52 protein-coding genes and 1 tRNA gene (1 of these 53 running past the window's edge) are annotated in these 55967 nt (G+C 70.0%); 32 read left to right on the forward strand and 21 right to left on the reverse strand.

Features of this window, described 5'->3' with window-relative positions:
• Positions 1-421: 421 nt before the first annotated feature.
• Together ACFVTX_RS16905 and ACFVTX_RS16910 are read left to right on the forward strand one after the other, a co-directional pair.
• Positions 422-1342 (forward strand): heme o synthase, encoded by a 921-nt coding sequence (locus tag ACFVTX_RS16905; RefSeq protein WP_386902172.1) that lies wholly within the window; start codon positions 422-424, stop codon positions 1340-1342.
• 203 nt (positions 1343-1545) lie between these two features.
• Positions 1546-2367: a DUF559 domain-containing protein gene (locus ACFVTX_RS16910; RefSeq protein WP_386902174.1), complete on the forward strand. Its 822-nt coding sequence runs from the start codon at positions 1546-1548 to the stop codon at positions 2365-2367.
• 89 nt (positions 2368-2456) lie between these two features.
• Here the strand turns inward: ACFVTX_RS16910 and ACFVTX_RS16915 are convergent, their stop codons facing one another.
• A complete protein-coding gene (locus tag ACFVTX_RS16915) occupies positions 2457-3362 on the reverse strand; it encodes a heme A synthase (protein ID WP_386902176.1) in 906 nt (301 codons plus the stop codon).
• Between the two features lie 248 nt (positions 3363-3610).
• On the opposite strand from ACFVTX_RS16915, the gene sufB reads away from it, so the two are divergent.
• Genes sufB through ACFVTX_RS16940 form a run of 5 tightly spaced genes read left to right on the forward strand, consistent with a single transcriptional unit; the run spans position 3611 to position 7730 of the window.
• Complete coding sequence (gene sufB / locus ACFVTX_RS16920; RefSeq protein ID WP_386902178.1) at positions 3611-5029, forward strand: Fe-S cluster assembly protein SufB; 1419 nt, start codon at positions 3611-3613, stop codon at positions 5027-5029.
• Between the two features lie 14 nt (positions 5030-5043).
• Complete coding sequence (sufD, locus tag ACFVTX_RS16925; RefSeq protein ID WP_386902180.1) at positions 5044-6213, forward strand: Fe-S cluster assembly protein SufD; 1170 nt, start codon at positions 5044-5046, stop codon at positions 6211-6213.
• A 1-nt stretch (position 6214) separates the two neighbouring features.
• Positions 6215-6541 (forward strand): non-heme iron oxygenase ferredoxin subunit, encoded by a 327-nt coding sequence (locus tag ACFVTX_RS16930; RefSeq protein ID WP_386902182.1) that lies wholly within the window; start codon positions 6215-6217, stop codon positions 6539-6541.
• Between the two features lie 53 nt (positions 6542-6594).
• The gene (sufC, locus tag ACFVTX_RS16935) at positions 6595-7380 is read left to right on the forward strand and encodes a Fe-S cluster assembly ATPase SufC (protein WP_386902184.1); all 786 of its coding nucleotides are present in this window, start codon (positions 6595-6597) and stop codon (positions 7378-7380) included.
• 20 nt (positions 7381-7400) lie between these two features.
• Entirely contained in the window at positions 7401-7730 is a 330-nt protein-coding gene (locus tag ACFVTX_RS16940; RefSeq protein ID WP_386902186.1) for a metal-sulfur cluster assembly factor, read from the forward strand.
• Between the two features lie 59 nt (positions 7731-7789).
• Here ACFVTX_RS16940 and ACFVTX_RS16945 read toward each other — a convergent pair whose 3' ends face one another.
• A complete protein-coding gene (locus ACFVTX_RS16945; RefSeq protein ID WP_386902187.1) occupies positions 7790-9865 on the reverse strand; it encodes a M3 family metallopeptidase in 2076 nt (691 codons plus the stop codon).
• Positions 9866-9923: 58 nt separating this feature from the next.
• On the opposite strand from ACFVTX_RS16945, the gene ACFVTX_RS16950 reads away from it, so the two are divergent.
• A complete protein-coding gene (locus tag ACFVTX_RS16950) occupies positions 9924-10742 on the forward strand; it encodes a methyltransferase domain-containing protein (protein ID WP_386902189.1) in 819 nt (272 codons plus the stop codon).
• A 36-nt stretch (positions 10743-10778) separates the two neighbouring features.
• Here ACFVTX_RS16950 and ACFVTX_RS16955 read toward each other — a convergent pair whose 3' ends face one another.
• The 7 genes from ACFVTX_RS16955 to ACFVTX_RS16985 all read right to left on the reverse strand — a co-directional run bounded on the left by ACFVTX_RS16955 (position 10779) and on the right by ACFVTX_RS16985 (position 19423).
• Positions 10779-11003, reverse strand: a complete 225-nt coding sequence (locus ACFVTX_RS16955; protein WP_386902191.1) for a hypothetical protein — start codon at positions 11001-11003, stop codon at positions 10779-10781.
• A complete protein-coding gene (locus ACFVTX_RS16960; RefSeq protein WP_386902193.1) occupies positions 11003-11449 on the reverse strand; it encodes a GNAT family N-acetyltransferase in 447 nt (148 codons plus the stop codon). The genes ACFVTX_RS16955 and ACFVTX_RS16960 overlap by 1 nt, the downstream gene beginning before the upstream one ends.
• A gap of 8 nt (positions 11450-11457) precedes the next feature.
• Positions 11458-14040: a valine--tRNA ligase gene (valS, locus tag ACFVTX_RS16965; RefSeq protein ID WP_386902194.1), complete on the reverse strand. Its 2583-nt coding sequence runs from the start codon at positions 14038-14040 to the stop codon at positions 11458-11460.
• Between the two features lie 178 nt (positions 14041-14218).
• Positions 14219-15913: a dipeptide ABC transporter ATP-binding protein gene (locus ACFVTX_RS16970; RefSeq protein ID WP_386902196.1), complete on the reverse strand. Its 1695-nt coding sequence runs from the start codon at positions 15911-15913 to the stop codon at positions 14219-14221.
• A complete protein-coding gene (locus ACFVTX_RS16975) occupies positions 15910-16785 on the reverse strand; it encodes an ABC transporter permease (RefSeq protein ID WP_386902198.1) in 876 nt (291 codons plus the stop codon). The genes ACFVTX_RS16970 and ACFVTX_RS16975 overlap by 4 nt, the downstream gene beginning before the upstream one ends.
• A complete protein-coding gene (locus tag ACFVTX_RS16980; protein WP_386902200.1) occupies positions 16782-17762 on the reverse strand; it encodes an ABC transporter permease in 981 nt (326 codons plus the stop codon). Before ACFVTX_RS16980 ends, ACFVTX_RS16975 begins: the two co-directional genes overlap by 4 nt.
• Positions 17763-17764: 2 nt before the next feature.
• A complete protein-coding gene (locus ACFVTX_RS16985) occupies positions 17765-19423 on the reverse strand; it encodes an ABC transporter substrate-binding protein (RefSeq protein ID WP_386902201.1) in 1659 nt (552 codons plus the stop codon).
• Positions 19424-19546: 123 nt separating this feature from the next.
• On the opposite strand from ACFVTX_RS16985, the gene ACFVTX_RS16990 reads away from it, so the two are divergent.
• The 5 genes from ACFVTX_RS16990 (at position 19547) to ndk (ending at position 25708) form a co-directional block, all read left to right on the forward strand.
• Positions 19547-19948 carry a GntR family transcriptional regulator gene (locus ACFVTX_RS16990; RefSeq protein WP_386902203.1) on the forward strand — a complete coding sequence of 134 codons (402 nt, stop codon included), beginning with the start codon at positions 19547-19549 and terminating at the stop codon, positions 19946-19948.
• A gap of 222 nt (positions 19949-20170) precedes the next feature.
• Positions 20171-23479, forward strand: coding sequence for an isoleucine--tRNA ligase (gene ileS / locus ACFVTX_RS16995; protein ID WP_386902205.1), 3309 nt, complete (start codon positions 20171-20173; stop codon positions 23477-23479).
• Positions 23476-24843, forward strand: a complete 1368-nt coding sequence (locus ACFVTX_RS17000; RefSeq protein WP_386902207.1) for a bifunctional folylpolyglutamate synthase/dihydrofolate synthase — start codon at positions 23476-23478, stop codon at positions 24841-24843. Before ileS ends, ACFVTX_RS17000 begins: the two co-directional genes overlap by 4 nt.
• Positions 24840-25289, forward strand: coding sequence for a DUF4233 domain-containing protein (locus ACFVTX_RS17005; protein WP_386902209.1), 450 nt, complete (start codon positions 24840-24842; stop codon positions 25287-25289). Before ACFVTX_RS17000 ends, ACFVTX_RS17005 begins: the two co-directional genes overlap by 4 nt.
• Positions 25286-25708, forward strand: coding sequence for a nucleoside-diphosphate kinase (gene ndk, locus ACFVTX_RS17010; RefSeq protein ID WP_386902211.1), 423 nt, complete (start codon positions 25286-25288; stop codon positions 25706-25708). Before ACFVTX_RS17005 ends, ndk begins: the two co-directional genes overlap by 4 nt.
• 65 nt (positions 25709-25773) lie before the next feature.
• On the opposite strand, the gene ACFVTX_RS17015 is transcribed toward ndk, so the two are convergent.
• A complete protein-coding gene (locus ACFVTX_RS17015; RefSeq protein ID WP_386902213.1) occupies positions 25774-26400 on the reverse strand; it encodes a vitamin K epoxide reductase family protein in 627 nt (208 codons plus the stop codon).
• Positions 26401-26671: 271 nt separating this feature from the next.
• Between ACFVTX_RS17015 and ACFVTX_RS17020 the strand changes: the two genes are divergently transcribed.
• Positions 26672-29233 (forward strand): Rne/Rng family ribonuclease, encoded by a 2562-nt coding sequence (locus tag ACFVTX_RS17020; protein ID WP_386902215.1) that lies wholly within the window; start codon positions 26672-26674, stop codon positions 29231-29233.
• Here ACFVTX_RS17020 and ACFVTX_RS17025 read toward each other — a convergent pair.
• Positions 29225-29515, reverse strand: a complete 291-nt coding sequence (locus tag ACFVTX_RS17025) for a DUF4031 domain-containing protein (protein ID WP_386902217.1) — start codon at positions 29513-29515, stop codon at positions 29225-29227. The two genes, ACFVTX_RS17020 and ACFVTX_RS17025, sit on opposite strands and share 9 nt — an antisense overlap.
• A 238-nt stretch (positions 29516-29753) precedes the next feature.
• Between ACFVTX_RS17025 and rplU the strand changes: the two genes are divergently transcribed.
• From rplU to ACFVTX_RS17075, 10 genes are all read left to right on the forward strand, one after another.
• Positions 29754-30062, forward strand: a complete 309-nt coding sequence (gene rplU, locus ACFVTX_RS17030) for a 50S ribosomal protein L21 (RefSeq protein ID WP_386902219.1) — start codon at positions 29754-29756, stop codon at positions 30060-30062.
• A 28-nt stretch (positions 30063-30090) separates the two neighbouring features.
• Positions 30091-30348 (forward strand): 50S ribosomal protein L27, encoded by a 258-nt coding sequence (gene rpmA, locus ACFVTX_RS17035; RefSeq protein ID WP_386902221.1) that lies wholly within the window; start codon positions 30091-30093, stop codon positions 30346-30348.
• A 73-nt stretch (positions 30349-30421) separates the two neighbouring features.
• Positions 30422-31969, forward strand: a complete 1548-nt coding sequence (gene obgE, locus ACFVTX_RS17040) for a GTPase ObgE (RefSeq protein ID WP_386902223.1) — start codon at positions 30422-30424, stop codon at positions 31967-31969.
• Positions 31966-32766 carry a glutamate 5-kinase gene (proB, locus tag ACFVTX_RS17045; protein WP_386902224.1) on the forward strand — a complete coding sequence of 267 codons (801 nt, stop codon included), beginning with the start codon at positions 31966-31968 and terminating at the stop codon, positions 32764-32766. The genes obgE and proB overlap by 4 nt, the downstream gene beginning before the upstream one ends.
• Positions 32767-32812: 46 nt before the next feature.
• Entirely contained in the window at positions 32813-34081 is a 1269-nt protein-coding gene (locus ACFVTX_RS17050; RefSeq protein WP_386902226.1) for a glutamate-5-semialdehyde dehydrogenase, read from the forward strand.
• 87 nt (positions 34082-34168) lie between these two features.
• Positions 34169-34387: a hypothetical protein gene (locus ACFVTX_RS17055; protein ID WP_386902227.1), complete on the forward strand. Its 219-nt coding sequence runs from the start codon at positions 34169-34171 to the stop codon at positions 34385-34387.
• 16 nt (positions 34388-34403) lie between these two features.
• On the forward strand, positions 34404-35003 hold the full coding sequence (gene nadD / locus ACFVTX_RS17060; protein ID WP_386902229.1) for a nicotinate-nucleotide adenylyltransferase: 600 nt from the start codon (positions 34404-34406) through the stop codon (positions 35001-35003).
• Positions 35000-36247 (forward strand): hypothetical protein, encoded by a 1248-nt coding sequence (locus ACFVTX_RS17065; protein WP_386902231.1) that lies wholly within the window; start codon positions 35000-35002, stop codon positions 36245-36247. Before nadD ends, ACFVTX_RS17065 begins: the two co-directional genes overlap by 4 nt.
• Before the next feature lie 64 nt (positions 36248-36311).
• Positions 36312-36674, forward strand: coding sequence for a ribosome silencing factor (gene rsfS, locus ACFVTX_RS17070; RefSeq protein WP_386902233.1), 363 nt, complete (start codon positions 36312-36314; stop codon positions 36672-36674).
• Between the two features lie 104 nt (positions 36675-36778).
• Positions 36779-36854: transfer RNA gene (locus ACFVTX_RS17075), tRNA-Ala, on the forward strand.
• 101 nt (positions 36855-36955) lie between these two features.
• On the opposite strand, the gene ACFVTX_RS17080 is transcribed toward ACFVTX_RS17075, so the two are convergent.
• Positions 36956-37300, reverse strand: a complete 345-nt coding sequence (locus tag ACFVTX_RS17080; RefSeq protein ID WP_386902235.1) for a three-helix bundle dimerization domain-containing protein — start codon at positions 37298-37300, stop codon at positions 36956-36958.
• Between the two features lie 82 nt (positions 37301-37382).
• Positions 37383-38258, reverse strand: coding sequence for a helix-turn-helix domain-containing protein (locus ACFVTX_RS17085; protein ID WP_386902237.1), 876 nt, complete (start codon positions 38256-38258; stop codon positions 37383-37385).
• A gap of 101 nt (positions 38259-38359) precedes the next feature.
• On the opposite strand from ACFVTX_RS17085, the gene ACFVTX_RS17090 reads away from it, so the two are divergent.
• Together ACFVTX_RS17090 and ACFVTX_RS17095 are read left to right on the forward strand one after the other, a co-directional pair.
• On the forward strand, positions 38360-38560 hold the full coding sequence (locus ACFVTX_RS17090) for a hypothetical protein (protein WP_386902239.1): 201 nt from the start codon (positions 38360-38362) through the stop codon (positions 38558-38560).
• Between the two features lie 18 nt (positions 38561-38578).
• Positions 38579-39460 carry an aldo/keto reductase gene (locus ACFVTX_RS17095; RefSeq protein WP_386902241.1) on the forward strand — a complete coding sequence of 294 codons (882 nt, stop codon included), beginning with the start codon at positions 38579-38581 and terminating at the stop codon, positions 39458-39460.
• An 87-nt stretch (positions 39461-39547) separates the two neighbouring features.
• On the opposite strand, the gene ACFVTX_RS17100 is transcribed toward ACFVTX_RS17095, so the two are convergent.
• A complete protein-coding gene (locus tag ACFVTX_RS17100) occupies positions 39548-41536 on the reverse strand; it encodes an amino acid transporter (RefSeq protein WP_386902576.1) in 1989 nt (662 codons plus the stop codon).
• A 238-nt stretch (positions 41537-41774) separates the two neighbouring features.
• Here ACFVTX_RS17100 and ACFVTX_RS17105 point away from each other — a divergent pair, with 238 nt between their 5' ends.
• Complete coding sequence (locus ACFVTX_RS17105; protein WP_386902243.1) at positions 41775-42659, forward strand: MurR/RpiR family transcriptional regulator; 885 nt, start codon at positions 41775-41777, stop codon at positions 42657-42659.
• 29 nt (positions 42660-42688) lie between these two features.
• On the opposite strand, the gene ACFVTX_RS17110 is transcribed toward ACFVTX_RS17105, so the two are convergent.
• The 5 genes from ACFVTX_RS17110 to ACFVTX_RS17130 are packed head-to-tail and all read right to left on the reverse strand — an operon-like array spanning position 42689 to position 49244.
• The gene (locus ACFVTX_RS17110) at positions 42689-44029 is read right to left on the reverse strand and encodes an aspartate aminotransferase family protein (RefSeq protein WP_386902245.1); all 1341 of its coding nucleotides are present in this window, start codon (positions 44027-44029) and stop codon (positions 42689-42691) included.
• On the reverse strand, positions 44026-45249 hold the full coding sequence (locus ACFVTX_RS17115; RefSeq protein ID WP_386902578.1) for a M20 family metallopeptidase: 1224 nt from the start codon (positions 45247-45249) through the stop codon (positions 44026-44028). The genes ACFVTX_RS17110 and ACFVTX_RS17115 overlap by 4 nt, the downstream gene beginning before the upstream one ends.
• A gap of 8 nt (positions 45250-45257) precedes the next feature.
• The gene (locus tag ACFVTX_RS17120; RefSeq protein WP_386902247.1) at positions 45258-46391 is read right to left on the reverse strand and encodes an amidohydrolase family protein; all 1134 of its coding nucleotides are present in this window, start codon (positions 46389-46391) and stop codon (positions 45258-45260) included.
• Positions 46392-46437: 46 nt separating this feature from the next.
• Positions 46438-47799, reverse strand: coding sequence for a glutamine synthetase (locus tag ACFVTX_RS17125; RefSeq protein ID WP_386902249.1), 1362 nt, complete (start codon positions 47797-47799; stop codon positions 46438-46440).
• Positions 47799-49244 carry an APC family permease gene (locus ACFVTX_RS17130; RefSeq protein WP_386902251.1) on the reverse strand — a complete coding sequence of 482 codons (1446 nt, stop codon included), beginning with the start codon at positions 49242-49244 and terminating at the stop codon, positions 47799-47801. Before ACFVTX_RS17130 ends, ACFVTX_RS17125 begins: the two co-directional genes overlap by 1 nt.
• A 260-nt stretch (positions 49245-49504) precedes the next feature.
• On the opposite strand from ACFVTX_RS17130, the gene ACFVTX_RS17135 reads away from it, so the two are divergent.
• Complete coding sequence (locus tag ACFVTX_RS17135; protein ID WP_386902253.1) at positions 49505-49774, forward strand: hypothetical protein; 270 nt, start codon at positions 49505-49507, stop codon at positions 49772-49774.
• 41 nt (positions 49775-49815) lie between these two features.
• Here the strand turns inward: ACFVTX_RS17135 and ACFVTX_RS17140 are convergent, their stop codons facing one another.
• Both ACFVTX_RS17140 and ACFVTX_RS17145 read right to left on the reverse strand, forming a co-directional pair.
• The gene (locus ACFVTX_RS17140) at positions 49816-51291 is read right to left on the reverse strand and encodes an NAD(P)/FAD-dependent oxidoreductase (protein ID WP_386902255.1); all 1476 of its coding nucleotides are present in this window, start codon (positions 51289-51291) and stop codon (positions 49816-49818) included.
• Between the two features lie 71 nt (positions 51292-51362).
• Positions 51363-52418: an amidohydrolase family protein gene (locus tag ACFVTX_RS17145; RefSeq protein ID WP_386902257.1), complete on the reverse strand. Its 1056-nt coding sequence runs from the start codon at positions 52416-52418 to the stop codon at positions 51363-51365.
• A 148-nt stretch (positions 52419-52566) separates the two neighbouring features.
• On the opposite strand from ACFVTX_RS17145, the gene ACFVTX_RS17150 reads away from it, so the two are divergent.
• The 4 genes in view from ACFVTX_RS17150 to ACFVTX_RS17165 are tightly spaced (at most 20 nt apart) and all read left to right on the forward strand, a layout consistent with a single transcriptional unit that may run on beyond the window.
• Positions 52567-53367, forward strand: a complete 801-nt coding sequence (locus ACFVTX_RS17150) for a dienelactone hydrolase family protein (RefSeq protein ID WP_386902259.1) — start codon at positions 52567-52569, stop codon at positions 53365-53367.
• 20 nt (positions 53368-53387) lie between these two features.
• Positions 53388-54674: an FAD-dependent monooxygenase gene (locus ACFVTX_RS17155; RefSeq protein WP_386902261.1), complete on the forward strand. Its 1287-nt coding sequence runs from the start codon at positions 53388-53390 to the stop codon at positions 54672-54674.
• Positions 54671-55177 carry a nuclear transport factor 2 family protein gene (locus tag ACFVTX_RS17160; RefSeq protein ID WP_386902262.1) on the forward strand — a complete coding sequence of 169 codons (507 nt, stop codon included), beginning with the start codon at positions 54671-54673 and terminating at the stop codon, positions 55175-55177. The genes ACFVTX_RS17155 and ACFVTX_RS17160 overlap by 4 nt, the downstream gene beginning before the upstream one ends.
• Positions 55174-55967, forward strand: partial view of a fumarylacetoacetate hydrolase family protein gene (locus ACFVTX_RS17165; protein WP_386902264.1) — the 5' portion only. Its footprint extends 94 nt past the window's final position; the window shows 794 of its 888 coding nt (coding positions 1-794); its start codon is at positions 55174-55176; its stop codon lies off the right edge, out of view. The genes ACFVTX_RS17160 and ACFVTX_RS17165 overlap by 4 nt, the downstream gene beginning before the upstream one ends.

Below are 55967 nucleotides of genomic sequence, written 5' to 3' on the forward strand. Positions count from 1 at the left end.
TCCGGGGTGGCCGTTGCCGACCTTCTCGACGGCGTCAGCCGCGAGCACCCGTGCGGTGTCCACCGCGCGATCGTCGATGGGATCCCAGTGCAGAGTTGCCACGAGGTGCAGTTCCTTCCGTTCGTGACGGCGACGGGGAACCGATCGGCCCCCACCCGCCGAGGACGTTGCGGCGCGGTATCGCCGGGCGTGCGACCCGGGGGATGCCTGAGGGGGAATCGGGGATCGCGACGTCAAGCGCGCAATCCTCAGTATATGGAGTTCGTGACCCGCGATGACGGGGTATGACTCACACTCGAACATGCCGCGTGTGAGGCTTCGAACGGTGCTGCCCTGGGTGCCGTGCGCGATGGCCTAGAATCATGGGGAGGGCGGCGCGGGGCCCGGCGATGGTTCGCGCGCGCGCTTCGGAAGAGGAACGATGCAGGCAGCCGTAGAAACCCGTGACGCCCGACCGGCGATGACCGTTCGGCGCAAGCTCGCCGCCTACCTCGCGCTCACCAAGCCGCGCGTGATCGAGCTGCTGCTCGTCGTCACCGCACCCACGATGATCCTCGCGAAGCAGGGCCTGCCCGACCTGTGGCTGCTCATCGCGACCCTCATCGGCGGGGCCATGAGCGCCGGCTCCGCCGGGGCGTTCAACTGCTACATCGACCGCGACATCGACCGGGTCATGAAGCGCACCCAGGGGCGTCCGCTCGTCACCGGCGAACTCACCGACCGCGAGGCGCTCGTCTTCGCCTACGGGCTCGGCGCGGCATCCATCGTCTGGCTCTGGGTCTTCACCAACTGGCTGGCCGCAGCGCTCTCGCTCGCCGCCATCCTGCTGTACGTCGTCTTCTACAGCCTGATCCTGAAGCGCCGCACCGCACAGAACATCGTCTGGGGCGGCATCGCCGGCTGCATGCCCGTGCTCATCGGCTGGGCCGCGGTCACCGGCGACCTCAGCTGGCCGCCGTTCATCCTGTTCCTCATCATCTTCCTCTGGACGCCGCCGCACTACTGGCCGCTCTCGATGAAGTACAAGGCCGACTACGCGGCAGCCGGCGTTCCCATGCTCGCGGTCGTGCGCGGCCGGGCGCAGGTCGGTCTCCAGGTCATCCTGTACGCGTGGGCGACGGTGGCGTGCTCGCTGCTGCTCATCCCGATCGCCGACATGGGGCTCGTCTACTCGGCGGTCGCCGTCGTCACGGGCGTGTGGTTCATCTACGAGACGCACCGCCTCTACAACCTCGCGATCCGGCACGAGCAGGTCTCGCCGATGCGGGTGTTCCACGGCTCGATCGCCTACCTGTCGCTGCTCTTCCTCGCGGTCGGCATCGACCCGCTGCTGCCCTTCTAGCTCCCACTCCCCGCAGGGTCTTCGCCGCAACTTCGGAGATCGCCACGTTCTCGGGCGATCCACCGCGTTCCGTCCGAGGTTGCGGCGATCGCCGATTCTGTGGTGCCGCTGACTTCTCCTCGACAGGTGGTCGAGAGGGCTGAAGCATCCACAGATCGGATGCCACGAGCTCGCGCCGACCGCGGCGCCGACACGATCGGGGGATGCTCGATCTCGACCGAATCATGCACCGCTCCGACGGCGTCGCCAGAGTGACCGCGCTGCAGGCGGCCGGGCACAGTCGGCATCAGCTGCGACGCGCACTCGACGACGGTCGGCTCATCCGTGTGCGCCGCGACTGGGTCGCGCTCCCCGGCGCGGACACCGAACTCGTGAGCGCGGTCCGCGCAGGCGTCGTCATCTCGTGCGTCTCACGGGCGAAGCAGCTCGGGCTGTGGCTGCTCGGGGATGACGGTGTGCACGTCGCGGCGAGTGCGCACGGGGCCGTACCGCGGATCAACGGGAAGGTGCACTGGGCGCAGCCCATGGTGCCGAGGCATCCCGACGCGCTCGTGGATCCAATCGAGAACACGCTCGTACTCATCGCCGGGTGCCGACCGTTCGAGCAGGGCCTCGTCGTGTGGGAGTCGGCGCTGCGCCGCGGCCTCGTCACTCGCGAGGCGCTCGAACGACTGCCTCTCGGTCCGAAGGCACGGAGGCTGCTCGAGGCCGCGCAGCCGTACGCCGACTCAGGGCTCGAGACACTGTTCTTCTCGAGGCTCCGCTGGCTCGACGTGCGGATCGTGCCCCAGGCGTGGCTCGAGGGGCACCGTGTCGACTTCCTCATCGGCGACCGGCTCGTGGTGCAGATCGACGGCGGACACCATGTCGGACCGCAGCGCGACGCCGACAACGCGCATGATGCGGCCCTGGTGTTACGCGGGTTCCACGTGCTGCGGTTCGGCTACCGGCAGATCGTCGACGACTGGCCGTCGGTGCAGCACGCGATCACGCGGGCGGTGGCGCAGGGCCTGCACCGGCGCTGAGAGTGCTGCAGGTGAGGAGATCGCCGCGATTTCGGACGAGGTCCGCTCGTGGCATCCGATATTGCGGCGAATACCGAGATCGTGGCGATTCAGGCGGCGGATGCCTCGGCAGCGACGGCTGCCTCCGTCGCCGCCGCGGCGACCGGGCGCTTCAGGCGCAGGATGACGACGGTCATCGCCGCGGCGGTGAGGGCCGCGAGCACCATGTGCACGCCGACCGCGAGCACAGGCAGTCCGTTGCGCGCCTGGTAGAGCCCGACGCCGATCTGCACGAGCTCGATCGCGAGGAGCGCGATCGACCAGCGCAGCGTCGGAAGACGGTCGCGCCAGGCGGCGATCACGAGCGCGAGCGTCAGGGCGAAGAGCAGGTAGCCCGGCCACGCGTGGACGTGCTCGAGGATCTCCGCATCGAAGCCGGTGCGCCCGGCGTCGGCGTCGCCCGAGTGCGGGCCCGAGCCGGTGGTGAGCACGCCGACGATGATCGAGATCGCGAGCACCGCGCTCGTCGCGTGGGTGAGGCCCGCGTACCAGGCCGGGACGGCGCGCTCGCGCGGGCCCGGCCGCTCGGGCATGCGGGCGAGGAACGCGGCCGTCACGCACACGAGTGCGAGCGAGGAGACGTAGTGGAACCCGACGATGAAGGGGTTGAGGCCCGTCCACACGGTGATGCCGCCGACGATCGCCTGCGCGACGATGCCGAGTCCGACGATGAACGAGAGGACGAACAGGTCGCGGCGCTCGCGCCGGATGCGCCACACGAGGAGGAAGACGATGAGCGCGACGATGCCGACCACGCCGGTCATGAGCCGGTTGCCGAACTCGATGAGCGAGTGGTAGGTGAGCTCTTCGGTCGGTACGAGCGACTCGGGCGTGCAGGTGGGCCAGGTCGGGCAGCCGAGGCCTGACCCGGTGAGGCGCACCGCGCCGCCGGTCGCGATGATCGTCACCTGTGCGATGAAGGAGGCCCAGGCGAAGAAGCGGAGTGAGCGGGGCACGCGGGTCGTTCCTGATCCGGGTCGCTCTGTGACGGGGCTGGGAGTCCGGCCCGATGTCACTGCGACCCTATAGACTTGAGTGGTTGGCGCACCTGCTGCGACGCGCGTTCGCGCGGCAAGCGGGCACCAGCCATCTTAGGTTCGCACTGGAGCCACCCGCACATCACACCCCCTCACCGAGTTCCTCGACTGGCACGGGGGATGAGCCGGACTGATAGCCGGTTGCACGGGAGGAGAAGAGGAAGAGTATGACGGACGTACTGATCGACCGCCCCGAGCTCGAAGGGCTCGGCAACTACGAGTTCGGTTGGGCCGACTCCGATGCTGCGGGGGCCTCGGCCCGTCGCGGCATCTCGGCAGAGGTGGTAGCCGACATCTCGCGGCTGAAGAGCGAGCCCGAATGGATGCTGCAGCGCCGCCAGCGGGGTCTGCAACTCTTCGAGCGCAAGCCCATGCCGACCTGGGGCGCCGACCTGTCGGAGATCGACTTCGACAACATCAAGTACTTCGTCCGCTCGACCGAGAAGCAGGCCCAGACCTGGGAGGACCTGCCCGACGACATCAAGAACACCTACGAGCGACTCGGCATCCCCGAGGCCGAGCGCCAGCGCCTCGTCGCGGGCGTCGCGGCCCAGTACGAGTCCGAGGTGGTCTACCACCAGATCAACGAAGAGCTCGAGCGCCAGGGCGTCATCTTCATGGACACCGACACCGCGCTGAAGGAGCACCCCGAGTTCTTCGAGGAGTACTTCGGCACCGTGATCCCCGCGGGCGACAACAAGTTCGCCGCGCTGAACACGGCGGTCTGGTCGGGCGGCTCGTTCGTCTACGTCCCGAAGGGCGTGCACGTCGAGATCCCGCTGCAGGCGTACTTCCGGATCAACACCGAGAACATGGGCCAGTTCGAGCGCACGCTCATCATCGCCGACGAGGGCTCGTACGTGCACTACATCGAGGGCTGCACCGCCCCGATCTACAAGAGCGACTCGCTGCACTCGGCCGTCGTCGAGATCATCGTGAAGAAGAACGCCCGCGTGCGCTACACGACGATCCAGAACTGGTCGAACAACGTCTACAACCTCGTCACGAAGCGCGCCACGGCCGCCGAGGGCGCCACCATGGAGTGGGTCGACGGCAACATCGGCTCGAAGGTCACGATGAAGTACCCGTCGATCTTCCTCATGGGCGAGCACGCCAAGGGCGAGACCCTGTCGGTCGCCTTCGCCGGCCCGGGCCAGCACCAGGACGCCGGCGCGAAGATGATCCACATGGCGCCGTACACGCAGTCGTCGATCGTCTCGAAGTCGATCGCCCGCGGCGGCGGCCGTGCCGGCTACCGCGGCGAGGTCCGCGTCGACGCGAACGCGCACCACTCGGCGAACAGCGTCGTCTGCGACGCCCTCCTCGTCGACACGATCTCGCGCTCCGACACCTACCCCGCGATCGACATCCGCGTCGACGACGTGAAGCTCGGGCACGAGGCGACGGTCTCGAAGGTCAGCGAAGAGCAGCTCTTCTACCTGATGAGCCGCGGTATCGACGAGACCGAGGCGATGTCGATGATCGTGCGCGGGTTCATCGAGCCGATCGCACGCGAGCTCCCGATGGAGTACGCGATGGAACTCAACAAGCTCATCGAAATGGGCATGGAAGGATCGGTGGGCTAGGAGTGACCGCCGCAATGACCAGCACAGCTATGCCCACGGCCGAACAGCACGGCCTCGTCGCACACTCGGACGGCGCCTTCGTGCCCGTGCAGACGCGCTCCGAGCGTTTCCGTTCGACGAACGTCGAGGAGTTCGCCCCGGTCAACGGTCGCGAGCACGAGTGGAAGCTCTCGCCCGTCGCCGCCTTCGCCGACCTCACGAGCGGCGACCTCGACGGCTCGCGCCTCGAGATCGCGACGACCGAGGCGGCCGGTGTCTCGTACTCCCACATCGCCCGCGACGACGCCCGCATCGGCTCGGCCGGCATCCCCGAGGAGCGCGCGAGCGCCAACGCGTGGTCGAGCTTCGACGAGGCGTTCCTCGTCTCCGTCACCGGTGAAGACGAGAAGACGGTCGTCGTGACCCGCTCGGGTCTCGGCACCGCGCCGCGCGCCGCGCACACCGTGATCGAGGCGGCACCGAACAGCCGCGCACTCGTCGTCCTCGAGGGCACGGGCGCCGCCCGCCTCAGCGAGAACGTCGAGATCCTCGTCGGCGACGGGGCATCCCTCACCGTCGTCTCGCTGCAGGAGTGGGACGACGAGGCCGTGCACCTCTCGAGCCAGTTCGCGCGCCTCGGCCGCGACGCGTTCCTCAAGCACATCGTCGTCTCGCTCGGCGGCAAGGTCGTCCGGGTGAACCCGTCGACCCACCTCGCCGAGCAGGGCGCCGACATCGAGGCGCTCGGCCTCTACTTCGCGGACGCCGGCCAGCACCTCGAGCAGCAGGTGTTCGTGCACCACGACGCGCCGCACACCAAGAGCCGCGTGACCTACAAGGGCGCGCTCCAGGGCGAGGGCGCGCGCACCGTCTGGGTCGGCGACGTGCTCATCGGCCCGAAGGCCACGGGCACTGACAGCTACGAGCAGAACCGCAACCTCGTGCTCACCGACGGCACCCGTGCCGACTCGGTGCCGAACCTCGAGATCGAGACAGGCGACATCGAGGGCGCGGGCCACGCGTCGGCGACCGGTCGTTTCGACGACGAGCAGCTCTTCTACCTGATGGCCCGCGGAATCAGCGAGGACGAGGCCCGTCGCCTCGTCGTGCACGGCTTCCTCACCGAGATCGTGCAGAAGATCGGTTCGCCCGAACTCGAAGAGCGCCTCACCGCCGCACTCGAGACCGAACTGCAGGGGAGCTGACGTGGCATCCACCCGTGTCTGCGCACTCGACGACCTCGTCGAGAACCAGGCATCCCGCTTCGTCCTCGACGGCGTGCCCATCGCCGTCGTGAAGGACGCGGCCGGAGACGTCTTCGCGATCGGCGACACCTGCACCCACGGCGACATCTCGCTCTCCGAGGGCTTCGTCGAAGACGACACGCTCGAATGCTGGGCGCACGGCTCGCAGTTCTCGCTGAAGACCGGCAAGCCGCTCACCCTCCCGGCCTACGAGCCGGTCCCCGTCTACCAGGTCGAGATCCAGGGCGGCGACGTCCTCATCGACCCCGCGGTCACGCTGACCGTCTGACCCACACTTCTCCGGCCCGGAACGGCCGGCAACCGAAAGAGATACCCCAGAACATGTCAGTGCTCGAGATCAAGAACCTGCACGTCAACGTCGAGACCGAACAGGGCACCCGCGAGATCCTCCGCGGCGTCGACCTCACCATCAACGAGGGCGAGATCCACGCGATCATGGGCCCCAACGGCTCGGGCAAGTCGACCCTCGCCTACACGATCGCGGGTCACCCGAAGTACACGGTCGTCGAGGGCGAGATCCTCTTCGACGGCGAGGACGTCCTCGAGATGTCGGTCGACGAGCGGGCCCGCGCCGGTCTCTTCCTCGCGATGCAGTACCCGGTGGAGATCCCCGGCGTCACCGTCACGAACTTCCTCCGCACCGCGAAGACCGCGATCGACGGCGAGGCGCCCTCGGTCCGCACCTGGGTGAAGGACGTCCGCGAGTCGATGGCGAACCTGAAGATGGACAAGGCGTTCGCCGAGCGCAACGTCAACGAGGGCTTCTCGGGCGGCGAGAAGAAGCGCAACGAGATCCTCCAGCTCGAGCTGCTCAAGCCGAAGTTCGCGGTGCTCGACGAGACCGACTCGGGCCTCGACGTCGACGCGCTGAAGATCGTCTCCGAGGGCGTCAACCGTGCGAAGGCGAACACCGGCCTCGGTGTGCTGCTCATCACGCACTACACGCGCATCCTCCGCTACATCAAGCCCGACTTCGTGCACGTGTTCGTCGCCGGCCGCATCGCCGAGCAGGGCGGCCCCGAGCTCGCCGACCGTCTCGAAGAAGAGGGCTACGACCGCTACCAGGTCGCCGAGTCGGCTTCGGTCGCGTCGGTCCCGGCCGAGTAGGGCGCGGGTAGACTCCCACCATGGTCACCTCACTCGCACCTGAGCGCTACGAGCAGGTCGAAGAAGCGCTGAAAGACGTGATGGACCCCGAGCTCGGGGTCAACATCGTCGACCTCGGCCTCATCTACGACCTCGGCTGGGACGACGAGAACGACGCCCTCGTCATCCACATGACGCTGACGAGCGCCGGCTGCCCGTTGACCGACGTCATCGAGGAGCAGACCGCTGAGGCGCTCGACGGCACGGTCGACGCATTCCGCATCAACTGGGTGTGGATGCCGCCGTGGGGTCCCGAGCGGATCACCGACGACGGGCGCGACATGATGCGTGCCCTCGGGTTCGCGATCTGACGCGAGTCACGACGAAACGGATGCCCCGTGCAGCAGTGCTGCACGGGGCATCCGCCGTTTCACCGGGGGTTCTCCTCGTCGAGCCCCCGGCGTGCGAGCAGCGCGTCGATCGAGGGCTCCCGCCCGAGGAGAGCGCGGATCGACTCGCGCGGGTCGCGTGAGCCGCCCGGCTCGAGGACCTCGCGGCGGAATCGTTCGCCGTTCTCGCGCGTCGCGCCGCCGTGCTGCTCGAACCAGGCCATGAGGTCGGCGCCCGGCACCTCGCTCCACACGTACGAGTAGTAGCCGGCGTCGTAGCCGCCCGCGAAGACGTGGGCGAAGTACCCGCTCGAGTAGCGCGGCGGGATGAGCGGGTCGGAGAGGCCCGCGGCGGTGAGGGCCGTGCGCTCGAACCCTTCGACGTCGTCGACGGCGATCGACTCGGCCGCGGCAGGCGAGAGCCGGTGCCAGGCCTGATCGAGGACGGCGGCGGCGAGGTACTCGCTCGTCGCGAACCCCTCGCCGAAGGTGCGCGCCGCGACGAGACGTTCGACGAGGTCGCGGGGGAGCGGTGCACCGCTCTCGTGGTGCACGGCGTAGCGTCCGAGGATCACGGGGTCGAGCGCCCAGAGCTCGTTCACCTGGCTCGGCAGTTCGACGAAGTCGCGGAAGACGTTGGTGCCGGCCCGGCTCGGGAACTCGACGCGCGCGAGGAGGCCGTGCAGCGCGTGGCCGAACTCGTGGAACAGGGTCTCGGTCTCGTCGAAGGTGAGCAGCGTTGGATCGCCGACGGGCGGCTTCGCCACGTTGAGGTGGTTGACGACGACGGGCAGCTCGCCGCTGAGGTCCGACTGCGCGACGAGCGAACTCATCCAGGCACCGCCGCGCTTCGTGTCGCGGGCGTAGAGGTCGAGGAGGTAGAGCCCGACGGGAGTGCCGTCGGCCTCGCGCACCTCGAAGACCCGGGCGTCGGGGTGGTGCGCGACGAGGTCGTCGCGTGTCTCGAAGCGGAGGCCGTACAGTCGATGCGCCGCTTCGAACACCCCGTCGACGAGCACTCGCTCCGCCTCGAGATACGGGCGCAACGCGGTCAGGTCGACGGCGTGGCGTTCGGCGCGTTCGCGCTCCGCGAGGCGCAGCCAGTCGGATGCCTCGAGGCGACGGAGTCCGTCGCGTTCGGCCCGTTCGGCGAGGAGCGCCGCTTCGCGGCGGGCGGCGGCGACGGCGCGCGGCACGAGTTCTTCGAGCAGGCCGGCCACGGCCTCGGCTGAGCCGGCCGTCTCGTCGGCCGTGACGGCGCTGGCGTGGTCGGCGAAGCCGAGCAGGGCGGCGCGGGCCGCGCGGAGCCGCACGATCTCGAGGAGCGTCGTGCGCGTGTCGTGCGGCCCGCCCGAGGTGCCGCGCCCGCGCGAGGCGGTGAGGAGCCGGTCGCGCACCTCGGGGGAATCGAGCTCGCTGAGCGCCGGCTGCTGGGTCGGCAGCACGAGTGGGATGAGCCAGCCGTCGAGGCCGCGGGCTGCGGCGGCGTCACGGCCGGCCGCCGTCGCAGCCGCATCGAGTCCGGCGAGCTCGCTCTCCTCGCGAAGGTGCAGGGCACGAGCGTTGCCGTCGGCGAGCAGCAGTTGCTGGAAGTCGGTGGTCAGGCGTGCGAGACGCTCGTTCAGCTGCGAGAGTTCGGTGCGGCGGGCGGTGTCGAGCCGAGCCCCCGCGAGCACCGCCACGCGGTGGCGTCGGCGCAGCAGATACGCGCGGGCGGGCAGGAGCTCCAGCTCGCGTCCGTCGAGCCGCTCGACGAGCGCCTCGAGGCGTGCGAAGATCCGCGGGTCGAGCAGTTCTTCGTCGCGCAGTGCGGCGAGCCTCGGCGCGAACTCCGCGTCGAGGGCGTCGATCGCGGTGTCGGCGTCGGCGGCGGCACGGTTCTCGAACACGGGCACCACGCGCCGCAGCAGCGATCCCGCGCGCTCGAGCGCGACGACGGTGTTCTCGAAGTCCGGTTCGTCGGGGCAGGCGGCGATCGCGGCGATCTCGGCACGGTGCTGGGCGATGCCGAGTTCGAGCGCTTCGCGGAAGTGCTCGGCGCCGATGATCGCGAACAACGGCAGCCGGTACGGCAGTGGGCTCGCTTCGAGGAGCGGATTGTGTGCGGCCTCGCTCATCCGAACACCTTATGACGCCGGGCGCGCGGAGCGAGGAGCGCGCGCGTAGGCTCGGGATATGTCGAACCGGAGCCCTGCGCGCGACACCTATACCCACGGTCACCATGCGAGCGTCCTGCGCATCCACGCCTGGCGCACGGTGGAGAACTCGGCGGCGTACCTGGCGCCGCACCTGCATGAGGGCGCGAACGTGCTCGACGTGGGCAGCGGCCCCGGCACCATCACGCTCGATCTCGCCCGCCGGGTGCGCCCTGGCCGAGTCCTCGGCATCGACGCCTCCGCCGAGGTCGTCGCGCAGGCGAACGGACTCGCCGAGAGCGAGGGCGTGCGCAACGCGTCGTTCGAGGTCGGCGACGCCTACGGGCTCGACGCCGACGACGACACGTTCGACGTCGTGCACGCCCACCAGGTGCTGCAGCACCTCGCACGCCCGGTCGACGCGCTGCGCGAGTTCCGGCGGGTGCTGAAACCGGGCGGGCTGCTCGCCGTGCGCGACGTCGACTACGGCGGGGTGATCTGGAGTCCGCCGTCGGCGGGGCTCACCCGGTGGCTCGAGCTCTATCACGACGTCCACGAGTGGAACGGCGGCGACCCGCACGCGGGTCGTCACCTGAAGCGCTGGGCGAAGGAGGCCGGCTTCGGCGAGATCACCGCGAGCGGCACGACGTGGGTGTTCGCCTCGACGCTCGAACGCGAGTGGTGGGGCGGCTCATGGGCCGAGCGCGCCACCGAGTCGCAGTTCGCCGCGCACGCCATCGAGTCGGGTCACTCGAACCCCGATGAGCTGCGTTCGATCGCGGAGGCGTGGCGCGACTGGGCCGCCGACGACGACGGATGGCTGCTCATGCCGCACGGCGAGATCCTCGCCCGCGCCTGAGACCGCGGGAGTACTGCGGTGATCGCGCCGCCGCGCTCACCAGTCCTCGTCGTCGTCGTGCGCGTCGACGATGACGTCGCGCACGACGGTGCCGTCGTCGAGCTCGGCGATCGGTCGCCCCTCGAGCCAGGTCAGGGTCCAGTGGCGTCCGGCGCCGTTGCCCGCGAACGCCGTCTCCGCGGCGGCGATGCGCGGGCGCAGCTCGGCAGGCACCGAGACGGGCGGCTCGTCGCCGAACGCCCAGCGCGTGCCGAGCCGCATCACGCGCCCATCTCGTAGGTGACCCAGCTGGTGCGGGTCGCGAGGGAGTCGTAGAGCCGCTGCGCCGACTCGTTGTCGGCGGCGGTGATCCATGCGACGCCGCCGTGGCCGATCTCGGCGGCGCGGGCGTGCACGAACTCGATGAGTGCGCGCCCGGTGCCGTTGCCGCGGTGCTCCTCGACGACGTAGAGGTCGTCGAGGTACATGCCGTTCGTCGCGGTCAGCGTCTCGGGCACCTGCCGGAAATGGGCGAGGCCCACCGGCGTGCCCGCCTCGTCGACGGCGAGCGCCGCCTGGAGCGGGTTGTGCTCGTCGCGCAACCAGTTCCAGACGATGAGCGCCTTGGCGTCGTCGAGCTCGGTCTCGTAGAACGTGCAGTACGACTCGAACAACGGCAGCCAGCCGAAGAAGTCGTCGTCACCGGCGAGCCGGATCTCGTTGGTCATGCTTCCCCCTATTCGGACGGCGCCTCGAAGACGACGTCGCGGACGGCGAACTCCTCCGCTTCGGCGAAGACGAGTTCGGTGATGCGCCCCACCGCGCGCAGGTCGGATGCCACGGTCTCGAGCAGTGCGATCGTCGCCGCGGGGGCGGCGATCGTCGCCTGGGAGACCGGGGTCTTCTGCGAAGCCTTGGCGTCGGTCTTCGCCCGGCGGATGCCGGTGAGCGCGAGGCTCGCGAGTTCGAGCAGTTCGCCGGCGGCGTCGCCGCTGGCGGCGAGCTCCTCGGCGGTCGGCCACGGTGCACGGTGCACCGAACCGTCGTGCGACCACCGCCACGCCTCTTCGGTCGCGAACGGGATCACCGGGGCGAAGAGCCGAAGCAGCACGCCGAGCGCGGTCTTCAACGCGGCGACGGCGGAGGCCTGCTCGGGGCTCGGCTCACCGTAGGCGCGCTCCTTCACGAGCTCGAGGTAGTCGTCGCAGAAGGTCCAGAAGAAGGTCTCGGAGACCTCGAGCGCGCGGGCGTGGTCGTAGCCCTCGAGCGCACGGGTCGCACGGTCGACGACCGTGGCGAGCTCGGCGAGCATGCTCCGGTCGACCGGCATGGTGACCGGGGCGTCGGCGGAACCGTCGAAGCCGAGGATGAACTTGGCCGCATTGAGGACCTTGATCGCGAGACGGCGACCGATCTTCACCTGCGTCGGGTTCTGCGGGTCGAAGGCCGCGTCGGTGCCGAGGCGCGAGGAGGCCGCCCAGTAGCGCACCGCGTCGGAGCCGTGCTGCTCGAGCAGGCCCGACGGGGTGACGACGTTGCCCTTCGACTTCGACATCTTCTTGCGGTCGGGGTCGACGATGAAGCCCGAGATCGAGGCGTTCGACCACGGCGCCACGCCGTGCTCGAGCTCGGAGCGGAGGGTCGTCGAGAACAGCCAGGTGCGGATGATGTCCTGACCCTGGGGGCGCAGCGAGTAGGGGAACACGAGGTTCCACAGCTCGGGGTCGCGCTCCCAGCCGCCCGCGAGCTGCGGGGTGAGCGACGAGGTCGCCCAGGTGTCCATGACGTCGTGCTCGCCGATGAAGCCGCCGGCCTGGCCGCGCTGCGCCTCGTCGAAACCGGGCGCGGGCGCCGACGACGGGTCGACGGGCAGCATCGCCTGCGTGGCGACGATCGGCTCGTCGAACACGGGGTCGCCCTGGGCGTCGAGCGGGTACCACACCGGGATCGGCACGCCGAAGAAGCGCTGGCGCGAGACGAGCCAGTCGCCCGAGAGGCCGCCGACCCAGTTCTCGTAGCGCACGCGCATGAAGTCGGGGTGCCAGTCCATCTCACGGCCGTGCGAGAGGAGCCGCTCGCGCAGGCCCTCGTCGCGGGCGCCGTTCGTGATGTACCACTGGCGGGTCGAGACGATCTCGAGCGGCTTGTCGCCCTTCTCGAAGAACTTCACCGGGTGCGTGATGGCCTTCGGGTCGGCGAGCAGTTCGCCCGAGTCGCGGAGGAGCTGCACCACGGCCTGCTTGGCCGAGAAGGTCGTCTTGCCGGCGAGCTCGGCGTAGGCCGCACGGCCCGCCTCGGAGGTGATCGCCTCGGGCGCCTCGGCGATGACGCGGCCGTCGAAGCCGATGATCGCCCGGTTCGGCAGGTCGAGCTCGCGCCACCAGACGACGTCGGTCACGTCGCCGAAGGTGCAGATCATCGCGATGCCGGTGCCCTTGTCCTTCTGGGCGAGGTGGTGCGCGACGACGGGCACCTCGACGCCGAAGACCGGGGTCGTCACGGTGGTGCCGAAGAGCGGCTGGTAGCGCTCGTCGTCGGGGTGGGCGACGAGGGCGACGCACGCGGGCAGGAGCTCGGGGCGGCTCGTCTCGATCTCGATCGTGCCGCCGTCGGGGCGGTGGAACGCCACGCGGTGGTAGTGGCCGGGCTGGTCGCGGTCTTCGAGCTCGGCCTGCGCGACCGCGGTACGGAAGGTGACATCCCAGAGCGTCGGCGCGAGCGCCTGGTAGGCCTCGCCGCGCTCGACGTTGCGGATGAACGCGAGCTGCGAGGTGAAGAGCGCCTCGTCGGCGATGGTGCGGTACGACTGGGTCCAGTCGACGGAGAGGCCGAGCATGCGCCAGAGCGCCTCGAACTGCTGCTCGTCTTCGACGGTGAGACGCTCGCAGAGCTCGATGAAGTTGCGGCGCGAGATCGGCACCTGGTCGGCGGCCTTCGTCGACTTGCCGTCGCCGCCTTCGAACGGCGGCACGAAGCCCTCGACGTAGGGGAGAGTCGGGTCGCAGCGCACGCCGTAGTAGTTCTGCACGCGGCGCTCGGTCGGCAGGCCGTTGTCGTCCCAACCCATCGGGTAGAAGACGTGCTTGCCGCGCATGCGCTGGAAGCGGGCGACGACGTCGGTGTGCGTGTACGAGAACACGTGGCCGATGTGGAGCGAGCCCGACGCGGTCGGCGGCGGGGTGTCGATCGAGTAGAGGCAGTCGCGCGTGGCCGAGTCGCGGTCGAACCGGTACGTCCCCTCGCGCTCCCATGCGCCGCCCCAGACGGATTCGAGGCCTTCGAGAGCGGGCTTGTCGGGGATGCGCGCGGTGTCGGTCATGATGCTCCGGTTCGATATCTACGGCACCGAGTCAGTGATGAGGTGCCTGAATGTGACGCTCCAGCCTAGCGGAGGGCGGCCGGGAATGGCCCGAGCGGCGGGGTGCGCGGCGCGGCGTTCGCCGACGGCGTCGCCGAGGGGCGAGGCGGATGCCTCGTGGTGCGGGCCGCGCGAGCGCTCAGTGCACCAGTCGGGGTGCGTCGGCGACGAGCCGTGCCGTGTAGGGATGGCCGGGCGCGGCGAAGACGGCCTCGGCGGGACCCTGCTCGACGATGCGCCCGTCCTGCATGACGGCGACCCGGTCGGCCATGTGACGCACGACGCCGAGATCGTGCGAGATGAACAGCATCGCGAGCCCGCGCTCGCGCTGGAGCGCGTCGAGGAGGTCGAGGATCTGCGCCTGGATCGTGACGTCGAGGGCGGACACCGGTTCGTCGCAGACGAGCACCTCTGGCGAGGCGGCCAGTGCCCGCGCGATGGCGACCCGCTGCCGCTGCCCGCCCGAGAGGGTGAGCGGGTCGCGCCCGCCGACGGTGCCCGGGAGACCCACCTGGTCGAGCAGTTCGGCGACACGACGAGCCGTCGTCGCACGGCTCGGATGCTCAGCGCCTCTGCCGACCGCGGCGGCACCGTCGACCGCGTCGGCGAGGATCCGCGCGACGCTCCACCGCGGATCGAACGAACTCAGCGCGTCCTGGTAGATCGCGCCGAGGCGCGGGCGCCGTTCTCGTCGCTCGCGCTCGGGGAGGGCCGACCACGGTTCGCCCTCGAAGTTCACCACACCGCGGTCGGGGGCGGTGAGGGCGAGGGCGAGGCGGGCGAGCGTCGTCTTGCCCGAACCCGATTCGCCGACGAGGCCGACGGTCTCGCCGGCGCGCACCTCGAGCGAGACGCCGTCGACGGCGGTGAAGCGCCCGCCACCGGGCGACGGGAACGTCTTCACGACGTCGTCGATGGCGAGCAGCGGCGCGGGGTCGGAGGTGGGCGAGTGGACGGCATCATGTGTCGACGGAGGCGCAAGCGCCACGCCCGCGGAATCGCTCGCGTCGGGGGAAGCGGGGCTCGCCGAGAGTCGCGCCCCCCGCGGCACGTCGGCCGGCACCGCAGCGATGAGCGCCCGCGTGTACGGCTCGCGCGGCGAACCGAGCACCTCGGCCGTCGGGCCCTGTTCGACGACGACGCCCTCGCGCATCACGAGCACCCGGTCGGCGAGCCGGGAGACGACCGCGAGATCGTGGCTGATGAGCAGCACGCCCGTGCCGCGCCCGCGGATCTCGCCGAGGAGCTCGAGCACCCGCGCCTGCACGGTCGCGTCGAGCGCGGTCGTCGGCTCGTCGGCGATAAGGAGCGGCGGGTCGAGCGCGAGCGCCGAGGCGATCAGGGCGCGCTGGCGCAACCCGCCCGAGAGTTCGCCCGAGCGCTGCCGCGCGGCCCGTGCGGGGTCGGGCATGCCGACCTCGGCGAGGAGTTCGTGCACGCGCGTGCGGCGCGCGGCGCGTGGCATCCGTTCGTGGATGCGCAGCGCGTCGCCGATCTCGCGACCGACCGGGCGCAGCGGGTCGAGCGCGACGAGGGCGTCCTGGAGGACGAGCCCGACCTCGCGGCCGCGCACCCGCCGCCACTCGCGCTCGGGGGCGGCGCCGAGTTCGCGACCGGCGATCCGCAGCCGGTCGGCGGTCACCCGGGCGCCGTTGCCGGCCATGCCGAGGAGGCTCCGCGCGGTCACCGACTTGCCCGATCCCGACTCGCCGACGATGGCGACGCACTCGCCCGCGGCGAGCTCGAGCGAGACCCCGCGCACGACCTCCGTGTCGCCGAACGCGACGCGGAGCCCCGCGAGCTCGAGCAGCGGCCCACCGCCGCGCGCGGTCATCGGGCACCCCGTTCGCGGCGGGCGAGCGCGCGACCGAGCACCGTCGTCGCGATCGTGGTGCCGACGATCGCGAGTCCGGGGAACACCGTCATCCACCACGCCGTCTGCAGGTAGGTGCGCCCCGCCGAGAGCATCGCGCCCCACTCCGCGGCGGGCGGCTGCGCGCCGAGCCCGAGGTAGCTGAGCGCCGCCGCCCACACGATCGCCTGTCCGATGCCGAGGGTCGCGAGGACGACGAGCGGCAGCAGCGCGTTCGGCAGCAGGTGGGCGGTGAGGATGCGACGGGGCCGGCGCCCGAGCACGCGCGCCGCCTCGACGTACTGCGAAGAGCGGATCGCGACGAGCTGCCCGCGGATGATGCGGGCGTAGCCCGGCGCCGTCGAGAGGCCGACCGCGATCGTCGCCGTCACCGGCCCGGGGCCCGCGACGACGATGACGAGGAGCGCGAGCAGCAGCCCGGGGAAGGCGAAGAGCACCTCGACGAGCCGGCCGACGCCGAAGTCGACGGCCCTCCCGCCGAAGCTCGCGAGGACGCCGAGCACGAGGCCGAGCGCCAGGCCGATCGCGGTCGCCGTGACGCCGATGAGGAGCGAGGTGCCGGTGCCGGCGACGACGCGGCTGTACACGTCGCGGCCCGACTCGTCGGTGCCGAACCAGTGCGCCGTCGAGGGCGGCTGGAAGGCGTCGGCGGCGGAGATCGCGTTCGGATCCTGCGTGGCGATGAGCGCCGGGAACGCCGTCGCGAGCAGGAGGAACACCGCGAACGCGCCCGCGAGGATCGTGCCGATGCGCGGGCGACCCCGGCGGGGCGCCTCCCGGTCATGGAGGGCTTCGGCGTCGATCGCCGTCTGCCGCAGTTCGAGGTCGCTCATCGGGCGCCCTCCTGCGCGAGCCGCGGGTCGGCGATCCGGGCCGCGAGGTCGGTGAGCACGGTCATCACCACGTAGACGAGGGCGACGAGCAGCACCACGCCCGTCACGACCGGGATGTCGCGGAGCGTGACGGCCTGCAGCAGCGTGCGACCGAGGCCGGGCATGGCGAAGATCGTCTCGACGACGACGGCGCCCGAGAGGAGCCACCCGAGCGCCCACCCCGAGAGGCTGATGCCCGGCAGGGCCGCATGCCGGATCGTGTGACGGAACCGGACGCCGAGGGCGCGCTCGCCGCGCGCCCGCGCGGAGACCACGAAGGGCTGGCGCATGGCGTCGAGGAGGCTCTCGCGCATGACCTGCGCGAGGAACCCGGCGAGCGGGATCGCGAGGGTCGTGACCGGGAGCACGAGACCGGCGGGCGTACCGGTCGCGACGGGCGGCAACCAGCCGAGCCCGGTGCTGAACATCGCGATGAGCACGCCCGCGAGCCAGAAGTGCGGGAGCGCGGCGGCGACGAGCTCGATGCCCTGCCCGAGCGCCGAGGCGACGCGCCCCCGGCCCGTCGACCAGAGCGACAGCGCGAGCGCGAGCACCCAGGCTGCGGCGAGCGCGAGCAGCGCGAGCAGCATCGTGCCGCCGATCTGCGCGCCGAGGAGTTCGGCGACGGGCACCTTCAGCGTGTATGAGGTGCCGAGGTCGCCCGTGATGAGACGCCCGAGCATCGCGAAGTACTGCAGGACGAGCGGCTGGTCGAGCCCGTAGTCGCGACGCACCTGGTCGAGCGCCTCCTGCGAGGCCTGCGATCCTGGGCCGCCGAGGATCGCCTGGGCGGGGTCGCCGGGGATGAGCCGGATCGCGAAGAAGGTGAGCGTGGCGACCGCCCACAGCACGAAGACGGCGCCGCCGAGCAGGACGGCCGCATGGCGACCGGCCCGCCCGCGGCGCCGCGCTTCGTCTGCCGACGGGCCGGGCGTCATCTTCAGCCGGCGAGCCAGGCGTCGGAGAAGCTCGGCGTCGACACCGTCGGCAGCGCGCGGACGCCCTGCACCTTCGTCGAGAGCAGGAAGCTGTTCTGCTGGTCGTAGAGCGGCAGCAGGTAGTGGCCGCCGAGGATCAGCTGCTGAGCCTCCTCGTACTGCGCGGCACGCTCGACCGGGTCGCTCGTCGACGCGGCCTCGGTGAGGAGGGCGTCGATCGCGGGGTCGTTCACCTGGGCGAGGTTCGCGAAGTAGCCGCTCGGCGCGGGCGTGATGCTGTCCGAGTGGTACAGGATGCGCAGCACGTCGGGGCCGACCTTCGTGTACGGGGCGCTCACGATCTCGTACTCGTGCGCGAACAGTGCGCCGTACCAGCTCGACAGGTCGAGGAGCGAGATCTGCACGTCGAAGCCCGCGTCCTTCGCGGTGGCCTGCACCTGCTCGAAGAGCGACTGCTCGGCCGGCACCGACTGGTTCGTGCTCACCGGGAACCGCAGGGTGAGGCGCGCGCCGTCCTTCATGCGCGTGCCGTCGTCGTCGCGTTCGGTCCAGCCGGCTTCGTCGAGGAGCGCGTTCGCCGCGTCGAGGTCGGTCTCGAAGAGGTCGGGCTCCGAGTACGAGACGGCCTCCACCGAGGACAGCGCCGAGTAGGAACGCTCCGCGGTGCCGAAGTACAGCGCGTCGATGCCGTCGTTGACGTCGACCGCGGCGATGAACGCCTCACGCACGCGCTCGTCGTCGAACGGCGCCTGCGAGGAGTTCAGTTCGATGCGGTTCGATGCGCCGGGGCGGGGTGCGTTCAGCCACGTGAGGGAGTCGCTGCCCTCGGCCGCGGCGATGGTGTCGGGCTGCGGGTTGTCGATGACGTCGACCTGGCCGCCCTGCAGTGCCGCGTAGCGCGAGGCCGCGTCGGGCACGAAGCGCCAGTCGATCGCCTCGAGGTACGCGGGGCCCTCGTGCGCGGCGTCGGCCGGCGGCGAGACGTAGTCGTCGTTGCGCACGAGCGACACGCGCTCCTGCTTCACCCAGCCGTCGACGACGAAGGGGCCGGTGCCGATCGGGGCCTGGCAGTTCTCCTCCATGCCGCGGGCGAGGCCCTCGGGCGACTCGATCGCGAGCCACGGCTGCGAGAGCGACTCGAGCAGGGCGCTGTCGGGCGCGGTGAGCACGAAGCGGGCGACGTCGGGCGCGACGACTTCGACGCGGTCGACCTTGCCGAGGGCGAGGTACCCGGTCGACGACTGGGTCTCGGGGTCCTTCAGGTGCTCGACGTTCGCCTTCACGGCCTCGGCGTCGAAGGGCGTGCCGTCGGTGAAGGTCACGTCGTCGCGGAGCGTGAACTCCCAGCTGAGGCCGTCGGCCGCGGCCTCCCACGACTCGGCGAGCCACGGGATGATCTCGCCCGACTCGTCGCGCGAGACGAGCGATTCGAGGAACTGCGAGGCGAGGAGCGCCTGCGGGTAGTTGCCGCCGACGTGCGGGTCGAGGCAGCTCGGCTCGGCGTCGCCCGAGGCATAGCGCAGGGTGCCGCCGGCGACCGGCTCGTCGCTCGCGGGCGTCGCGGCCGGCTGGCAGCCGGTCAGTGCGACGGCGCCGGCGAGGGCGACGGCGACGAAGCCGAACACGCGGGTTCGGCGGGCGGGGAGGAGGGCAGTGCGCATCGGAGTCCTTGCAGCAGATGGGGGAGAGCGGCCGGACGACGGCGGCCACGGTTCATCCTGACATCGGCCGGATGCCACGACAAGCAACTTGTTCGCATAGAAATAGAACAATAGAATCTTGAGGTGCTCATCCGGCTCGACCCGACCCGCTCCACCCCGCTCGCCGAACAGCTCTCCGCCGGCCTGCGCGCCTCCATCATCGACGGCCGGCTCTCCGGCGGCGAACGCCTCCCCGCCGCCCGCGCGCTCGCCGCCGACCTCGGCGTCAACGTGCACACCGTGCTCCGCGCCTATCATCGCCTCCGCGACGAGCGGCTCATCGAGCTCCACCGCGGCCGCGGCGCCGTCGTCGCCGTCCGCATCGGCGGCCACGCCGCGCTCGCCGGCGCCGTCCACGACCTCGTCGACGAGGCGAAGGGGCACGGGGTCGCCGAGGGGGCCCTCCTCGAACTCATCCGCGAGGCGTACCGGCAGGCGCCGCACACCTCCGGCGTCGTGCGCCCAGCGCCGACACGGTATTCTTGAGCGCAACGACATCGATCCGGCCATCACCGGGGAGTCTTCGGCAGAACGCGAACGGCGGCCACGTGGCATCCGCTCGTCACTAGAACCGAACGGGCCGGCCCGTCATCGCCGACAATGAGGGGCCGCGGTCGAGTGCCGCGGCAAGCGAGGTGGTACCGCGGCGGAGGCTCGATCGAGCGACCGGCGTCCTCGTGGAAGCATCCGTCCCCGCAAGGAGCGAGCGTGTACCCCCGTACCCCAGACGACCACGGTGTCGCCCCCTCACCCGACTTCCCCGCCGTCGAGCGCGAGGTCCTCGAGTTCTGGCTGAACGACGAGACCTTCCAGGCCTCGATCGACCAGCGCGAGGGCGCACCCGAGTGGGTGTTCTACGACGGCCCGCCCTTCGCGAACGGCCTGCCCCACTACGGGCACCTCCTCACCGGCTACGCCAAAGACCTCTTCCCGCGCTTCCAGACCATGCGCGGCCACCAGGTGCACCGCCGCTTCGGCTGGGACACCCACGGCCTGCCCGCCGAGCTCGAGGCCGAGCGCCAGCTCGGCATCACCGACAAGAGCCAGATCGAAGAGATGGGCATCGCCGCCTTCAACCAGGCCGCCCGCGAGTCGGTGCTGCGCTACACGAAGGAGTGGGAGGAGTACGTCACCCGCCAGGCGCGCTGGGTCGACTTCGAGCACGACTACAAGACGCTCGACGTCACCTTCATGGAGAGCGTGATCTGGGCCTTCAAGACCCTCTACGACAAGGGCCTCGCCTATGAGGGCTACCGGGTGCTGCCGTACTGCTGGCGCGACCAGACGCCGCTCTCGAACCACGAGCTCCGCATGGACGACGACGTCTACAAGATGCGCCAGGACCAGACCGTCACGGTCACGTTCCCGCTCACGGGCGCGAAGGCCGAGTCGCTCGGCCTCACCGCCGTGCGCGCGCTCGCGTGGACGACGACCCCGTGGACCCTGCCGACGAACTTCGCGCTCGCCGTGGGCCCCGAGATCGAGTACGCCGTCGTGCCCGCGGGCCCTGGCGGCACGCCCGACGCGACGGTGCTGCGCGAGGGCGCCGCGGGTGCGGGCGCCGACACCGAGGTGCTCGGTGCCGAGTACCTCATCGCCGTCGACCTGCTCGGCAACTACGCGAAGGACCTCGGCTACGACTCCGCGGAAGAGGCGCGTGCCGCCGTCTCGCGAACGGTGCGCGGCGCCGAGCTCGAGGGCGTCACCTACGACCGCCTGTTCGACTACTACGCCGATGTCGAGACGTACGGTCTCGAGAACGCCTGGCAGATCCTCGTCGCCGACTACGTCACCACCGAAGACGGCACCGGCATCGTGCACCAGGCGCCCGCCTACGGCGAGGAGGACCAGAAGATCGGCGAAGCCGCCGGCATCCCGGTCGTCATCTCCCTCGACGAGGGCGGTCGGTTCCTTCCCGCGGTGACGGATGTCGCGGGGATGCTCTGGAGCGACGCGAACAAGCCGCTCACTCAGCTGCTGAAGGCCGAGGGGCGGCTGCTGCGCCAGGCGAGCTACGAGCACTCGTACCCGCACTGCTGGCGCTGCCGCAACCCGCTCATCTACCGCGCGGTGTCGAGCTGGTTCATCAAGGTCCCCGAGTTCAAGGGCCGCATGGGCGAGCTCAACCAGGACATCAACTGGGTGCCCGACAACGTGAAGGACGGACAGTTCGGCAAGTGGGTCGCGGGCGCCCGCGACTGGTCGATCAGCCGCAACCGCTACTGGGGCTCGCCCATCCCCGTGTGGAAGAGCGACGACCCCGAGCACCCGCGCATCGACGTGTACGGCTCGCTCGAAGAGCTCGAGCGCGACTTCGGCCGACTGCCGCTCGGCCCCTCCGGCGAACCCGACCTGCACCGTCCCTACATCGACGACCTCACCAGGCCGAACCCCGACGACCCCACGGGCCGCTCGACGATGCGTCGCATCCCCGACATCTTCGACGTGTGGTTCGACTCGGGCTCGATGCCGTTCGCGCAGGTGCACTACCCCTTCGAGAACCGCGAGTGGTTCGACACGCACAACCCGGCCGACTTCATCGTCGAGTACATCGGACAGACGCGCGGCTGGTTCTACGTCATGCACGTGCTCTCGACCGCGCTGTTCGACCGCCGCGCGTTCTCGAACGTCGTGAGCCACGGCATCGTGCTCGGCAGCGACGGGCAGAAGATGTCGAAGTCGCTGCGCAACTACCCCGACGTGAGCGAGGTGTTCGACCGCGACGGCTCCGACGCGATGCGCTGGTTCCTCATGTCGAGCTCGGTGCTGCGCGGCGGCAACCTCGTCGTCACCGAGGAGGGCATCCGCGAGGGCGTCCGCCAGCTCATGCTGCCGCTCTGGAGCACCTGGTACTTCTTCTCCCTCTACGCGAACACGGCGAAGGAGGGCGGCTACGAGGCATCCCGTTCGACCGCCTCGACCGACGTGCTCGACCGCTACCTGCTCGCGAAGCTGCGCGACCTCGTCGAGGCCGTCACCGTCGACCTCGACGACTTCGACTCGCCGCTCGCGGCGCAGAAGCTGCGCGACTTCGGCGACGTGCTCACCAACTGGTACGTGCGCCGCTCGCGCGACCGGTTCTGGGGCGGCGTCGCCGAAGACGGCACCGGCCGCGAGGCGTTCGACACCCTCTACACCGTGCTCGAGACGCTCACCCGCCTCGCGGCCCCGCTGCTTCCGCTCGTGAGCGAGAAGATCTGGCGCGGCCTCACCGGCGGGCGCAGCGTCCACCTGACCGACTGGCCCGACGCCGCCGAGTTCCCGGCGGACCCCGCCCTCGTCGCCGCGATGGACGCCGTCCGCGAGATCAGCTCCTCGGCGCTGTCGCTGCGCAAGCAGTCGGGTCGTCGGGTGCGCCTGCCGCTCGCGAGGCTCACCGTCGTCAGCGCGGATGCCTCGGCGCTCGCGCCGTTCGAGGCGATCCTGCGCGACGAACTCAACGTCAAGCAGGTCGAGCTCGTCGCCCTCGACGAGCAGAGCGCCGAGCGCTACGGCGTGACCAAACGCCTCACCGTGAATGCGCGGGCCGCAGGCCCGCGCCTCGGCAAGCAGGTGCAGCAGGCGATCCAGGCCGCACGCACCGGCGACTGGTCGGTCACGGGCGATGAGGTCGTGGCGGGCGGCATCGCCCTCGAAGCCGGCGAGTACGAGCTCGTGCTCGAGGCCGGGGGAACGGGCGACGGCGAGACCGCGCTCGCCCTGCTCGCCGACGGCGGCTTCGTGCTGCTCGACACGGCGACGACCCCCGAGCTTGAGGCCGAGGGCATCGCGCGCGACGTCGTACGGGCCGTGCAGGAGGCCCGCAAGTCCGTCGGACTCGAGGTCGGCGACCGCATCCGCCTGACGCTCACGCTCGACGCGACGAGTCGCGACGCAGCGGATGCGCATCGTGAGCTCATCGTCGGAGAGACGCTCGCGACCGCGCTGGAGCTTCGCGATCTGGACAGTGGGACCGCGGCGGCGACGCAGGCGCTCGCCGGCGGGACCAAGGTGCACATCGGACTGGAGAAGGCATGAACGACGACATCGACCCCGAGGCGCACGACGCTGCCGACGCCGTCTACGCCGCGATGGTCGCCCGGGTCGGCGAGGGCGCACCGCGCCCCCGCCTCGAACCCACCCGGCGCGCCGTCGAGCTCCTCGGCGACCCCCACCGCGCCGCACCGGTGATCCACCTCACGGGCACCAACGGCAAGACGTCGACGAGCCGCATGATCGAGAGCCTGCTGCGCGCCTCGGGGCTGCGCACCGGCCTCCTCACGAGCCCGCACCTCGTTCGCTTCACCGAGCGCATCCGGATCGACGGGGAGTCCGTCTCCGACGAGGCCGTCGCCCGCAACTGGGAGGAGATCCTCCCGTTCATCCTGATGGTCGACGCCGAACTCGAACAGGCCGGCGAGCAGCCGCTCACCTTCTTCGAGGTGCTGACCGTGCTCGCCTTCGCCTGCTTCGCCGACGCACCCGTCGATGTCGTCGTGCTCGAGGTCGGGATGGGCGGCGAGTGGGACTCGACGAACGTCGCCGACGGCCAGGTCGCGGTGTTCACGCCGATCGCGCTCGACCACCAGGCCCGACTCGGCTCGACCGTCGAGGCCATCGCGCGCACGAAGTCGGGCATCATCAAGCCCGCCGCGGCCGTCGTCAGCGCCCGGCAGCCCGACGAGGCGCTCCGCGTGCTCGAGGAGGCCGCCGAGCTCACCGAGTCGACGCTCGCCGTCGAGGACGACGCCTTCGCGGTCGTCTCGCGCGCGGTCGCCGTCGGCGGGCAGCTCGTCACGATCCGCGGGCTCGCGGGGGAGTACCGCGAGCTCTTCCTGCCGCTGTTCGGCGCGCACCAGGCCGAGAACGCAGCCGTCGCGATCGCCGCGGTCGAGGCCTTCATCGGCGGCGGCTCGGTCCGGCTGGCCGACGAGGTCGTCGAGCGCGGCCTCGCCGAAGCCACGTCGCCCGGGCGTCTGCAGCTCATCGGCATCGAGCCGACGATCCTCGTCGACGCCGCGCACAACCCGCACGGCGCCCGTTCGCTCGTCACCGCGGTCGACGAGTTCTTCGACTTCGACGAGTTCGCGATCGTCGTCGGCGTCGTCGACGACAAGGACGCGGCCGGCATCATCGACACCCTCGCCGAACTCGACGGTCCGATGCTCGTCACCGCGCCCGACTCCGAGCGGGCCCTGCCCGCGGCGGCGCTCGAGGCGATCGTCACCGAACGCGTCGGCATGAAGCGGACGCTCCTCGTCGAACGACTCGACGACGCACTCGAGGAGGCCCGCACCTGGGCCGCAGAGGCGCCGAAGCGGGCCGTGCTCGTGACCGGCTCGATCGTCCTCGTCGGCGAGGCCATGTCGATCGCCGAGGACCGCGAATGGGGCAAGGCATGAACGACGCGACGCACGCACCCGACGACGACGCGACGGGCGCCGAGCCGGAGACCGGCGCACCCGCGCCGCTCCGCTCGATCCGCCGCAGCCTCGCCGCGATCGTCCTCGCATTCGAGGTCATCGTGGTGTTCCTCGCGGCCCTCGTCATCTGGGGTCTCGCGCAGGGCGCCGGCGAAGAGGGCGTGCTGCCGTCGTGGGTCGCCCTCGCGGCGGGCGGCGTCATCATCCTCGGCCTGGTCGCCACCATGGGCCTGCTGCGTTTCGAGTGGGCGTACGTGCTCGGCTGGACGCTCCAGGTGCTGATCGTGGCATCCGGCTTCATCAACCCGGCGATGTTCGTCGTCGGGGCGCTCTTCGGCGGCATGTGGTGGTACTGCATGGTCGCCGGGAGCCGAATCGACCGAGAACGCGCGGCATTCGCCGCGTCAGGGAAGGAACAGCTATGAGCACTGCGATCGAAGAGACCCTCGTGATCGTGAAGCCCGACGGGGTCGCCCGGAACCTCACCGGCGAGATCCTCCGCCGCATCGAGGCGAAGGGCTACTCGCTCGTCGACATCCGTCTCGTGCAGGCCGACCGCGAGCTTCTCGCGAAGCACTACGCCGAGCACGAGGGCAAGCCGTTCTACGAGCCGCTCGTCGAGTTCATGCAGTCGGGCCCGGTCGTCGCGATGCGCGTCGCCGGCAATCGCGTCATCGAGGGCTTCCGCGTGCTCGCCGGCACGACCGACCCGACGACGGCGGCGCCCGGCACGATCCGCGGCGACTTCGGCCGCGACTGGGGCCTCAAGGTGCAGCAGAACCTCGTGCACGGCTCCGACTCGGTCGAGTCGGCCGAGCGCGAGCTCGCGCTCTGGTTCGCCTGAGTCCTCCACCGTGTGACGAAAACGCCCCGGCCGACGGCCGGGGCGTTTCTCGTCGTGCTCGGGTCTCAGCCGAAGAGGTTCTGCACGTCGATCATGACGCGAGGGATCGCGTTCATCTGGATCTGCGCGAGCAGGATGACGATGGCGTAGCAGACGATCGTGATGAGCGGGATCCACGCGAACCACTTGCCGGCGAGGCTGCGGACACGTGCCGAAGCCGGAATACGCCCCTCGCGCAGGTTCAGCAGGGTGACCACCCAGAACGTGGGGATCGTGACGGCCCAGGTGAGCATGCACCAGGGGCACAGCACGTCGAGCACGTAGATGCTCTGGTAGATGAGCCAGCCGACGAAGACGAGCGCGCCGGCGACGCCGATGTTGAGCCCGATCCAGAACCAGCGCGAGAAGGTCGCGCCGGCGAGGATCGCGACGGCGATCGTGATGACGACGGGCCACGCCATGAGCCCGATGAAGGGATTCGGGAACCCGAACACCGATCCCTGCCACGACGCGAGGTTCGTGCTGCACCCGACGAGGACCCCGACATTGCAGTTCGGCACGTGCGTCGGGTCCATCAGCGTGAGGACCTTTTCGAGGGAGAGTTCGAAGGCTGCGAGGAGGCCGAGCGCCCCCGCGATGATCAAGAAGATCGCCGAACCGATGGGTCGGGATCCGCGAGGGGAGTCGGGCATGCTCGGATTATGGCACGTCGGTTCGACACCTCGCTGCGAGACCGTGCGATAATCGAGGGAGTCGCACGGGCCGCGCCCGATGCGGCGCAGACGAAGGCTTTGAGGATGCCCCGCATCCGAGTGGGCGGGAGAAACCCGCAAGACGTGGCGATCCAGGCACCCGCCGATCGCAGTGGTGAAGGTTCGGCGGTTCCGCACACGGCGGAGCCGCTCCAGATGAGTAACGGAACGACGGCGCGGCCGTCGGATCCGGTGTAGGAGTGCACCAGAGATGGTGGAAGGCAACGAGAAGAACACGAACGAACCCGATCCGAGGGGCGCGAAGCGGCGCGGAGGCCTGTTCGGCTCCCGTCGGGGTCGCGGCAAGGCTGCGCAGCCTGCGGCCGATGCGGTGACGCCGGTCGATGAGGCGGCGACGCCCGCGACGGAGGCCGAGTCCGCCCGAGCGACCGAGCCCGTCGAGGCGCCGGCGGAGCAGGCGAACGCCGCCGAGGCATCCGTCGTCGTCGACGGCGCGGCGCCGACCGACGTGGCCGAGACCGAGTCGACCGACGCCGCCGAGGAGGCGGAAGTGCCGGTCTCGCCGATCCCCTCGACGCTCACGACGACGTCGCTCATCTTCCACGCGCCGCCGGTGTTCGTGGTTCCCGAGCGCGAGGAGCGCGAAGAACGCGGCGCCGACGAGACGACCTCGAGCGTGCGTCGCCGCACCCGTCGCCGCTCGGGCGAAGAGGGCCGCACGACCGGCGACGAGCCGGCGAACAACGTCGTCAAGGTGCGCAAGCCCCGCGAGGTCGAGCTCATCACCGAGCCGCAGAAGGTCAAGGGCTCGACGCGCCTCGAGGCGAAGAAGCAGCGCCGCCGCGACGGCCGCGACGCCGGTCGCCGCCGTGCGGTGATCACCGAGGCCGAGTTCCTCGCCCGGCGCGAGTCGGTCGACCGTTCGATGATCGTGCGCGAGAAGGGCGGCCGGATCCAGATCGGCGTCCTGGAGGACGGTGTGCTCGTCGAGCACTACGTCGCTCGCAACCAGGACGCCTCGCTCATCGGCAACGTCTACCTCGGCCGTGTGCAGAACGTGCTCCCGTCGATGGAGGCCGCGTTCGTCGACATCGGCCGTGGCCGCAATGCCGTGCTCTACTCGGGCGAGGTCGACTGGGACGCCGCCGCAGAGAACGGCGAGAAGAACCAGCCGCGCCGCATCGAACTCGCGTTGAAGCCCGGCGACCGCGTGCTCGTCCAGGTCACGAAGGACCCGGTCGGGCACAAGGGCGCGCGCCTCACGAGCCAGATCTCGCTGCCCGGCCGCTACCTCGTGTACGTGCCGAACGGCTCGATGAACGGCATCAGCCGCAAGCTCCCCGACACCGAGCGCGCCCGCCTCAAGAAGATCCTCAAAGAGGTGCTGCCCGAGAACCAGGGCGTCATCGTGCGCACCGCCGCCGAGGGCGCGACCGAAGAGCAGCTGACGCTCGACGTGAACCGCCTCATCGCGCAGTGGGCCGACATCTCGAAGACGCTCGAGAAGGTCCAGGCGCCCGCGCTCCTGCACTCCGAGCCCGACCTGCTCATCAAGATCGTCCGCGATGTCTTCAACGAGGACTTCCAGAAGATGATCATCGAGGGCGACGAGGCGCGCGGCACCATCGAGCGCTACCTCCGCGCCGTCGCCCCCGACCTGCTCGAGCGCGTCGAGGCGTATGCGGGTGAGCGCGACTCCTTCGACGAGTTCCGCATCACCGAGCAGATCGAGAAGGCGCTCGACCGCAAGGTCTGGCTGCCCTCCGGTGGCTCGCTCGTCATCGACCGCACCGAGGCCATGACGGTCGTCGACGTCAACACCGGCAAGTTCGTCGGCTCGGGCGGCAACCTCGAAGAGACCGTCACGAAGAACAACCTCGAGGCGGCCGAAGAGATCGTCCGCCAGCTGCGTCTCCGCGACATCGGCGGCATCATCGTCGTCGACTTCATCGACATGGTGCTCGAGTCGAACCGCGACCTCGTGCTGCGTCGACTCGTCGAGTGCCTCTCGCGCGACCGGACCAAGCACCAGGTCGCCGAGGTCACCTCGCTCGGCCTCGTGCAGATGACCCGCAAGAAGCTCGGCCTCGGCCTCCTCGAGTCGTTCAGCGAGCCCTGCGAGGTGTGCGCCGGTCGCGGCATCATCGTGCACCACGAGCCCGTGCTGAAGCACCGCGCGCCGCAGCAGCCCGAGCGTCGCCGCAACCGCGGCGGCAACGGCGGCGGCCAGCAGCAGCAGTCCGCACCGCAGCCGGCAGCCGCGAGTGCACCGCACACCGGCACCCACGCCATCACCGATGACGTGAAGAACGCGCTCGCGCAGATCGCCGCGTCGACGATCCCGCACACCGAGCCGAAGGGCGACGCCGCACCTGCCGCCGAGCAGGCCGCACCGACTGCGCCGGCCGAGGCTCCCACGAGCGGCCGCCGCCGCGGACGCCACCGCCGCGTCTCGCAGGAGCAGGGCACGCCCGAAGCGACGGCGCCGCGCGAGCGCCGCGACGAGGCCGCGGACTCGGCGCCGAAGGCCCCGGCCGAGCAGCCCGCGACGCGCGAGCCCGTCGGCGAGGCGGCGCCGCTCATCGAGCTGCCCGCGCCCGCCGCCGAGCGCAAGCGCCCCGTCCAGGCCGCCGAAGCCGAGGTGCTCCTCGACTCGGTGCTCGACGCGCTGCCCGCACCGAAGAAGGCCGGCGAGGGCCGCTCCCGCAGCCGTCGGGTCTCGACCGCGGCGCTCAGCACCGGCGGAGCCCCGCCCGTCATCACCCGGGCCGACGACAACGCCGGCGCCGAGGCATCCGACCGCTCAGAGTGACCCGTGCTGCCTGCGGGCGCGCCGCTCTCGCGGCGTGACCCGCAGGCCGCTCTGCGCGAGCCGCGCGATCAGCTCGCGCGGCTCGACCGGGACCGCGCCCGCGGCGACGAGATCGTCGTACCTCTCGACGGGAACGTCGTAGTGGTCGAGGTCGAACGCCCGAGGCGGCAGATCTGCGCGGCGGGCGAAGTCGTGCAGCTCGTCGAGCGAGCTGTCGCTCACGAGGTGCGCCCAGACGGTGCCGTGCTTCGGCCACAGCGGTGTGTCGATGAGCACGGTCATACCGCGATGGTACGCGGGGGAGCACCGCGACGCGCCGGGTCGGCTCGTTTGACCGGCCCCGCGTCATCCGGTAAACTCGTCCGTTGGTGCCGCTGCTTATCCCAGCTGGCGCCGCTTGCAGTTCGTCTGCACATCGTTTTCTGGCAGTCACCACCCTTCTTCCCGCTGGGGCGACCGCACAGTGACAATCCCATCAGACAGACGGAACCGAGAGGTTCCCCAGAGATAGGTACGAGTAGTGGTTTACGCAGTAGTGCGCGCCGGCGGTCGGCAGGAGAAGGTCGAAGTCGGCACCATCGTGACGATGGACCGGATCGCGGCTGACAAGGACGGCAACGTCCAGCTCATCCCCGTCCTCCTCGTCGACGGTGAGAAGATCACCTCCGACGCCAAGTCGCTCGCAAAGGTCACGGTCACGGCCGAGGTTCTCAACGACCTCCGCGGCCCCAAGATCGTGATCCAGAAGTACAAGAACAAGACCGGCTACAAGAAGCGCCAGGGCCACCGTCAGGAGCTCACGCGCGTCAAGATCACCGGCATCAAGTAGCCCGCGGCGCCTCGAAGGAGAATCAGACATGGCACACAAAAAGGGAGCGAGCTCCACTCGCAACGGTCGTGACTCGAACGCGCAGCGCCTCGGCGTGAAGCGCTTCGGCGGCCAGGTCGTCAGCGCCGGCGAGATCCTCGTCCGCCAGCGCGGCACCCACTTCCACCCGGGTGCGGGCGTCGGTCGCGGTGGCGACGACACCCTCTTCGCGCTCGAGGCCGGTGCGGTGCAGTTCGGCCAGAAGGGCGGCCGCAAGGTCGTCAACATCGTGGCGGTCGGCGAATAGTCGACCGACGGTCATCGTGAGGGCGGGCTTCGGCTCGCCCTCACGTGTTTCATCACTGAGATAGGGGTACGGAATGGTCAGCTTCGTCGACGAGGTGACGCTGTTCCTGCGCGCCGGGCACGGTGGCAACGGCTGCGTGTCGGTGCGGCGCGAGAAGTTCAAGCCCCTCGCAGGCCCCGACGGCGGCAACGGCGGACACGGCGGCGACATCGTGCTCGTCGCCGACCCGCAGGTCACGACCCTTCTGGCGTACCACGGCCGGCCGCACCGCTCCTCCGCGAACGGACAGCCCGGCCAGGGCGACAACCGCTCGGGTGCGCTCGGTGAGACGCTCGAACTGCCGGTGCCGGTGGGCACCGTCGTGAAGGACGAGGACGGCAACGAACTCGCCGACCTCTCGGAGCCCGGTCTGCGTTTCGTCGCGGCATCGGGCGGCCTCGGCGGCCTCGGCAACGCCTCGCTCGCGACGACCAAGCGCAAGGCGCCCGGCTTCGCGCTGCTCGGCACCCTCGGCGACGAACTCGAGATCACCCTCGAGCTGAAGAGCATCGCCGACGTCGCGCTCGTCGGGTACCCGAGCGCCGGCAAGTCGAGCCTCATCGCCGCGCTCTCCGCTGCGCGTCCGAAGATCGCCGACTACCCCTTCACCACCCTCCACCCGAACCTCGGCGTCGTGCAGGCTGGCGACCACCGCTACACCGTCGCCGACGTGCCCGGCCTCATCGAGGGCGCGAGCGAGGGCAAGGGCCTCGGCCTCGAGTTCCTGCGCCACGTCGAGCGCTGCTCGGCGCTGCTGCACGTGCTCGACTGCGCCACCCTCGAACCGGGCCGCGACCCGATCAGCGACCTCGACGTCATCCTCGGCGAACTCGCCGCCTACCCGGTGCCCGAAGGGCAGATCCCGCTGCTCGACCGGCCGCAGCTCATCGCCCTCAACAAGGTCGACGTGCCCGAGGCCCGCGAGCTCGCGGACTTCGTGCGACCCGACCTCGAAGCGCGCGGCTACCGCGTGTTCGAGATCTCGACGGTGAGCCACGAGGGTCTGCGCCAGCTCGGGTTCGCGCTCGGCGAGCTCGTCGACCAGGCGCGTACCGAGGCGGCCGCCGCCCCCGAGCCCGAGCGCATCGTCATCCGCCCGAAGGCGATCAACGAGGTCGAGTTCGTCGTGCGCCCCGAGGGCGGCAGCTACGGCACCATCTACCGTGTGCTCGGCAAGAAGCCCGAGCGCTGGGTGCAGCAGACCGACTTCACGAACGACGAGGCTGTCGGCTTCCTCGCCGACCGGCTCGCGAAGCTCGGCGTCGAGGACGAGCTCGTGCGCGCCGGCGCCGTCGCCGGTTCGACCGTGGTCATCGGCAAGGGCCAGGGCGTCGTCTTCGACTGGGAGCCGACGCTCACGTCGACCGCCGAACTCATCACCGCCCCCCGCGGCACCGACGCTCGTCTCGACGACAACCGCCGTGCGACCCGTGCCGAGCGCAAGAGCGACTACCACGAGCGCATGGACGCGAAGGCCGAAGCACGTGCCGAACTCGAGCGCGAGCGCGAGGCCGGCATGTGGAGCGACGACGCCCCCGAGACCGACTCGGAGGCGGGCTCCGACGCCGAGGGCGAACAGTGACCGTTCGCTCCCGCGCCGGCATCGCGACGGCGCGGCGGATCGTCGTGAAGGTCGGCTCCTCATCGATCAGCGGTGAGAACGCCGGCCAGATCGCGCCGCTCGTCGACGCGCTGGCCGCCGCGCACGCGCGTGGCACCGAGGTGGTGCTCGTGTCATCCGGCGCGATCGCCACCGGCATGCCGTACCTGCGACTCGACTCGCGCCCCACCGATCTGGCGACGCAGCAGGCGGCCGCCTCGGTCGGGCAGAACCTCCTCGTCGTCCGCTATCAGGACGCGCTCGACCGGTTCGACATCATCGCCGGTCAGGTGCTGCTCACCGCGAGCGACCTCGAGAACGAGACCCCCCGGCTCAACGCGCAGCGCGCGATGGACCGCCTGCTCGCGCTGCGCATCCTTCCGATCGTGAACGAGAACGACACCGTCGCGACCCACGAGATCCGCTTCGGCGACAACGACCGGCTCGCGGCGCTCGTGGCCGAGCTCATCGGCGCCGACCTCCTCGTGCTCCTCTCCGATGTCGACGCGCTCTACACGAAGCCGCCGCACCTCGAGGGCGCCGAGCGCATCGCCCACGTGCCGTTCGGCGACGAGCTCGCCGGGGTCGAGATCGGCTCCGTCGGGCGGGCGGGAGTCGGTACCGGGGGAGCGGAGACGAAGGTCTCGGCCGCCCGCATCGCCGCCGAGGCAGGCGCAGGCGTGCTCATCACGGCGACGCCCCTCGTCGCCGACGCGCTCGAGGGCGCCGAGATCGGCACCTGGTTCGACGCGGCACCCGACGGCGCAGCCGTCGCCTGACCGTCACACGGCGTGCGGCTCGTCCGTGCTCGCCTAGGCTGGTGCCATGGAGCATCCCGACCTCGATCTCGCCGTGCTCGACGAGCGCTTCGCCGCAGCGAAGACGGCCTCGCACCGCCTCGCGCGGGCGTCCACCGCTGAGAAGGACGCCGCGCTCGAGCAGGTCTCGACGCTCCTGCGGGCGCGGGCCGAGGCGGTCGTCGCGGCGAACGCGCTCGACCTCGAAGCCGGGCGGGCGAACGGCCTCTCGGCGGGGCTCCTCGATCGGTTGACGCTCGACGTCCGCCGCGTCGAGTCGCTCGCCGACGCCGTGCTCGAGGTCATCGGCCTCACCGACCCGATCGGCGAGACCGTCAGCGGCCGCTCGCTGCCGAGCGGGGTGCGCATCGATCAGGTGCGCGTGCCGCTCGGCGTCGTCGGCGCCATCTACGAGGCGCGGCCGAATGTCACGATCGACATCGCCGTGCTCGCGCTGAAGAGCGGCAACGCGGTCGTGCTCCGCGGCGGCAGCGCCGCCGAACAGACCAACCGGGTGCTCGTCGAGGTGCTGCGCGATGCGCTCGAGGCGGCCGGCCTCCCCGGCGACGCCGTGCAGACCGTCGACGACTTCGGGCGTGCAGGTGCCCGTCACCTCATGCAGGCGCGCGACTTCGTCGACGTGCTCATTCCGCGGGGGAGCGCCGGGCTCATCCGCGCCGTCGTCGACGAGGCGCGGGTGCCCGTCATCGAGACCGGCGCCGGAGTCGTGCACATGTTCCTCGACGAGAGCGCGCCCGAGGAGTGGGCGGTCGAGCTCGTCCACAACGCGAAGGTGCAGCGCCCGAGCGTCTGCAACGCGCTCGAGACGCTGCTCGTGCACCGCGCCGCCGCCGAGCGGCTGCTTCCTGCCGTGCTCGACCGGCTCGAGGCATCCGGCGTGACCGTGCACGCCGACGAACGCGTGCGCGCACTGCGCCCCGAGGCGCTGCCCGTCACCGAGGAGGACTGGGCGACCGAGCACATGAGCCTCGACCTCTCGGTCGGTGTCGTCGACTCGCTCGACGAGGCGCTCGAGCACATCCGCCGCTACTCGACGAAGCACACCGAGGCGATCGTGACGAACGACCTCGGCAACGCCGAACGGTTCCTCAACGAGGTCGACGCCGCCGCCGTGATGGTGAACGCCTCGACCCGGTTCACCGACGGCTCCGAGTTCGGCTTCGGCGCAGAGGTCGGCATCTCCACGCAGAAGCTGCACGCCCGCGGCCCGATGGGCCTGCCGCAGCTCACGAGCACGAAGTGGATCGTGCGGGGGGCGGGTCACGTGCGCGCCTGAGCGCACCGTCCCTCTGCAACTCGCTAGACTGGCGGGAGCGCTCCGAGCAGTACGAGCGCTCCCCGCAGGATCGAAAGGAACGGCCGAATGAGCCTCACCACCGAAGCGTTGACCGGCACGGTGCTCACCGAGACGGTGCACGCACGGGAGCTGCCGATGGAGGCCTGGGTGTACGGGCTCATCGCGCTCATCATCTTCGCCGCGCTCGGCATCGTGACCGCGTCGTACCGCGACGTCGCCAACCGCCACCGCGCGAAGGCCGAGGCCTACGCCGCCCGCCACTCCGGAGACGGGCACGGCCACTGAGGCGAACGGTCGCACCGTGACCGGCTCGGGCCGCAGGCCCCGGATCGGGGTCATGGGCGGCACGTTCGATCCCATCCATCACGGCCACCTCGTGGCCGCGAGCGAGGTCGCGCAGTCGCACGACCTCGATGAGGTCGTGTTCGTACCGACCGGTCAACCGAGCTACAAGACGGTCGTCACGCCCGCCGAGCACAGGTACCTGATGACGGTGATCGCGACCGCTTCGAACCCTCGGTTCACGGTCAGCCGCGTCGACATCGACCGCCCGAAGGCGACCTTCACGATCGACACGCTGCGCGACATCCGGCGCGATCGCCCCGATGCCGACCTGTTCTTCATCACGGGCGCCGATGCGATCGCGCAGATCCTCTCCTGGAAGGACGTCGACGAACTCTGGGAGCTCGCGCACTTCGTTGCTGTGAGTCGTCCGGGACATGTGCTGAGCGTTACTGGATTGCCGGAGCAAGACGTAAGCTTGCTTGAAGTTCCGGCACTTGCGATCTCGTCGACCGATTGTCGGAGCAGGGTGCGCCGGGGTTTCCCGGTGTGGTACTTGGTGCCCGATGGGGTCGTCCAGTACATCTCCAAGCACCATCTCTACCGGAGTGTCGAATGACGTCGTCGAACGAACCGCAGCTCACGCGCCGCGAATTGCGAGAGCTCGAGCGCCTGCGCGAACAGCAGGCCGGTACGGCGACCCCTGACGCGGGTGCTCCGGCCTACGCCGCGCCCGCCGCCCCGGTTGCTCCCGCTCCCGCTCCGGTTGCACCGCAGCCGCAGCCGCAGTACTCGCAGCCGGTCGCGGTTCCGCAGTCCGCGCCGCAGCGGATGCCGGTGCATCCCGGGCAGTTCTCGGCACCGGTGTCGGCGGCTCCGCCGGTCGCGGCAGCCCCGGCTCCTGCGCCTGCTCCGAGCTTCGCGCCGCAGCAGCCCTCCGGCGGTTTCGCGCCGCCTGCGCCCGCGGTCCCGGTTCAACCGCAGCCGCCGTTCGGCGCTCGCCCGGCCGCGCCGCCCGCGCCGGTGCCCGCTGCCCCGCAGCCGGCCGCCCCGCAGGCCGCTGCCGGTCCCCAAGCCTCCGCCGGATCCGCTCCCGAGCGCACACTGACGCGCCGCGAACTCCGAGCGATGCTCGACGGCGTTCAGCTCGACGACTTCGATGACGAACTCGATGAGCTCGACTCGTCGCCTCTGCCCGCACCCGCCCCGACCGCGGCTCCTTCGCCGACGTTCGGCGGCGTCTCGGCTCCCGCTGCGCAGCCGCACCAGCAGATGCCGCAGCGCCCCGGCCCCGCGCCGGTGCAGCCGACCGCTCCGTTCGCTGCCGCCGGTGTGACCGACTCGGGTTCGCTCAACCTGCCGGGCGTGAGCGCCGGCACCCCGGGTCACTGGACATCGCAGCTCAACGTGCCCGACGTCGAAGACCGGGCCGAGCCGTTCGACCAGATGCTCTCGCGCGGCGGAGTGAGTCACGGCGTGCCGACGACGACGAACGCACTCATCCTCCCGTCACTTCCCGACCAGGGGTCGTTCGCCAACCAACTCGCGCAGCCGGGTGAGGTGCTCGCGACCGGTTCGATCGACCTGCCCCGCAGCTACGGTGCGACGGGCGTGCACCCGAGCCACGTCGATTCGTCAGAGGTCGACCGTCTCTTCGAGCACCAGGTCGAGGACGTCGGCACCGGCGTCGCCCCGGTTGCGGCGACCCGTGCCATCAGCACGCAGGGCGCCTCGCGCACGATGATCGCGCCGCCGAAGAAGGAGGGCATGAATGTGCCCCTCGTTCTGGCCGTCACCGCAGGTGTCCTCGCGCTCGGCGTCGTCGGCACGCTCGTCATCGGTGCGATGACCGGTCTCTTCTGACACAGGCTCCCGCCACCACCGCATCTCGCATTCCTCGAAACTCTCCAACACCGGAAATGAGCGCATGACCGCATCCACCCAGGCTCTCGACTCCCTCGCACGCGCGGTTCGCGCTGCCGACGCGAAGGGCGGCGAAGATCTGGTCGCGCTGGATGTCTCGCGGCCGCTCCCGTTCGCGGATGTCTTCCTCCTCGTCACCGGCAACTCCGAGCGCAACGTCGTGGCCATCGCCGACGGCATCGAAGAGGTGCTCGGTCGCGCCGGTCGGCGTGAGGGTCACGATGCCGGTCGTTGGGTGCTGCTCGACTTCGGCGACCTCGTCGTGCACGTCTTCCACCAGGAGGAGCGCATGTACTACGGTCTCGAACGCCTGTGGAACGACTGCCCGGCCCTCCCGGTCGAGCCGCTCCTGACGGCAAATCCCTGATCAGGGAGGCGTGCGCCGGCTGAGGGTCGCTCGATTTCGTTTCGGGCAGAAGGCTGGTGTAAGCTCGAATCGTTGGGGCGCGAGAGCGAGAAACCAACGAGTAAGGGTCTGTGGCGCAGCTGGTAGCGCACCTGCATGGCATGCAGGGGGTCAGGGGTTCGAGTCCCCTCAGATCCACCAATACCCCCGGATTTCCACGGAAGTCCGGGGGTTTGTCGTCTCCGGGAACCCCCAGCTGTCCGAGAACGATTCTCGAACGCTGTGATTCATCGAGAGCTGTTTCAGCCGGGGCCGCCACCAAGGTCGCCGAGCAGGAGGCTCGGGGGTGCGTTGCGTCGCTCGACCTCGAGTGGATCGAGTTCGGGCTGTTGGCCTCCGGGGCCGGCAGCGGCTCGCGCCGCGACCTCGTCGACAGGCGGCAGCGTCGCCGTCGCTTCCTTCCGAAGCCGTTTCAGGGATTCATGCTCGACGAGCACAGGAATGAAGTCGCGGACGCGGGCATCGGCCAGGCGGGCCTGCTCCTCGCCGACCACGACCTCGACACGCTCGCGTTCCACGGTCGGGAATCGGGCGGTGAGACGGTTCAGGATGTCATCGATCGTGGCATCCGCATTGAGCTCGCTCATACGCGAGATTCTCCGCGCAGTCGGGCCCGATCCGCAATGGGCAGACGCGCACTCTCGGCTGCGGGTGTGAACAGAGTTCGAGCTACGGTCGACGTACACCGGTCGGACGGTCGTCGGACGACTCGGCTGCCCAAGATCCGAGCAGGCGGAGCGCTTCCGCTGAGACGCTCCCCGCCTCGGCCGTGAACACCGAGAGCTTCAGGCCCGGGTCGGCGCTGAGCTCCATCGCTTCATAGTCGAGCGCGAGCTCGCCGACGACGGGGTGATTGAGGCGTTTGGATCCGGTGCGGTGGTGCCGGACATCGTGCGCGGCCCAGAGCGTGCGAAAGCGTTCGCTGCTCATGGACAGCTCGCCGACGAGCTCGACGAGGCGCCGGTCGGTGGGACTGCGGCCGGCCTCGGCGCGAAGGTTCGCGACGACTTCCTGCGTGACGCGCTCCCACTCGGGGTAGAACTCCGGTGCGGCTGGGTCGAGGAAGGAGAACCGGGCTCCGTTCGGGCGAGGCATCGCGAAGATCGGCGCGTAGAGGGCACGGCCGAGGGCGTTGCCGGCGAGATAGTCGGATCGGGCGGTCGTGATGACCGCGGGTGCGTCCGTGATCGCGTCGAGGACACGGTGCAGACCAGGGCGGACGCTGTCGGAGCTCGTTCGTCTGCGACGGGCGATCGGCGACGGATTGGCCGACCGTGCCAGGTCGATGAGGTGCGCGGTCTCGGCGTCGTCGAGTTGCAGGGCACGTGCGAGTGCGCTGAGTACTGCGTCGGAGGCGCCGGCGAGATTCCCGCGTTCGAGCCTGGTGTAGTAGTCGACGCTGACGCCGGCGAGCAGCGCGACCTCCTCGCGGCGCAGCCCGGGTACGCGGCGGTGTCCCGAGTAGTCGGGCAGGCCGGCCTGCGCCGGTGTGACCTTTGCGCGGCGGGTGGTCAGGAACTCCCGTGCCTCGCTTCGGTTGTCCATGCTGTCGACCCTACGCGCGCCGCGCACACGGAGGGAGGACCTGCCAGTACCGGGTTCACCCGGCACTGGTACCGAGATTCGGGCGGGGGTTCACTCGAAGCATGACCATCGAGCTGAACCGGTCCGCGTCCGCCGATCCTCGCAGCGCAACCGTGCGGGCGGTGCTGGAACGAGTGTTCCGCAGCTTCGCGCCCCTTCCGATGCGAATCGAGATCGAGCGGGACGAACGACGTCCGCGCGAGGAAGCGTCGACGGTGGAAGCGCCGGCACGGCTCGGCCCGACCGTTGAGCGGCTGCCCTGAACGATGAAGGAGAACCAGATGCATCCCACGGTCACCCTGGACAACGGTGTCGTCATGCCCGCTCTCGGCTTCGGCGTGTTCCAGACCCCTCCGAAGGTCACGGCGCAGGCGGTCGAGACCGCGCTGCAGGCCGGATATCGGCTCGTCGACACCGCGGCCTCATACGGCAACGAGCGCGGTGTCGGCGATGCGATCCGGGGGTCGGGGATTCCGCGCGAGGAGCTGTTCGTGGAGACGAAGGTCTGGATCAACGACTACGGATACGACGAGACCCTGCACGCGTTCGACAAGAGCACGCGCAAGCTCGGGATCGAGCACATCGACCTGTTCATCCTGCACCAGCCACTGCCGACCGCCTTCGACCGCACCGTCGGCGCGTACCGAGCGCTCGAGCAGCTGCTCGGCGACGGCCGGGTGCGGGCGATCGGCGTCAGCAACTTCATGCCCGACCACCTCGCGGCACTGCTCGAACGGGCGGAGGTGATCCCGGCGGTCAACCAGGTCGAGGTCCACCCGTACTTCACGCAGCCCGCGGTGCAAGCCGCGAACGCCGAACACGGCATCCTCACGCAGGCATGGTCGCCCATCGGCGGCATCACCGCCTACCGCGGCGACCAGACGCGCAGCACGTTCACCGACCCGGGCATCGTCGGGATCGCCGAGCAGCACGGGAAGACGGCCGCACAAGTCATGCTGCGCTGGCACCTGCAGCAGGGGCGCTCCGCCATTCCGAAGTCCGTGCGCCCCGAACGCATCGTGGAGAACTTCGACGTATTCGACTTCGAACTCACCCATGAAGAGCTCGCGGCCATCGACGCACTCGACACCGGTGTCAGAGGCGGCCCGGATCCCGCCGCAGTCACACTCGCGACGTTCAGCCGGGTCATCCCGGAGGACTGAGCATTCCTCCGACAGTCGGACACGGCCGCCGCGCGACCGGCACCCTCCTTCGCACGGCGCATCCCGACCCGAGCGATCGGCGATCGACTAGACGACGTGCACCGACGGGCGACGCTTGAGGTCGGGCTCGGCCTCCCGGAGGACCTCGCGGGTCACCGGCGCCACCTCGCCGACGCCCGTGATGAGGTATCGGAACATGTTCGAGATCGGGTTGCCCTCGGTCCATTCGCAGTAGACGGTCGGCACGACGCCGGTGGCGTCGCGCACTGCCAGGAGGACCGCGGCGATGGTGTTCGGAACGTTGCCGCTACGTACTCGCAGCACGCGGTAGCCCGAGACATGGACGCCGGTGACTTCGAGCTCCTCTTCGAAATCCGAGGAGTCCGACGGGTGCACCTCGAGGAACACCGTGCGAGCCCCGGTGGGGATCTTGCTGTACCTGCGCTCGTCCCGGTCCTTCGCCGCGTACTCGCCCTCCTGGTCCGGATGGGGTTCGTGCGCGATGACGAGGAGCTCGCCGCGCGTGGCATCCTCGGTGATGAATCCCATGGCCTCCGCGTCGAACGCGACGGCCGGGGCGCGCAGCTCGAAGGAGCGCCCGATGCGAGAGATGAGCGAGATCACCAGGATGCCGAGGATGAAGAGCGCGGCGATGCGCAGGCCGTCGGGGCGTTCGATGATGTTGAGCACCGTCGTGTAGAGGAACACGGCCGTGATCGCGCCGAAGCCGACCAGCTGTGCTCGCTGTCGGCGCTGCCAGGCGGAGATGGTCACTGCGACCGAGGCCGAGGTGATGAGCACCAGTACACCGGTCGCGTACGCGCCGCCCTGGGCGTCGACGTCGGCCTCGAAGACGATGGTGATGAGGAACGCGATGAGCGTGAACACGATCACGAGAGGGCGAACCGCCCTCGCCCACTGCGGCGCCATGCCGTACTTCGGGAGATAGCGCGGCACGAGGTTCAGGAGGCCCGCCATGGCAGAGGCGCCGGCGAACCAGAGGATCAGAATCGTGCTGACGTCGTAGACGGTGCCAAATCCCTCGCCGAGGTACGCGTGGGCGAGGTAAGCGAGAGCACGCCCGTTCGCCTCGCCGCCGGGCTGGAACTCGGCCTGCGGGATGAGCAGGGTCGTCGCGAAGCTGGAGGTGATCAGGAAGGTGCTCATGATGACGGCCGCCGTGGTGAGCAGTCGGCGCGCTCCGCGAATCCGCGCCTTCGGGTGGCTCGCGGGATCGGCAGTGGAGCCGTGGATCTGCGGCATCACCGCCACTCCGGTCTCGAAGCCTGACAGGCCGAGCGCGAGCTTCGGAAAGACGATCAAGGCGACGCCGACGACCAGCCAAGGGTTCCCGTACTGGGTGAACAGCGCCGTCCACCAGTCGTCGAAGACGATCGGATTCTCGAAGACGTGCCACAGCGAGACGGCGACGACGACGAGGTTCAGTGCGAGGAACACAGCGACGAGGAGCACCGCGACGCGGATCGCCTCGCGGAACCCCTTCAAGAACACGAGACCGAGCAGCGCGATGAGCACGAGCGTGAGCCAGACCTGCCCGCCATCGAAGAACGCCGGCGCGAACGGGTTGGCGATCGCGTGGGCGGTCGCATCGGCGGCCGACAGCGTGATCGTGATCATGAAGTCGGTTGCCGCGAATCCGAGGAGCACGAGGACGAAGAGTTTGCCCGACCACCAGGGCAGGAGGCGCTCGAGCATCGCGATCGATCCCGACCCTCTGAAGCTCTCCTTCGCGACCCGGCGGTACACGGGGAGCGCGCCGAGGAGGGTGAGCGCGACGAGCACGATCGTGGCGAACGGCGAGACGAGGCCGGCAGCGAGGGCTGCGATGGCCGGTTGGTAGCCGAGGGTGGAGAAGTAGTCGAGGCCCGTCAGGCACATGACTCGCCACCAGGAATGGGTCTGTTCGACCTGCTTCGCGTGGGGACCCTGGTGGCCGCCGCGGTCGTCGACGAGGCCGGTCATCAGCCAACGGCCGAGGCTGGTCCGTGGTGCCTTCGAGTGCGCCACTGGGACAACGGTGGCCGGCGATCCCTGATGGTCGCTGTCCTCCGACATCGTCAATTCGGGGTCGTCGCGGTCTGTCACGGCAAGAGCGTAATCGCCTGCGGGCCACTCGTCGGGCCGATTGCCGTTAGGAAGCCGTTAGGATCTGGGCGTTCGAGGAGGTTCCGCAGGTCACGCGGGGAGCCGAGGGCGGCGAGCAGTGGAACGATCACCCCGGCGGTCGAGGGACCGAGCCAGCGTGTGCGCGCATGATCCCTCATGTAACGTATGTTTCACAGGGGGTGTCGCCATGACGGATACTGTGCAGGATGCCAGCGACGGACCGATCAGCACGCTGATCAGAGGATCGCTCGACGCGCTCAGCTCCGGCGAGCGGAAGGTCGGCCGGGCGATCATCGCGAACTACCCGATCGCCGGCCTGGGGACGGTCGCGGAGCTCGCACAACGCGCGAGCGTGAGTCCGCCGACGGTAGTGCGTTTCGTCAACCGACTCGGCTTCAGCGGATTCCCTGCGTTCCAGAAGCGGCTGGTCCGTGAAGTCCAGGAGCGCCTCGGATCGCCCCTCGAGCAGTATGGACGCCCTGATCTGCGCTCCGACGACGGCGAGCTCGAGCGCGCCTCGCGGATCTTCTCGGCGAACATCGCCTCCACCATCGCCGAGCTGCCGACGAGCGAGTTCGAACGCGCGGTCGTCCTGCTCTCAGACCCGCGCCGGCGCATCCGCCTGATCGGCGGCCGCTTCAGCCACCTGCTCGCGGACTATCTGAGCGCCCACCTGATCCTGCTTCGCCCGGATGTCCAGACGATCGGCGCCGACGAGATCACGCAGCTCGCCACGGTCACCGACACCCGCCGCGGCGACGTGCTCGTCGTGTTCGACTACCGGCGGTACGACCAGGACGTCGTGCGCTTCGCGCGCCGGGTCGCCGAGCGCGGCGCCGATCTCGTGCTGTTCACCGACCGGTGGCTCTCGCCCGTCGCGGACGTCGCCGGCGCGGTCCTGCCTGCCGGCGTCGACGCCCCGTCGCCGTTCGATTCGCTGGTTCCGGCGATGGCCGTCGTCGAGACCGTGATCGCGGGCGTCACCGAGCGCCTCGGCGAGGACGGGCGCCAGCGACTCGAGGCCATGGAAGCCCTCCGCGGCACGCCTGGATCCACCGGGTCCACCGGGTAGCACGATGGATCCTGCACGCGTGCCGCGGCTCACCAGCCCTGATACGGCGCGATCTCCTCGTCGGACACGACGCCGAGCGCCGCGTCGTCGATCGCGGCCATCAGGATCTCGGCCGCCTGCGCGATCGCCTCGGCAGAGATCAGGAGCGACGGGGTGAGCTCGATGACGTTGCCCCGCACCGGGTAGGCGACCGCGCCGAGCTGCCAGGCTCGGTACACGACCTTGGCGGTGAGGTCGGCGTCGGCCGCAGCCGACGCGCCTTCCGCCGTGAGCTCGACGCCGACGGAGAGGCCGCGCCCGCGCACATCGCGCACCCGGGAGGCGCCCGCACGGGAGCCGTGTGCGTAGCCCGAGAGGAGCGCCTTCAGTTGCTCGCCGCGCTCCCGCGCGTTGGCCGTCGCAACACCGGACCGGACGATCTCGAGCACGGCTCGCCCCGCGGCGCACGAGATCGGGTTGCCCGTGGTCGTCATGAGCGCCGAGGCGACCGGCCGATCGAGCACAGAGGCAGGACCGATCGCCGCCGAGAGCGGGAGCCCGCCGCCGAGCGCCTTGCCGAGGGTGACGACGTTGGGGATCACGCCATCGTGTTCGAAGGCGTGCATGCGGCCGGTCCGCCCCAACCCGACCTTCACCTCATCGATGATCAGGAGCACGTCGTACCGATCGCAGAGCTCCCGGATGCCGGCGAGGAAGCCCTCGGGCGGCACGATCAGCCCGCCGTCGGACTGCAGCGGCTCGATGATGACGGCGGCGGTCTCACCGCGGGCGAGCTCTCGCTCAGCCCGGCCCAGCACGTCGGCGACGACGGTCAGCGGGTCGCCCGTATGCGGATTGAGCAGGTCGGGGTACGGCAGGAAGGAGACAGCCGCGTCTGCTGCGACCCCGGCCGACACGTGCACCCCGGACACCCGCTGCGCGGTGCCGAGACCGCCGTGGTACCCGTTCTCGAACGCCAGAATGCCGGGTCGGCCGGTCGCGTGGCGGCATCCGCGGATCGCGACCTCGTTCGCGTCGGTGCCTGCGTGCCCGAGGTAGACCCGGCGCTCGGCGGCCGGCAACCGGCTCGGGACGAGCGCGATCAGCTCCTCCGCGAGGGCCACGGCCTCCGGATGCGAACCGGAGAGGATCGAGGCGCCCGGCGGATCGATCGCGGCGCGCGCGATGGCCGCCGCGATCGTCGCCTCGCCGTGCCCGAACCCCGATGCCGTCCAGCTGGCGCTGAGGTCGATCAGCTCCCGTCCGCCGGGCTCGATGAGCAGTTCGCCGCGACCGGCCTCGGCGACGAGCGGGAAGAACCGCAGCCGCTCCACGCCGGCGATGACGGCCTCGTCGCGCGCAGCCAGCCGTTCGGCGTACGTGCCGCTCATGCCAGTGCCGCCGAGCCGGAGCGGTGGTGCTCGATGCCGAGCACGCGCTCGGCCGCCGCCAGGTAGCCGGCCAGGAGGGCGCGTGCGACGAGCCCGACCGCGTCGTCGTCGGGCAGGAAGCTCGGGTGGTGCAGCCCCGGTTGCGGGTCGTGCCCGGCCGTCTGCACCCCGGCGAACATCATCAACGACGGCACCGCGTCGCAGAAGTAGGAGAAGTCGTCCGCGCCGAGCGATCGCATCGGCTCGGCGCCGTCGATGCCCAGGCGTGTCAACCAGTCGTCCGCGCCGGCCGCGAGCTCCGGGTCGTTGACGAGCACGGGCTCGCCCTCGATCCGCCGCGTCGAGGCGCTGGTGCCGAAGGACTCGGCGATGCGCTGCGCCGTCTCATCGACTGCGCGAGCGAGCGCCAGCCGGTCGGCGGGGTCCGTCGTGCGCATGGTGGCGAAGATCCGCGCTTCCGCCGGGAGGACGTTCGCGGCGCCCTCGCCGGCGGCGAGCGTCCCGATGCTGATGATCGCCGGCCTCAGCGGGCTCACCGTGCGGCGGACGACCTCGGGGATGGCGAGCGCGATCTGCGCGATCGCGGCGACCGTGTCGCTGGCCTCGTGCGGGTAGGCGGCGTGTCCGCCGCGCCCGGTGACGCGAATCTCGATCTCGTCCGCCGCCGCGTTGATGAAGCCGCCGCCCGAGGCCACGGCGCCTGAGCGCACGCCGGGGTGCACGTGTGCCCCGATGACGTGCGCGATGCTCAAGCGCTCGAGCGTTCCCGCCTCGACGATGTCCAGGGCCCCGGAGGGGTAGCTCTCCTCGCGCGGTTGGAACATCGCAACGAGGCCGAGGGGAAGTTCCAGTCCCTTCGCTGCGCGCAACAGCGCGACGAGCGCCGCCTGGTGGACGTCGTGTCCGCAGGCGTGCATCGCTCCGTTCCCGGCGGCGAAGGGGACTCCGGTCCGTTCCGTCATCGGCAGGGCGTCGAGCTCGGAGCGGACCGCGATGGACGGTCCCTCGGCGGGACCGATCCGTCCGATCGCGCCCGTATCAGCGACGGGATCAAGACTGACGTACTCGCTGAGGGCGAGCTCCAACTGCGCCATCGCCTCGTGCTCTCGGCCTGAGACGCAGGGCCGCGCGTGCAGCTCGCGTCGGAGCTGCTGGGCGGCCGGCACCTCGCGGTCGAGGGCGATGTTCCAGAGCGACGCCAATTCGGTGAGGCGCACCATCGTCGTCTTCACAGCGCACCGTCGCCGGATGCCGCCGACTGGAACCCGCCGGCGAAGGCTGCGTCATCGAGCCGGTAGGCGCGGCGGGCGTTCCGCCATGCGACGAGCTCGACGATCCGTGCGCGTTCGCTCGGCGGCCAGCCGTCGCGCTCCGCGAAGACGTCCAGTGCTCTCGCGAGGCCGCGACGGAACAGCAGCGCACCGAGGTAGTACAGCTCGGCGGCACCGAAGGCGTCGGAGGAGAACAGGATCTTGTGGAACGGGGCGAGTTCGAACGTCTCGGCGATGATCGCGTCGGAGCGGGAGCCGGTGTAGTTGATCGCGAGCCCCACGTCGAAGTAGACCTGCGGGAACACCTGCGAGAGGTACCCCGCTTCGCGGTGGAACGGGTAGCAGTGCAGCAGGAGCACGCGCGCGCCGCTCGACCTCGTGAGTCGGAGGAACTCGGTGAGGAGGAGAGGGTTGCAGCGGTGCAGGTCGACGTCTGCGTCGCCGTAGCCGATGTGGAACTGGATCGCGCACGCTCGGTCGGCCGCCGCCCACAGCAGATGCCGGATGATCACGGGGTCGTCGAGGCGCACCGCGGCATCCGCATGCACGGTCGTCTGGACGATCCACCGTGCGACGGCCTCGTCGACCTCCTCGGCCGACGGGCGCTCCGGGGCGAAGTCGAGCCCGACCCGATAGGCCGCGATCGACTTCACGCCGACCGCGCGCTCGAGCCGCTCGTCGAGCAGGCGATCGTAGGCTGCACGGAAGTCGGCGGCGATGCAGCCGTCGATCACGAGCTCCTCGGCGAGCCGCTCGAGCCGCACGACCTCGAAGGCGCGCGCGGCACCGGCGTCCGCCATCCCAGCAGGGTCGAGGATCTCGTCGGCCCGGTGCCCGATCTCGATGAAGTAGTCGCTGATGCCGGTCGCACGCAGCAGGCGCCTGCTGACCTCGGCGCCGCCGAGCTCGCGGCGCCGTTCCAGATACTCCTCGGGGCTCGCGAACGGCTCGAGTCCGAGCACCGGCGCGCAATGCCTGCGGATCGCGAATCCGACCTGCGAGTCGAAATGCGTGGTGCCTTCGGGCGCATCCCAGTCCGACTCGGTGATCAGCGACTCGAAGTCCGCCCGGTCGAGTTCCTGGGTGGTCACCCCATGACAGTGGTGATCGAGGAGCGGGACGTCCTCGGGACCGAACTCAGTAGACACGCGCGTACACCTCGCACTGCTCGGCGAGCGAGCGCGCCTGCACCGAGGCGAACTCGTCCTGCTTGATGGCCTCGAACGTCGCCAGGAACGCGGGGGAGAACCAGCCGGAGACGACCTCGTCGGCCTTCAGCATCTCGAGTGCCTGCTCGAGATTGCGGGGGAGCGTCGCAAGGTGCGAGTGGCGGTCCTCGAGGTCGAGCTCGCCCTCCACGATCTCGGGAGTCTCCAGCCCGTCGCGGAGCCCCTGCATACCGGCGCGGAGGATCATGCCGAGGAGGATCCACGGATTGGCGCCTATGTCGCCGCCGCGGAACTCGAAGTGCAGCTGACGACTCGGGTCACGGCCGTCGATCTCGTTCGTCGGGCAGATCCGCAGCAGCGCCTCACGGTTCTGCAAGCCGAGGAAGGAGCGAGCCGTCGACCAGTTGTGCGGCGCAAGGCGCAGGTAGCTGGTGGCGAGCGGGGCGAACAGGGCCGCCATCGCGGGCCCGTATCTGACGATGCCCGCAGCGAAGCCTCCTGCCAGTTCCGACATCCGACCAGGGCGGGCCGGGTCGAACACGAGCGTGTTGCCCTCCAGGTCGTCGAGGCCGAAGTGCACGTGCACTCCGTTCCCCGTCTCGCCCGGCGCGACGACGGGGGCGAACGACGCCTCGCGGCCGTGCGCCTCGAAGATGTCGTACACGATGTCGCGGACGAGGATCGCGCGGTCGGCCGCGGCGACCGGATCGGTCGGGGCGACGGTGATCTCGTACTGGTGGCGGCCGTACTCGGGCAGCCAGGTCTCGGGCTCGAGACCCGCGCGATGCAGCACCGCCATGAGCTCGGAGCCGATCGGCTCGGCGCGGCGGAACGCCTGCAGGGAGAACGGGTGGTGGTCGCCCTTGGCGCTGATGTCCATGAACTCGTGCTCGAAGGAACAGCGGGTGGTGATACCGAACTCGGTGCGCAGCTGCTCGACGGCGTCGCGCAGGAAGGTGCGCGGGCAGCTCTCCCACGGCGATCCGTCGGTGTTCACGAGGTCGGCGAACACGACGTTCAGCGGCGGTCGGCCAGGGATGCCGTCGACGCGAGCATGAGAGGTCGCGTCGGGCTTCAGCCGCAGGTCTCCGGTGGAGCCGTACGGGATGTCGTCGACGATGTGCCCGAGCGAGCCGATACCGAGGTTCGCAGGTACCCAGCCGAGCGAGGAGTTCTCGTCGAAGTCGGCGAGCCGCATCGAGCGGCCTTTCGTGCGGGCCGAGATGTCGGTCGTCGCGATGAAGATGAGCTCATCGTTCGTGGGTGCGGGGTCCATGTGTTCGGTTCCGTTCGTCGTGGCGTCTTCGTCGCCGCCGGGGTGGTCGGTCATCAGTCCAGGTCTTCACTGCTGAGGCGCGAGCCGATGCGATCGGCGAGCGAGGGTTTGACGAGCACGATGATCAGGCCGATGAGGCACCAGGCTCCGGATATCCAAGGGAAGTAGGAGTAGGGGGCGACCTGGCCCGCGATCTGGATGAAGTAGACATACGCGAGGAAGGCGAGGCCGAGCACCGGGATGACGATCTCCCACTTCGGGATCTTTGAGCCGTGCGAGAAGGTGTGCCTGATCACGCCGACCGAGGTCATGCCGTAGGCGACCACCATGCAGAGGGTCGCGATCGTCGCGAACCAGTAGTAGACGTCGACGGAGGTCGCGCCGAACAGGCCGAACGCGACCGCGAAGACCACGGTCAGGACGACGACGAACACCGTCGCGTGCACCGGCACCCCCGTCTTCGCGTTCGTCGCGGCGAACGACTTCGGTCCGAAGCCGTCACGGGCGAGGGCGAACATCAGGCGGGCGGCAGCTGCCGTCGAGCTCAGGAGCGAGGCGAAGGCGACAAGGAACGCGAAGATCGCGATCAGCACGGCGAACCACTGGCCGACGTAGGTGGAGGCCAGCGTGGTGAGTGTGGAGGAGGAACCGGCGAAGGCTTCGACGCCCGCGGCATCCGTGCCGAATCCGATCGTCTGCGCGAACATGACGAGCACGTAGATGACGCCTGCGACGAGCACCGCGAGCAGGAGTGCACGGGGTACGACGCGCTTCGGGTTGCGGGTCTCCTCGCCGAGGGAGGCGCCCGACTCGAAGCCGGCCCAGGACAGGAAGCCGAACACGGCCGCCGTCATGACGACGCTGATCGGTGCGTCACCCGGCGTGAGCACCGAGAAGTCGACGCCGGTCGAGACCGGGGCGTCGCCGGAGGCGACGCGGACGATGATCGTGACGGAGAGGACGACCATCGCGGCGATGCCGACGAAGCCGATGCCGAGGAGGGTACGCGCGGTGACGGTCGACTCGCGGACGTTGAGGAAGAGCGCGAAGACCGCGACCACCACCGGCACGACCACCCAGCTCCAAGCCGGCATGGTGACGCCGAACTCGGCCAGCATGGCCTCGAAGAATACGCCGCACGCTCCGGCGATGCAGACGGCGAAGAAGATGTAGGTGCCCAGCAGTGCGAAGCCGCCGAAGAAGCCGGCGCGCGGCCCGAGCGTGGAGCCGGCGAGCGCGTAGACCGAGCCGGCGTGCGTGACGTAACGGGTGAGGCGGATGAACGCGTACGCCACAAGCATGGTGCCGAGGAACGACACGACGAACGTGAACGGGACGCCAGGGCCGACGAGGCCGGCGACGCCGATGCCGTTGAGGGACATCGCCATCACGGGACCCATGAAGCCCACCGAGATCGCGACCACCTCCCAGAGTCGGAGCGTCTTGCGCGTCGGTGTCGCGGCTGCGGCCTCGGGTGCGCCGTCGCTCGGGATCTTCATCGTCGAAGTCATTTCGGGCCTTTCGTCTGACGTCAGCTCTGACGCCCGGGATTGCCAACCGGACCATGCGGGTTCGCTGGGGGCTGTAACAGATATTACATCAGCGGGTGATTGGCGCAAGCAATGTTTCAGACATTCCAGTTCGAGTGCCCTCAGATCCGCCAATAGCCCCAGAGAATCGCAGGATTCTCGGGGGCCTTTTCGTCTCTCGAGACGCGGGTCCGGGTTGCACTCGTCCGGGATCTGGCAGGATCGGCTGCATGACAGACTCGACCGGACGCACCTCGAACCCGACTGCCTGGGCTGCCTTCTGGGTCGCGCTCGCAGGCCTCGTCCTGATGCCCATTCCGCTGTTCATCGGGCTGATCCTGGGCGGCCTGCTCTCGATCATCGCCGCAGTCCTCGCCGTGATCGCCCTGCTGAAGGGGCTCGCGAGAAGCGGCACGGGCATTGCACCCGTCGTCTTCGCGGCGATCTTCATCGCGCTCACCTGGGCCGGTATCTCGGTCGGCGGCGGCACGATCTGGTGAGCCCGGGCCGGCCGGTGACGCTTTCCTGACGGGCGCCGCGCCTACTCGGCGGCCGGCTCCGCGATCGGCCGGTTCGACTCCGATGGCGGCTCGATGTCGACGACCTGGTCGGCCCGGTCGGCGGCGATCGCCGCCTCGGCGGCGAGGACCTGCTCGGGCGTGAGTCGCAGGCGTTCGGCCTTCGACGGACGGATGGCGGGCACGTCGCCGACGATGGGGACGGGCGTGCGCCAGCGACGGAAGCCGTAGCGCGCCCAGAGCCCGATCATGGTGCTCAGCCGGTTGCGCGACCCGAGCAGGCTGCGAATGTGCACGAACAGCCAGGCGGCCCACGCCGAGTAGCCCGTCAGGCCGATGAGTCTGCGGAATCCGGGCACGTGCTGCAGGAAGCGCAGCGCGTGCAGCACCGGCAGGTTCGCGAGACCGGGGATCTCGCCGACGGCGGAGCGGCGCCCGATGATAGCGAGCTGGCCCTTGTCGTAGTACTCGAACCGCTCGGTCGGCTTGCCGTCGAGCAGTCGGAGGATCTGCTTGCCGACGTGATGGCCGCCCTGGATGGCGGGCTGGGCGAGCTGCGGCAGATCCTGCGGGGCGATCGCGACATCGCCGGCGGCGAAGACACCGGGCAGGCCTTCGACCTGCAGGTCCTCGCCGACCTTGATGCGGCCGTGGTCGTCGAGGGGCAGGCTCCAGTACTGCACCTCTTCATGGGGTGCGACGCCCGTCGCCCAGATGGTCATGTCGGACGGGATGGAGCGGCCGTCGGTGAGCAGCACGGCGCGCTCCTGCACCTCGGCGACGCCGGTGCCGAGGCAGAGTTCGACGTCGCGGCGCACGAGCTGCTTCGCGGCGTAGCCGCGCAGCTTCGGGATGAAGGGCTTCAGGAGTTCCTCGCCGCGCTGGACGATCGTGATGCGGAACGCCTCGCCCTCGAGCTCGGGGTATGCGGGGCGGAGACCCTGGTCGCGCAGTTCGGCGAGGGAGCCGGCCATCTCGACGCCGGTCGCGCCGCCGCCGACGACCACGACGTGCAGGCCGTCGGTACGTCCCTCTTGCTGGGTGGCGAGTTCGAGGCGAGTGAAGAGCGTGTCGCGGATGCGGATCGCCTGCGACCGCGAGTACACGGCGAACGCATGCTCCTTGGCGCCCGGCGTGCCGAAGTAGGCGGTGGTCACGCCGTTGGCGAGCAGCAGGTAGTCGTAGTCGATCGTCTTGCCGTCGAGGAGGCGCACCGACTTCGCGTCGGGGTCGATCTCCATGAGGTGCTCGTGCACGATGTCGAGGTTCGGCTGGTGCAGGCGAAGGCTGCGGAGGAAGTGGGTGACGTCGCCCGGGTTCAGACCGCCGGTCGCGACCTGGTAGAGCAGCGGCTGGAAGGTGTTGTACACCCGGCGGTCGATGAGCGTCACGCGCACGGGCGCCTTCGCGAGGGCCTTCGCGGCGTTCACACCGGCGAATCCGCCGCCGACGATCACGACGTGGGGGAGGGAGGCATCGGATGTCGCAGCTCGAGTCACATGACAACGGTACCGAGCGGCGGCGACGGATGCCGCAGGCCCGTGGCCCGTGGCATCCGCCCTGCTCGTGATCAGACGTCGATCGGCAGCTTGAACAGGCGCTTCGCGTTGCCGGCGAGCACGAGTTCGCGGTCGGTGTCGCTGATCTCGAGGTCGTTCTTGACGAAGTCGACGCCCTGTCCCATCCAGCTGTAGAACACGGGGAACGAGGAGCCGAACAGGTAGTGGTCGGCGCCGTTGATCTCGAGGGCGGCCTCGACCTGGGTCTTGCCCCACGAGTGCGGGTGCGTCATGTCGAAGAAGATGTTCTCGTCGAGGTACTGCTTGATCTTCTCGCCGCCGGACGGGTCGAGGCGCTGCATGGCCTCCGCCTTGTTGGTCGCATGGGGCGTGAGGAGTGCGGTGTTCGCGAACCAGTTGCCGCCCATCATCGTGTGGATGAAGCGCAGACCGGGCATTCGGTCGAACATCTCGCTGAAGAGCTCGCGGCCGACGGCGATGCCCTGGTCGATGATGCGGCCGTACTCGCGGCGGAGATTCGTGTAGTCGATGACCGACTTCCACTCGACGGGCAGCGGTGTGTGGTGCACGATGACCGGGATGTCGAGCTTCTCGATGACCTTCAGGTAGGGCTCGAACACCGGGTCGTCGAGGTAGAGCTGGCCGTAGTGGCAGGCGAGCTGTACGCCGACGGCGCCGAGGTCGCCGACGCTTCGTTCGAGCTCGTAGATGTTCTCTCTTCCGCCCCAGGGCGGCACGCAGGCGGTGGCGAAGAGGCGCCCGCCCGAGCGTTCGACGATCTCGGCGGCGTTGTCGTTGACGGCCTTGCACGTCTCGAGGCCGAGCCACTCCTGCCAGACGGGCACGCGCATGATGCCGTAGTCGACACCCGCTTCGTCCATGGCGGCGAGCTTCGCCTCGGCGAAGTAGTCGCCCTCGACGTAGTTGAGGTTCTGATGTCCGGCCGGTTTCTCGAGGATGAGCTGCTTCCTGCCGCTCTCCATCTCGATGACACGGGCGATCTCGCCGAACCCGCGTGGGGCCGAATCGAGGAACCCGTTGAGGATCTTCTCGTTGGTGAAGAGGTCTTCGGGGAGGTGGTGGATGTTGATGTCGACGACCGTCATGGTCAGTGCTCCTTCTCGCTTCGTCGCGTGATGTCGATTCAGTGTAGATCAGATCGTATTGGAAATCGTGTGTGATCCTGTGTAGGATCATGATCACGCTCGACGTCGAACGAACCTCGTCGACCTCCGGGCGGAGAGAGGGGCCGAGATGGCCGAGCTGACCCAGCGCGACGTCGCCTACGAGGCGAACGGCACGCGCATGATCGGATGCCTCGTGGCGCCGGTCGGCGCTGCGGGCGCTGACGCTTCCGCGCTCGCCGCGGGCGGCCCTGCTGCCGAGTCCCGCCCCGGCATCCTGCTCGTGCACGACGCATTCGGCCTCGGCGCCGACACGATCGACCTCGCCGCCCGCTACGCGGAGCTCGGCTACGCCGTCTTCGCCGCCGACATGTGGGGCGAGCGCACCGAACCGCAGGGCGGCGCCGACATCGGGCGCCTCATCGGCTCGATGGCCGCGAACCGGGGCGAGTGGATGTCGCGCCTCGGCGCCGCGCACGAGGCCGCCGCCGCCCAGCCCGAGTTCGACGCCGACCGCACGGTGATCGTCGGCGCGTGCTTCGGCGGGTCGTCGGCCCTCGAGTACGTGCGCACGGGCGCACCGGTGGTCGCGGCCGTGAGCATCCATGGTGGCCTCGACCTCGTCGCCCATGACTGGTCGGCCGCGATCGGCTCGGCGACCGTGCTGCTCTGCACCGGCGCCGACGACCCCATGGCCGGTCCCGAGCACTGGCAGCCGATCAAGGCGGGCCTCACTGGCGCGGGCATCGACTGGGAGTTCGACCTGTACAGCGGCACCCGGCACGCCTTCACCAACCCGAAGACCGACGCGCTCGGCATGCCGGGCGCCGCCTTCCATCCGCGCAACGCCGCCAGGGCGTGGGCGCGCACCGTCGACTTCCTCGGCGAGGTGACCGGCGCAGCCGCCGGCATCCGCTCGAGCGCCCGTTGAGTCAGAGAACAGAGGAACAGATGACCGACATCGCCATCATCGGCGCGGGCCCCGGTGGGCTCGTCACCGCCCTGCGCCTGCACCAGGCCGGGTTCAGCCCGACCGTCTACGAGAGCGTGCCCGAGCTGAAGCCGCTCGGCGTCGGCGTCGACATCAAGACGGTCGGCACGCGCGAGCTCGACGACCTCGGCCTGCTCGAGGAGTTCCGTGCGATCTCGGTCGACGCCGAGGACTCGATCTTCTTCAACCACTTCGGCCAGGAGATCTACGCCGAGAAGTGCGGCGTGCACATGGGCTACCTGCACGAGCAGCGGTTCGTGCACCGCGGCATCCTGCAGATGCTGCTGTTTCGCACGGTGCTCCAGCGTCTCGGCGACGACGCGGTCGTGCTCGGTGCGCGCGTCGTGCGCTACGACCAGGACGCCGACGGCGTCACGCTCGAGCTCGAGCACCGCGACGGCCGCACCGAGCAGGCGCGCCACGACGCCATGATCGCGGCCGACGGCATCAAGTCGGCCGTGCGCCGGCGGATGCATCCGACCCAGGCCGAGCCCGAGTTCTCGGGCATCACCATGTGGCGGGGCACGACGCTGCGCGAGCCGATCCGCGGCGGGCACACGATCCTGCACCTCGGCGACCCGCGCATCTCGACGATGATCGTGTACCCGATCGCCGAGGACTTCGAAGGCTCGGGCCTCGACCTCATCAACTGGGTGGTCGAGACCAACGGCGAAGAAACCGTCGAGGACTGGAACCAGGTCGCCGACCCCGAGCAGATCATCCCCGCGTTCGACTCGTTGAAGCTGCCGTTCCTCGACGTGCAGCAGCTCATCCGCGACTCGCGCGAGGTGTACCTCTTCCCGCTCATCCGCCACTTCCCGCTCGACACCTGGGTCGACGGCCGGGTCGTGCTGCTCGGCGACGCCGCCCACGCGATGTACCCGCGCGGCGGCAACGGCATCACGCAGGCCATGCTCGACGCCCGCGTGCTCACGGAGCAGCTCGTCGAGCTGGGCGACCCGGGCGAGGCGTTCGCCGCGTACGACCGCGCGCGCCGCGAGATCGTGAACCGTATCGCCGACAACATGCGCGGCGAGGGCTACGAGGTCATCCGCCGCATCGTCGCCGAGCGCACCGATGGGCAGCCCTTCGACGACATCGAGCAGGTGCTGCCGCTCGCCGAGGCCGACGAGATCTTCTCGAAGTACCACGCGCTCGTCGGGGCACCCCGCCCGGGGCACGAGGCCGGCGAGGCGACGGGCTTCCGCACCTGGGAGGCCGCGCAGGTCGAGGCGGGTCGCGCATGACCGACATCAGAACAGCGGATGCCGCGGAGCGCGCCGCGATCCTCGCCCTCGAGGCGAGTCGGCAGCAGGCGCTCATCGACGGCGACCTCGACACCCTCGCGCGCATCTTCGACGACCGGCTCGTGCACATCCACGCCCCGGGCGTCGTGCACGACAAAGCGATGCTGCTCGAGCACGTCGGCACTCGCCGCGCCTACCGCTCGATCGAGCGCGGCGACCTCGAGATCCGGGTGGTCGGCGATGTCGCCATCGTGACCGGCCCCATCGTGAACGAGCTCGCGAACCCCGACGGCTCGACGCGCACGCAGCAGGGCGTCGTCACGCAGGTCGTCGTGCGGGGGGCATCCGGCGAATCCGATGCCGGTGCGGATGCCGCGTGGCGGTTCCTCAACTTCCAGCTCACACCGCGCGGCGAGGAGGTGTGGGGCAAGCTCCCCTCCGAGCTGCGCACCACCGCCGGGCCCGCCGAGGTCGCCGATTCCACCGAGGAGGCCGCACGATGAAGCTCGCCAGGTTCACCGTCGACGGCTCCGAGCCGCGCATCGGCCGGGTCGACGGCGACGTGCTCGTCGACGTCTCCGATGTGCCGGGCGTCGGCACCTCGCTCCGGGCGATCCTGCCCCACCTCGACGCGCTCGGGCCGGCCATCCGCACGTGCGAGGGCGTGACCCACGCTCTCGCCGACGTGGAGTTGCTGCCGCCGATCGACGACCCGCAGAAGTACCTCGGCATCGGCATGAACTACAAAGAGCACGCCGAGGAGGCGCGCGCCGCCGGCATCCCGATCCCGACGAGCCAGCTGTGGTTCAACAAGCAGGTGACGTGCATCACGGGCCCGTACGGCGACATCGTGAAGCCCGACGTCTCCGACGAGCTCGATTACGAGATCGAGCTCGCCGTGGTCATCGGCCGCGAGTGCAAGCACGTCCCGGTCGAGGACGCCCGTTCGGTGATCGCCGGATACCTCGTGGCGAACGACGTGTCGGTGCGCGACTGGCTGCAGAAGCGCTCGCCCACGTTCACGCTCGGCAAGTCGTTCGACACGCACGGGCCGATCGGGCCGTGGCTCACGACCGACGACGAGATCGCCGACCCGCTCGACCTGCGCATGACCCTCACGGTCAACAGTGAGGTGCGGCAGGACTGGCGCACCGACGACATGATCTCCGACGTCTACGAGCAGATCGCGTACCTGACGCAGGTGTTCACGCTGAAGCCCGGTGACATCCTCGCCACGGGCACGCCCGCGGGCATCGGTGCGCCCACGCGCAACTTCCTCGAGGTCGGCGATGT

The sequence above is a fragment of the Agromyces sp. NPDC058136 genome, from assembly GCF_042884375.1.
Taxonomy (GTDB): domain Bacteria; phylum Actinomycetota; class Actinomycetes; order Actinomycetales; family Microbacteriaceae; genus Agromyces.

Excerpts from the sequence above, each read along its gene's own strand:
- ACFVTX_RS16905 (WP_386902172.1), top strand. The coding sequence starts at position 422 with ATGCAGGCAGCCGTAGAAACCCGTGACGCCCGACCGGCGATGACCGTT.
- ACFVTX_RS16910 (WP_386902174.1), top strand. The coding sequence starts at position 1,546 with ATGCTCGATCTCGACCGAATCATGCACCGCTCCGACGGCGTCGCCAGA.
- sufB (WP_386902178.1), top strand. The coding sequence starts at position 3,611 with ATGACGGACGTACTGATCGACCGCCCCGAGCTCGAAGGGCTCGGCAAC.
- sufD (WP_386902180.1), top strand. The coding sequence starts at position 5,044 with ATGACCAGCACAGCTATGCCCACGGCCGAACAGCACGGCCTCGTCGCA.
- sufC (WP_386902184.1), top strand. The coding sequence starts at position 6,595 with ATGTCAGTGCTCGAGATCAAGAACCTGCACGTCAACGTCGAGACCGAA.
- ACFVTX_RS16940 (WP_386902186.1), top strand. The coding sequence starts at position 7,401 with ATGGTCACCTCACTCGCACCTGAGCGCTACGAGCAGGTCGAAGAAGCG.
- ACFVTX_RS16945 (WP_386902187.1), bottom strand. The coding sequence starts at position 9,865 with ATGAGCGAGGCCGCACACAATCCGCTCCTCGAAGCGAGCCCACTGCCG.
- ACFVTX_RS16950 (WP_386902189.1), top strand. The coding sequence starts at position 9,924 with ATGTCGAACCGGAGCCCTGCGCGCGACACCTATACCCACGGTCACCAT.
- ACFVTX_RS16955 (WP_386902191.1), bottom strand. The coding sequence starts at position 11,003 with ATGCGGCTCGGCACGCGCTGGGCGTTCGGCGACGAGCCGCCCGTCTCG.
- ACFVTX_RS16960 (WP_386902193.1), bottom strand. The coding sequence starts at position 11,449 with ATGACCAACGAGATCCGGCTCGCCGGTGACGACGACTTCTTCGGCTGG.
- valS (WP_386902194.1), bottom strand. The coding sequence starts at position 14,040 with ATGACCGACACCGCGCGCATCCCCGACAAGCCCGCTCTCGAAGGCCTC.
- ACFVTX_RS16970 (WP_386902196.1), bottom strand. The coding sequence starts at position 15,913 with ATGACCGCGCGCGGCGGTGGGCCGCTGCTCGAGCTCGCGGGGCTCCGC.
- ACFVTX_RS16975 (WP_386902198.1), bottom strand. The coding sequence starts at position 16,785 with ATGAGCGACCTCGAACTGCGGCAGACGGCGATCGACGCCGAAGCCCTC.
- ACFVTX_RS16980 (WP_386902200.1), bottom strand. The coding sequence starts at position 17,762 with ATGACGCCCGGCCCGTCGGCAGACGAAGCGCGGCGCCGCGGGCGGGCC.
- ACFVTX_RS16985 (WP_386902201.1), bottom strand. The coding sequence starts at position 19,423 with ATGCGCACTGCCCTCCTCCCCGCCCGCCGAACCCGCGTGTTCGGCTTC.
- ACFVTX_RS17000 (WP_386902207.1), top strand. The coding sequence starts at position 23,476 with ATGAACGACGACATCGACCCCGAGGCGCACGACGCTGCCGACGCCGTC.
- ACFVTX_RS17005 (WP_386902209.1), top strand. The coding sequence starts at position 24,840 with ATGAACGACGCGACGCACGCACCCGACGACGACGCGACGGGCGCCGAG.
- ndk (WP_386902211.1), top strand. The coding sequence starts at position 25,286 with ATGAGCACTGCGATCGAAGAGACCCTCGTGATCGTGAAGCCCGACGGG.
- ACFVTX_RS17015 (WP_386902213.1), bottom strand. The coding sequence starts at position 26,400 with ATGCCCGACTCCCCTCGCGGATCCCGACCCATCGGTTCGGCGATCTTC.
- ACFVTX_RS17020 (WP_386902215.1), top strand. The coding sequence starts at position 26,672 with ATGGTGGAAGGCAACGAGAAGAACACGAACGAACCCGATCCGAGGGGC.
- ACFVTX_RS17025 (WP_386902217.1), bottom strand. The coding sequence starts at position 29,515 with ATGACCGTGCTCATCGACACACCGCTGTGGCCGAAGCACGGCACCGTC.
- rpmA (WP_386902221.1), top strand. The coding sequence starts at position 30,091 with ATGGCACACAAAAAGGGAGCGAGCTCCACTCGCAACGGTCGTGACTCG.
- obgE (WP_386902223.1), top strand. The coding sequence starts at position 30,422 with ATGGTCAGCTTCGTCGACGAGGTGACGCTGTTCCTGCGCGCCGGGCAC.
- ACFVTX_RS17050 (WP_386902226.1), top strand. The coding sequence starts at position 32,813 with ATGGAGCATCCCGACCTCGATCTCGCCGTGCTCGACGAGCGCTTCGCC.
- ACFVTX_RS17055 (WP_386902227.1), top strand. The coding sequence starts at position 34,169 with ATGAGCCTCACCACCGAAGCGTTGACCGGCACGGTGCTCACCGAGACG.
- ACFVTX_RS17065 (WP_386902231.1), top strand. The coding sequence starts at position 35,000 with ATGACGTCGTCGAACGAACCGCAGCTCACGCGCCGCGAATTGCGAGAG.
- rsfS (WP_386902233.1), top strand. The coding sequence starts at position 36,312 with ATGACCGCATCCACCCAGGCTCTCGACTCCCTCGCACGCGCGGTTCGC.
- ACFVTX_RS17080 (WP_386902235.1), bottom strand. The coding sequence starts at position 37,300 with ATGAGCGAGCTCAATGCGGATGCCACGATCGATGACATCCTGAACCGT.
- ACFVTX_RS17085 (WP_386902237.1), bottom strand. The coding sequence starts at position 38,258 with ATGGACAACCGAAGCGAGGCACGGGAGTTCCTGACCACCCGCCGCGCA.
- ACFVTX_RS17090 (WP_386902239.1), top strand. The coding sequence starts at position 38,360 with ATGACCATCGAGCTGAACCGGTCCGCGTCCGCCGATCCTCGCAGCGCA.
- ACFVTX_RS17095 (WP_386902241.1), top strand. The coding sequence starts at position 38,579 with ATGCATCCCACGGTCACCCTGGACAACGGTGTCGTCATGCCCGCTCTC.
- ACFVTX_RS17100 (WP_386902576.1), bottom strand. The coding sequence starts at position 41,536 with ATGTCGGAGGACAGCGACCATCAGGGATCGCCGGCCACCGTTGTCCCA.
- ACFVTX_RS17105 (WP_386902243.1), top strand. The coding sequence starts at position 41,775 with ATGACGGATACTGTGCAGGATGCCAGCGACGGACCGATCAGCACGCTG.
- ACFVTX_RS17110 (WP_386902245.1), bottom strand. The coding sequence starts at position 44,029 with ATGAGCGGCACGTACGCCGAACGGCTGGCTGCGCGCGACGAGGCCGTC.
- ACFVTX_RS17115 (WP_386902578.1), bottom strand. The coding sequence starts at position 45,249 with ATGGTGCGCCTCACCGAATTGGCGTCGCTCTGGAACATCGCCCTCGAC.
- ACFVTX_RS17125 (WP_386902249.1), bottom strand. The coding sequence starts at position 47,799 with ATGACCGACCACCCCGGCGGCGACGAAGACGCCACGACGAACGGAACC.
- ACFVTX_RS17130 (WP_386902251.1), bottom strand. The coding sequence starts at position 49,244 with ATGAAGATCCCGAGCGACGGCGCACCCGAGGCCGCAGCCGCGACACCG.
- ACFVTX_RS17135 (WP_386902253.1), top strand. The coding sequence starts at position 49,505 with ATGACAGACTCGACCGGACGCACCTCGAACCCGACTGCCTGGGCTGCC.
- ACFVTX_RS17145 (WP_386902257.1), bottom strand. The coding sequence starts at position 52,418 with ATGACGGTCGTCGACATCAACATCCACCACCTCCCCGAAGACCTCTTC.
- ACFVTX_RS17150 (WP_386902259.1), top strand. The coding sequence starts at position 52,567 with ATGGCCGAGCTGACCCAGCGCGACGTCGCCTACGAGGCGAACGGCACG.
- ACFVTX_RS17155 (WP_386902261.1), top strand. The coding sequence starts at position 53,388 with ATGACCGACATCGCCATCATCGGCGCGGGCCCCGGTGGGCTCGTCACC.
- ACFVTX_RS17160 (WP_386902262.1), top strand. The coding sequence starts at position 54,671 with ATGACCGACATCAGAACAGCGGATGCCGCGGAGCGCGCCGCGATCCTC.